51 protein-coding genes and 1 tRNA gene (1 of these 52 running past the window's edge) are annotated in these 57,671 nt (G+C 39.1%); 25 read left to right on the top strand and 27 right to left on the bottom strand.

Translation table 11 applies throughout. The features are described from left to right. From ACXITR_RS05005 to guaA, 9 genes are all read left to right on the top strand, one after another. On the top strand, positions 1-580 hold the 3' portion of the coding sequence (locus ACXITR_RS05005) for a sigma-70 family RNA polymerase sigma factor (RefSeq protein ID WP_457996132.1). It extends 86 nt beyond the left edge of the window; only the last 580 of its 666 coding nucleotides appear in the window; its start codon lies off the left edge, out of view; it ends in the stop codon at positions 578-580. A gap of 39 nt (positions 581-619) precedes the next feature. Continuing rightward, positions 620-1,114, top strand: a complete 495-nt coding sequence (locus ACXITR_RS05000) for an anti-sigma factor family protein (protein WP_457996131.1) — start codon at positions 620-622, stop codon at positions 1,112-1,114. Between the two features lie 195 nt (positions 1,115-1,309). Continuing rightward, a complete protein-coding gene (gene sfsA, locus ACXITR_RS04995; protein ID WP_457996130.1) occupies positions 1,310-2,041 on the top strand; it encodes a DNA/RNA nuclease SfsA in 732 nt (243 codons plus the stop codon). A 97-nt stretch (positions 2,042-2,138) separates the two neighbouring features. Continuing rightward, complete coding sequence (cimA, locus tag ACXITR_RS04990; protein WP_457996129.1) at positions 2,139-3,767, top strand: citramalate synthase; 1,629 nt, start codon at positions 2,139-2,141, stop codon at positions 3,765-3,767. Between the two features lie 129 nt (positions 3,768-3,896). After that, positions 3,897-5,552 carry a DUF6930 domain-containing protein gene (locus tag ACXITR_RS04985; protein WP_457996128.1) on the top strand — a complete coding sequence of 552 codons (1,656 nt, stop codon included), beginning with the start codon at positions 3,897-3,899 and terminating at the stop codon, positions 5,550-5,552. Positions 5,553-5,795: 243 nt separating this feature from the next. Then, a complete protein-coding gene (locus ACXITR_RS04980) occupies positions 5,796-7,256 on the top strand; it encodes a GAF domain-containing SpoIIE family protein phosphatase (RefSeq protein ID WP_457996127.1) in 1,461 nt (486 codons plus the stop codon). Between the two features lie 90 nt (positions 7,257-7,346). Continuing rightward, entirely contained in the window at positions 7,347-8,441 is a 1,095-nt protein-coding gene (locus ACXITR_RS04975; protein ID WP_457996126.1) for a pyridoxal-phosphate-dependent aminotransferase family protein, read from the top strand. Between the two features lie 137 nt (positions 8,442-8,578). Beyond that, positions 8,579-8,668: transfer RNA gene (locus tag ACXITR_RS04970), tRNA-Ser, on the top strand. A gap of 476 nt (positions 8,669-9,144) precedes the next feature. Next, positions 9,145-10,692 carry a glutamine-hydrolyzing GMP synthase gene (gene guaA, locus ACXITR_RS04965; RefSeq protein WP_457996135.1) on the top strand — a complete coding sequence of 516 codons (1,548 nt, stop codon included), beginning with the start codon at positions 9,145-9,147 and terminating at the stop codon, positions 10,690-10,692. A gap of 252 nt (positions 10,693-10,944) precedes the next feature. Here the strand turns inward: guaA and rplI are convergent, their stop codons facing one another. Then, positions 10,945-11,403, bottom strand: a complete 459-nt coding sequence (gene rplI / locus ACXITR_RS04960; RefSeq protein ID WP_457996125.1) for a 50S ribosomal protein L9 — start codon at positions 11,401-11,403, stop codon at positions 10,945-10,947. Positions 11,404-11,605: 202 nt separating this feature from the next. Between rplI and hflX the strand changes: the two genes are divergently transcribed. Beyond that, entirely contained in the window at positions 11,606-13,285 is a 1,680-nt protein-coding gene (gene hflX / locus ACXITR_RS04955; protein WP_457996124.1) for a GTPase HflX, read from the top strand. Positions 13,286-13,353: 68 nt separating this feature from the next. Here hflX and ylqF read toward each other — a convergent pair whose 3' ends face one another. Together ylqF and ACXITR_RS04945 are read right to left on the bottom strand one after the other, a co-directional pair. Further along, on the bottom strand, positions 13,354-14,202 hold the full coding sequence (gene ylqF / locus ACXITR_RS04950) for a ribosome biogenesis GTPase YlqF (RefSeq protein ID WP_457996123.1): 849 nt from the start codon (positions 14,200-14,202) through the stop codon (positions 13,354-13,356). Between the two features lie 202 nt (positions 14,203-14,404). Further along, the gene (locus ACXITR_RS04945) at positions 14,405-15,358 is read right to left on the bottom strand and encodes a hypothetical protein (RefSeq protein WP_457996122.1); all 954 of its coding nucleotides are present in this window, start codon (positions 15,356-15,358) and stop codon (positions 14,405-14,407) included. Positions 15,359-15,476: 118 nt separating this feature from the next. On the opposite strand from ACXITR_RS04945, the gene ACXITR_RS04940 reads away from it, so the two are divergent. Further along, positions 15,477-15,761, top strand: coding sequence for a YggT family protein (locus ACXITR_RS04940; protein WP_457996121.1), 285 nt, complete (start codon positions 15,477-15,479; stop codon positions 15,759-15,761). Position 15,762: 1 nt separating this feature from the next. On the opposite strand, the gene ACXITR_RS04935 is transcribed toward ACXITR_RS04940, so the two are convergent. The 3 genes from ACXITR_RS04935 to ACXITR_RS04925 form a co-directional block, all read right to left on the bottom strand. Next, a complete protein-coding gene (locus ACXITR_RS04935) occupies positions 15,763-16,203 on the bottom strand; it encodes a hypothetical protein (RefSeq protein ID WP_457996120.1) in 441 nt (146 codons plus the stop codon). Between the two features lie 182 nt (positions 16,204-16,385). After that, complete coding sequence (locus tag ACXITR_RS04930) at positions 16,386-16,928, bottom strand: GIY-YIG nuclease family protein (RefSeq protein WP_457996119.1); 543 nt, start codon at positions 16,926-16,928, stop codon at positions 16,386-16,388. Between the two features lie 85 nt (positions 16,929-17,013). Then, entirely contained in the window at positions 17,014-17,394 is a 381-nt protein-coding gene (locus ACXITR_RS04925) for a hypothetical protein (RefSeq protein ID WP_457996118.1), read from the bottom strand. Positions 17,395-17,690: 296 nt separating this feature from the next. On the opposite strand from ACXITR_RS04925, the gene ACXITR_RS04920 reads away from it, so the two are divergent. Beyond that, complete coding sequence (locus tag ACXITR_RS04920) at positions 17,691-18,428, top strand: RNA methyltransferase (protein ID WP_457996134.1); 738 nt, start codon at positions 17,691-17,693, stop codon at positions 18,426-18,428. Positions 18,429-18,610: 182 nt separating this feature from the next. Here the strand turns inward: ACXITR_RS04920 and ACXITR_RS04915 are convergent, their stop codons facing one another. After that, positions 18,611-19,342, bottom strand: a complete 732-nt coding sequence (locus ACXITR_RS04915; RefSeq protein ID WP_457996117.1) for a DUF502 domain-containing protein — start codon at positions 19,340-19,342, stop codon at positions 18,611-18,613. A gap of 90 nt (positions 19,343-19,432) precedes the next feature. Next, the gene (locus ACXITR_RS04910; protein ID WP_457996116.1) at positions 19,433-20,236 is read right to left on the bottom strand and encodes an HpsJ family protein; all 804 of its coding nucleotides are present in this window, start codon (positions 20,234-20,236) and stop codon (positions 19,433-19,435) included. A 478-nt stretch (positions 20,237-20,714) separates the two neighbouring features. Between ACXITR_RS04910 and ACXITR_RS04905 the strand changes: the two genes are divergently transcribed. Further along, positions 20,715-21,176, top strand: coding sequence for a hypothetical protein (locus ACXITR_RS04905; protein ID WP_457996115.1), 462 nt, complete (start codon positions 20,715-20,717; stop codon positions 21,174-21,176). 17 nt (positions 21,177-21,193) lie between these two features. Next, entirely contained in the window at positions 21,194-23,020 is a 1,827-nt protein-coding gene (locus tag ACXITR_RS04900) for a peptidoglycan D,D-transpeptidase FtsI family protein (RefSeq protein WP_457996114.1), read from the top strand. Here the strand turns inward: ACXITR_RS04900 and ACXITR_RS04895 are convergent. Continuing rightward, positions 23,017-24,540: a site-2 protease family protein gene (locus ACXITR_RS04895; protein WP_457996113.1), complete on the bottom strand. Its 1,524-nt coding sequence runs from the start codon at positions 24,538-24,540 to the stop codon at positions 23,017-23,019. The two genes, ACXITR_RS04900 and ACXITR_RS04895, sit on opposite strands and share 4 nt — an antisense overlap. A 101-nt stretch (positions 24,541-24,641) precedes the next feature. Here ACXITR_RS04895 and ACXITR_RS04890 point away from each other — a divergent pair, with 101 nt between their 5' ends. Continuing rightward, positions 24,642-25,289 carry an MBL fold metallo-hydrolase gene (locus tag ACXITR_RS04890; protein WP_457996112.1) on the top strand — a complete coding sequence of 216 codons (648 nt, stop codon included), beginning with the start codon at positions 24,642-24,644 and terminating at the stop codon, positions 25,287-25,289. On the opposite strand, the gene ACXITR_RS04885 is transcribed toward ACXITR_RS04890, so the two are convergent. Continuing rightward, the gene (locus ACXITR_RS04885; protein WP_457996111.1) at positions 25,286-25,639 is read right to left on the bottom strand and encodes an SH3 domain-containing protein; all 354 of its coding nucleotides are present in this window, start codon (positions 25,637-25,639) and stop codon (positions 25,286-25,288) included. The two genes, ACXITR_RS04890 and ACXITR_RS04885, sit on opposite strands and share 4 nt — an antisense overlap. A 174-nt stretch (positions 25,640-25,813) precedes the next feature. On the opposite strand from ACXITR_RS04885, the gene ACXITR_RS04880 reads away from it, so the two are divergent. Together ACXITR_RS04880 and ACXITR_RS04875 are read left to right on the top strand one after the other, a co-directional pair. Then, on the top strand, positions 25,814-27,175 hold the full coding sequence (locus tag ACXITR_RS04880) for an MFS transporter (protein WP_457996110.1): 1,362 nt from the start codon (positions 25,814-25,816) through the stop codon (positions 27,173-27,175). Positions 27,176-27,410: 235 nt separating this feature from the next. Beyond that, the gene (locus tag ACXITR_RS04875; RefSeq protein WP_457996109.1) at positions 27,411-27,884 is read left to right on the top strand and encodes a DUF4168 domain-containing protein; all 474 of its coding nucleotides are present in this window, start codon (positions 27,411-27,413) and stop codon (positions 27,882-27,884) included. Positions 27,885-28,122: 238 nt separating this feature from the next. Here ACXITR_RS04875 and ACXITR_RS04870 read toward each other — a convergent pair whose 3' ends face one another. Continuing rightward, positions 28,123-28,647 (bottom strand): helix-hairpin-helix domain-containing protein, encoded by a 525-nt coding sequence (locus tag ACXITR_RS04870; protein WP_457996108.1) that lies wholly within the window; start codon positions 28,645-28,647, stop codon positions 28,123-28,125. Between the two features lie 110 nt (positions 28,648-28,757). Between ACXITR_RS04870 and psaM the strand changes: the two genes are divergently transcribed. Continuing rightward, positions 28,758-28,853: a photosystem I reaction center subunit XII gene (gene psaM / locus ACXITR_RS04865; RefSeq protein ID WP_015223751.1), complete on the top strand. Its 96-nt coding sequence runs from the start codon at positions 28,758-28,760 to the stop codon at positions 28,851-28,853. Between the two features lie 70 nt (positions 28,854-28,923). Here psaM and ACXITR_RS04860 read toward each other — a convergent pair whose 3' ends face one another. From ACXITR_RS04860 to ndhN, 3 genes are all read right to left on the bottom strand, one after another. Next, entirely contained in the window at positions 28,924-29,352 is a 429-nt protein-coding gene (locus ACXITR_RS04860; protein ID WP_457996107.1) for a hypothetical protein, read from the bottom strand. Positions 29,353-29,432: 80 nt separating this feature from the next. Then, entirely contained in the window at positions 29,433-32,630 is a 3,198-nt protein-coding gene (locus ACXITR_RS04855) for a valine--tRNA ligase (protein WP_457996106.1), read from the bottom strand. A gap of 206 nt (positions 32,631-32,836) precedes the next feature. Further along, the gene (gene ndhN / locus ACXITR_RS04850) at positions 32,837-33,316 is read right to left on the bottom strand and encodes an NAD(P)H-quinone oxidoreductase subunit N (protein ID WP_457996105.1); all 480 of its coding nucleotides are present in this window, start codon (positions 33,314-33,316) and stop codon (positions 32,837-32,839) included. A 170-nt stretch (positions 33,317-33,486) separates the two neighbouring features. Here ndhN and ACXITR_RS04845 point away from each other — a divergent pair, with 170 nt between their 5' ends. Both ACXITR_RS04845 and ACXITR_RS04840 read left to right on the top strand, forming a co-directional pair. Further along, a complete protein-coding gene (locus ACXITR_RS04845) occupies positions 33,487-34,818 on the top strand; it encodes a cytochrome c biogenesis protein (RefSeq protein WP_457996104.1) in 1,332 nt (443 codons plus the stop codon). A 368-nt stretch (positions 34,819-35,186) separates the two neighbouring features. Continuing rightward, entirely contained in the window at positions 35,187-36,209 is a 1,023-nt protein-coding gene (locus tag ACXITR_RS04840) for an aspartate-semialdehyde dehydrogenase (protein ID WP_457996103.1), read from the top strand. 5 nt (positions 36,210-36,214) lie between these two features. Here ACXITR_RS04840 and ACXITR_RS04835 read toward each other — a convergent pair whose 3' ends face one another. The 5 genes from ACXITR_RS04835 to ACXITR_RS04815 form a co-directional block, all read right to left on the bottom strand. Continuing rightward, positions 36,215-37,021: an ABC transporter permease gene (locus ACXITR_RS04835; RefSeq protein WP_457996102.1), complete on the bottom strand. Its 807-nt coding sequence runs from the start codon at positions 37,019-37,021 to the stop codon at positions 36,215-36,217. Beyond that, positions 37,011-37,661: an ABC transporter ATP-binding protein gene (locus tag ACXITR_RS04830; RefSeq protein WP_457996101.1), complete on the bottom strand. Its 651-nt coding sequence runs from the start codon at positions 37,659-37,661 to the stop codon at positions 37,011-37,013. The genes ACXITR_RS04835 and ACXITR_RS04830 overlap by 11 nt, the downstream gene beginning before the upstream one ends. Positions 37,662-37,768: 107 nt before the next feature. Beyond that, the gene (locus tag ACXITR_RS04825) at positions 37,769-38,587 is read right to left on the bottom strand and encodes a carbon-nitrogen hydrolase family protein (RefSeq protein ID WP_457996100.1); all 819 of its coding nucleotides are present in this window, start codon (positions 38,585-38,587) and stop codon (positions 37,769-37,771) included. Between the two features lie 39 nt (positions 38,588-38,626). Next, complete coding sequence (locus ACXITR_RS04820) at positions 38,627-39,367, bottom strand: creatininase family protein (protein ID WP_457996099.1); 741 nt, start codon at positions 39,365-39,367, stop codon at positions 38,627-38,629. A gap of 26 nt (positions 39,368-39,393) precedes the next feature. Then, on the bottom strand, positions 39,394-39,978 hold the full coding sequence (locus ACXITR_RS04815; RefSeq protein WP_457996098.1) for a CPBP family intramembrane glutamic endopeptidase: 585 nt from the start codon (positions 39,976-39,978) through the stop codon (positions 39,394-39,396). Between the two features lie 676 nt (positions 39,979-40,654). Here ACXITR_RS04815 and ACXITR_RS04810 point away from each other — a divergent pair. Both ACXITR_RS04810 and ACXITR_RS04805 read left to right on the top strand, forming a co-directional pair. Next, the gene (locus tag ACXITR_RS04810) at positions 40,655-41,395 is read left to right on the top strand and encodes a PulJ/GspJ family protein (protein WP_457996097.1); all 741 of its coding nucleotides are present in this window, start codon (positions 40,655-40,657) and stop codon (positions 41,393-41,395) included. Between the two features lie 117 nt (positions 41,396-41,512). Then, on the top strand, positions 41,513-42,262 hold the full coding sequence (locus ACXITR_RS04805) for a PilW family protein (RefSeq protein ID WP_457996096.1): 750 nt from the start codon (positions 41,513-41,515) through the stop codon (positions 42,260-42,262). A gap of 110 nt (positions 42,263-42,372) precedes the next feature. On the opposite strand, the gene ACXITR_RS04800 is transcribed toward ACXITR_RS04805, so the two are convergent. Both ACXITR_RS04800 and nagA read right to left on the bottom strand, forming a co-directional pair. After that, positions 42,373-43,572 (bottom strand): 4-hydroxy-3-methylbut-2-enyl diphosphate reductase, encoded by a 1,200-nt coding sequence (locus ACXITR_RS04800; RefSeq protein WP_457996095.1) that lies wholly within the window; start codon positions 43,570-43,572, stop codon positions 42,373-42,375. Positions 43,573-43,638: 66 nt separating this feature from the next. Continuing rightward, positions 43,639-44,787: an N-acetylglucosamine-6-phosphate deacetylase gene (gene nagA, locus ACXITR_RS04795; RefSeq protein ID WP_457996094.1), complete on the bottom strand. Its 1,149-nt coding sequence runs from the start codon at positions 44,785-44,787 to the stop codon at positions 43,639-43,641. A gap of 174 nt (positions 44,788-44,961) precedes the next feature. Here nagA and ACXITR_RS04790 point away from each other — a divergent pair, with 174 nt between their 5' ends. After that, positions 44,962-45,462, top strand: a complete 501-nt coding sequence (locus ACXITR_RS04790; protein WP_457996093.1) for a bifunctional nuclease family protein — start codon at positions 44,962-44,964, stop codon at positions 45,460-45,462. 86 nt (positions 45,463-45,548) lie between these two features. On the opposite strand, the gene dapF is transcribed toward ACXITR_RS04790, so the two are convergent. After that, positions 45,549-46,382: a diaminopimelate epimerase gene (gene dapF / locus ACXITR_RS04785; protein ID WP_457996092.1), complete on the bottom strand. Its 834-nt coding sequence runs from the start codon at positions 46,380-46,382 to the stop codon at positions 45,549-45,551. 32 nt (positions 46,383-46,414) lie between these two features. Here dapF and ACXITR_RS04780 point away from each other — a divergent pair, with 32 nt between their 5' ends. Further along, entirely contained in the window at positions 46,415-46,624 is a 210-nt protein-coding gene (locus ACXITR_RS04780) for an Hfq-related RNA-binding protein (protein WP_457996091.1), read from the top strand. Positions 46,625-46,824: 200 nt separating this feature from the next. Next, positions 46,825-47,901, top strand: a complete 1,077-nt coding sequence (gene acsF, locus ACXITR_RS04775; protein ID WP_457996090.1) for a magnesium-protoporphyrin IX monomethyl ester (oxidative) cyclase — start codon at positions 46,825-46,827, stop codon at positions 47,899-47,901. 219 nt (positions 47,902-48,120) lie between these two features. Here acsF and ACXITR_RS04770 read toward each other — a convergent pair whose 3' ends face one another. The 5 genes from ACXITR_RS04770 to ACXITR_RS04750 form a co-directional block, all read right to left on the bottom strand. Then, positions 48,121-48,762 (bottom strand): response regulator transcription factor, encoded by a 642-nt coding sequence (locus ACXITR_RS04770; RefSeq protein WP_457996089.1) that lies wholly within the window; start codon positions 48,760-48,762, stop codon positions 48,121-48,123. A gap of 227 nt (positions 48,763-48,989) precedes the next feature. Continuing rightward, positions 48,990-50,468 (bottom strand): DNA phosphorothioation system restriction enzyme, encoded by a 1,479-nt coding sequence (locus tag ACXITR_RS04765; protein WP_457996088.1) that lies wholly within the window; start codon positions 50,466-50,468, stop codon positions 48,990-48,992. Between the two features lie 47 nt (positions 50,469-50,515). Continuing rightward, positions 50,516-51,295: a pentapeptide repeat-containing protein gene (locus ACXITR_RS04760; protein ID WP_457996087.1), complete on the bottom strand. Its 780-nt coding sequence runs from the start codon at positions 51,293-51,295 to the stop codon at positions 50,516-50,518. Between the two features lie 302 nt (positions 51,296-51,597). Continuing rightward, entirely contained in the window at positions 51,598-55,518 is a 3,921-nt protein-coding gene (locus ACXITR_RS04755) for a hypothetical protein (protein ID WP_457996086.1), read from the bottom strand. 338 nt (positions 55,519-55,856) lie between these two features. Then, positions 55,857-57,452 (bottom strand): 2-isopropylmalate synthase, encoded by a 1,596-nt coding sequence (locus tag ACXITR_RS04750; protein ID WP_457996085.1) that lies wholly within the window; start codon positions 57,450-57,452, stop codon positions 55,857-55,859. Between the last annotated feature and the right edge of the window lie 219 nt (positions 57,453-57,671).

Raw genomic sequence — 57,671 nt, 5'->3', positions numbered from 1 at the left:
AGATTTAATACTACGTTGCCAAGAGGGCAACAAACCTGACAGGGTAGCGTTTTCAGAACTCCTTAACCGTTATCAACCCTATGTTGATAAAATCCTTTACAATCTAGCCCCTGATTGGCATGATCGAGCGGATTTAGCTCAGGAGGTGTGGATTCGGGTTTATAAAAATATAAAACGTCTCAATGAACCGAATAAGTTTAAGGGCTGGTTGAGCAGAATTACCACTAATTTGTTTTATGATCAGTTACGTAAAAGAAAACGCCACGCTCCCCCTTTATCTCTGGATGCTTCTATTTCTCGTGGGGATGATGATGATTTAAAATGGGAGATTCCTTCTGATGTTCCTTTACCTGAAGATAATTTAAGCACCGTTGAGTTTTATGATTTGTTGAATAGTGCGATCGCCGATCTCCCTGAAACCTTCCGAGTAACGATTATTCTTAGGGAAATTCAAGGGTTAAGCTATGAAGAAATTGCTGAAATCACCCAAGTTTCTCTAGGCACGGTAAAATCAAGAATAGCAAGGGCTAGAAATCGACTACAACTTTTATTAAAACCATATTTAGAGAATCAAAATTAATTTTATCTGAACTCCTCAAACTTATACACTGTAATTATTATGTCTAATCACTCTTACCCTATCGATAAATGTACTTTTGAACTCCTCAGCGCTTATTTAGATGGGGAGGTGACTCCGGCACAAAGAAAAGAAGTACAAGAATTACTCGCCCAAGATCCTGAAACCCAGGGGCTTTATCGTCGTTTACTGGCCCTACGACAAGAAATTAACAGTTTACCTATCCCTCAACCTGAATATACCCCTCGACAGGTATGTAATGGGGTGTTTGCTCAGTTAGATAAGGAAGAAAAGCAGAAAAAACGTTTAGTGATAGGGGGCGGTGCGATCGCCATTACCCTTTTAGCTACCATCGGCGGATTATTTACAGGAAATCGTAACCCCATCTGGCAAATGGCACAACAATCCTCAGGGGAAGAAGAAAGTTTAATGATTGCCCTTAATGAGCCTCTGATTGAGTTACCTGTTAATCTTGAACAAGAAGTTCTTGATATTCCTCTGGGTCAATCTTTATTGGATATGATCAACGAACCTTAAACAATTGACAATTAATAATGGATAATGGACAATTAAAAAAAGAATATCTGGCATTGCTTAATTATGGTATGAAATATAGTTGAATTACACTAAAAACTAAGACTTCTAAATATTATAACCGTTCCCTATTCCCCGTTCCCTGTTCCCTTCCTCAACGAGAAATCATATCTAAAATCAGTAACGCCAAAAATTTTTGTGAATAACTCCTACCTATACCAATACCCTCCCCTAAAATCAGGAATACTCCTAAAACGATACAAAAGATTTTTAGCCGACATTCAGCTAGACACAGGGGAAGAAATCACCGCCCATTGTGCTAATACAGGGCCTATGATTGGGGTGTGTGAGGTAGGCAGTAGGGTTCAAGTATCCCACAGTGATAACCCTAAAAGAAAATTGGCTCATAGTTGGGAAATGATTGAGTTAGGGGAAAAACAAAAAGTTTGGGTGGGTGTCAATACAGCATTACCCAATAAAATCGTTAAAATTGCCCTCGAAAATAATTTAATTCCTGAATTAGCAGGACAATATGACACCGTAAAAAGTGAAGTTAAATTTGGACAAGATGGCAAAAGTCGTATTGATTTTGTGCTTACGGGAAATGATAATCAAAAACCCATTTATTTAGAAGTAAAAAATACTACCCTCACCGATAAAAATCTTGCCCTATTCCCTGACACAGAAACCACCAGAGGACAAAAACACCTAAGAGAGTTAATAGCCTTGGGTGCTGATGTTATTCCCGTAATGCTTTATTTTATTAACCGTAGTGATTGTGATTTATTTGCCCCGGGCAGACAATTTGATCCTAAATATGGAGAATTATTTGACGAGGCGAGGGAAAAAGGGGTAAAAATCTTACCCTGTCGCTTTGATGTATCCCCAGAGGGGGTTAAATATCTCGGCTTGGCAGAGATTGCCGAATAATAAATGGTCTAAGGTACAATGTAAGTATGGCTATGGAATCACGGCTTAACCATTACCCAAAAAATTTAACTCTTTTAAATAAGTTAAAACTGCTACCATGACTCGGAAAAAAATTTGGCTCTATGATACCACCCTCAGAGATGGCTCTCAACGGGAAGGAATTTCTCTCTCTCTTAATGATAAGTTGCAAATTGTGCGCAAACTTGATGAGATGGGCATTCCTTTCATTGAAGGGGGGTGGCCGGGGGCTAATCCGAAGGATGTGCAGTTTTTTTGGCGCCTTAAGGAAGAACCTTTAAAACAGGCTCAGATTGTGGCATTTTGTTCTACCCGTCGCCCTCACAAAAAAGCGGAAGATGATCCGATGTTGAAGGCAATTTTGGCGGCGAATACCCATTGGGTTACAATTTTTGGTAAGTCTTGGGATTTACACGTTACGGAGGGTTTAAAGACTTCCCTTGATGAGAATATCGCCATGATTAAAGATAGTATCAGTTTTCTGATTTCCCAAAATCGACAGGTAATCTATGATGCCGAACATTGGTTTGATGGTTATAAAGCAAATCCAGACTATGCCTTAGCTACGTTACAAGGGGCGATCGCCTCTGGGGCTAAATGGTTAGTTTTTTGTGATACCAATGGCGGTACTTTACCCCATGAAATTGGGCAGATTGTAGGGGAAGTGGTAGATAAATTAAACCTTAATTTAGATGATCCCGATGGGGTGCAACTAGGTATTCATACTCATAATGATAGCGGTACAGCGGTGGCAAATGCGATCGCCTCGGTGCTAGAAGGCGCAACCATGGTACAAGGAACCATCAACGGTTACGGAGAAAGATGCGGTAACGCTAACCTTTGTACCCTCATCCCAAACCTACAACTAAAACTAGGTTATCATTGCCTAGAACCAGAACAACTAACCCAACTAACCCCCAATAGCCGACTAATAAGCGAAATCGTTAACTTAGCACCCGATGATCATGCCCCCTTCGTAGGACGTTCAGCCTTTGCCCATAAGGGAGGAATCCATGTGTCCGCCGTGGCAAGAAATCCCCTCACCTATGAACATATCGTCCCCGAAAACATTGGCAATGAACGCCGTATCGTCATATCCGATCAATCAGGACTTAGTAACGTACTCTCCAAAGCCCAAAATTTCGGCATTGATTTAGACAAAAATAATCCTAAATGTCGAGAAATTTTACAAAGATTAAAAACCCTAGAACATGAAGGCTATCAATTTGAAGCGGCGGAAGCCAGTTTTGAACTATTAATGTTAGAAGCCCTAGGGCAAAGAAAACAACTATTTGAAATTAAAGGTTTTCAAGTTCACTCCGATATTACCATCACCGAACAAATACCCCATACCCACGCCCTCGCCACCATCAAATTAGTAATGGGTGAAGAGGAATTGCTAGAAGTAGCCGAAGGAAATGGCCCGGTCAGTGCTTTGGATGCCGCCTTGCGTAAAGCCTTGGTCAAATTTTATCCCCAAATTGCCAGTTTTTACCTCACCGATTATAAAGTAAGAATCCTTAACAGTACCGCAGGAACCAACGCTAAGACAAGGGTATTAGTAGAATCCACCAATGGACATCGGCGCTGGAGTACCGTGGGAGTATCTACCAACATTATCGATGCTTCCTATCAAGCCGTGGTAGAGGGTTTAGAATATGGTATAAACCACCTTTTTCAAAACTCAACCATGACGGTGGAAAGTTAATCAATTAACAATGTACAATGTACAAATCATGGGAAAATTAAAAACTCAACTACCATTGATCTTGGGTTTTAACACTCTCACCTATTAACTGTTTGTCCCTCTTCCCTGTTCTGTCTAAATAGAAATTCTATGCCATCTTTACCCACTACCACAAAACATCGTCTCACCAGAATTCCCCAAATTCCCCACGTTTGGGAGGGGGATATTTTCCCCATTGGAGAAATGATTGATAACCTAGAGCCTGAATTACAAGATGACGGTCAGTGTATCCTTTGGGTAGATGCTTCAGAAGGCTTTATTCGTGCTATGGATGTAGTCAGGGGAAATACTGGACCAGAAGCGATGGTAAGGACTTTGTTAAAAGCTATCGAAAAGCCCCACAGTCCAGCTGAACCAGCCCGTCCCCATAAAGTGGTGGTAAGGGATAGAGAATTACAGTTTTTCTTGCGGGGAGCATTGCAGGGGTTAGACATTGATGTAGATTATCGGGGAGATTTACCCCTTCTCGATGAGTTGTGGAAAAATTTACAACAGATTCAGCCCCAAGAGGAGGGAAGTATTCCCCCCAAATTATTAGAAAAACTAGAGGAAAGTGCGATCGCCCTTATGTGGGAACAAGCCCCCTGGACTTTACTAGCTGAATACAATCTCATTGAAATAAAAATTGATGCCTACAACGTAGAATCCTTATACGCCTGTGTTATGGGTATGATGGGGCAAGAATTTGGCGTCATCTTTTATCGCTCCCTTGATTCTATGAAAAAATTTAGACTCATGGCAGGGGAAATGGATGATGATGCCATGGAGGAAGGAGACATTGAAAGAGCTTTTCTACAACAGGATTGCTGGTTTGTGAATTTTTCCCTTGATATGGAAGATGTGGATGAAGATGATGAACTATTACCAGAATTTTTACGACCCTACATCGAGGAAGAATTTCCCCTCCAAGTCATATTTGGTAGTATTCATCCCTACGAAGGTATTCGTCCTTTAGTTGATATTGAAGAATTAGATCCCCTTTATTTAGCCATCGAAGCCCTAGGCAAATTTATTCAAAAAAATAAAAAGCGCCTTGAAAAAGATCCTACCCAACTCATTAACCATAAATACTCCGTAAAACTTCCTTGGAGCAATAATAAGCCCCATCAAGTAACCGTGAAAACCATGCCAGAAGTGACGGCGGAATTAGAATCCCTAGAGGGAGCTTTCAGCGAAGACTTTGAAGAAGATGAAGATACAGATATTATCTCCACTGATTTATTTCCCGATGATTCTGTAGTTTCCTTTGCTTCTTTCCCAGAAAATATTTTGAAGTTTCTCGAGGAAAAACCTTCGGTGTGGGTTGATCGAGAAGGTATCGTTTTTGATGGCCGTAATAGTTCAATTCCCGTATTTATCATCCAAACTACTCGCCCCAAGGGTAAGTTGATAGTGGAGAAATTGAAGGAAGAAAACGGTATCGAACATTTATTTTTTACCTCCGGGGAAAATCCTTATTTTGATGAAATTGTTGAGCTTCCCATGATTAAAACCTATGCGGGAATCAATCATATCATTGCCGAGATTGAAGCAGAGGGATCTACTTTTACTGATATTGTGAAAAAATGGTCTCAGAAAACCAAAAGTTGGCAGGGTAAATGTGCCATTGCGATCGCCATGGGTGCTACGGGAGTAAATAAAGGTAATCCCAAAGAGCGCCACATACTAGGATTTTTTGCCACAGACTTAGTCTCTAAACACCAAGCAGGATTAGATAAACTCATATTAAATATCGAAATGATCTAATAACGACATAAAAAAAATATAATGTGGTTTACCCTAAAGTAAAGCTCCCTAAATACAAACAAAAGCATTATACTAGGTAATCCTTAACTATACCCATTTTGCTTTTTATACCACCTAAATTGTCGTCATAATTTTTCCCCAAGATTTTCTCCCCCACAATTATTTCTCAATTAGCCATAATTCATTGTCAATTGAACCAAAATAGCTTAATATTCACTATCAACCGTCAATCCCTATACTTCTGTGTCTATTTTTAACCCTAATTCTCTAGATCCCAAAACCATCAGCCAGAATTATCAATCTGGTAACTATACCAGTGTTTTAGCGTTAAAAGAAATGATCTCTAACCTCCATAGAGAACAAAATAAAATTCAGAACTTATTGACCTCTCTGAGTTTTGCCCTACGTAATTTTAATAACTTAAATCAGTTTTTGGAACTCACACCCCTGATGGTGACTAGAGTTACCGATGCAGAAGGGGGCGCTTTGGTGTTATATAAAGAAAATAATCAGGTAGAATTAGAGCAATTTTATTGCCAAAATAATCAGCTAAGAGAAAAAATAAATCAGGATTTTTTGGAAGTTATTAAAGAAATAAATGACTACGAAACTAAACATAAATCCCATGAACAATCCCATCCAAAACTAGCTTGTTTTCCCGTATTTGTGCAGGAAAAAATCCATAATCACTTTTCTGGTGATTTACAAATATATAGTAGTCCCGTAGTTAGTAAAAATATTGAAAAAGGACGCTTGTATGTTTTTAGCCCAGATCCTCAATTTTCTTGGACTCAAAGCCGTAAAACCTTAACCCAGTTAGTCTCTGATCAAACCGCCGTGGCGATCGCCAATCATGAACTAACCGTAAAATTAATGTCCAAAGAAAGGCAAGATCGAGAATTAGAAATCGCCTCAGAAATTCAAGTGCGGTTACTTCCTCGCCAATGCCCCACCATCACAGGACTAGAACTCGCCGCCAAATGTGAAACAGCCGATAGGGTAGGAGGAGACTACTACGACTTTATTCCTGCAAACTACGATCAATGGGATCAAGATACCGAACAAGTACCCGACTCCCCCTGTCAATCATGGAGCATTGTTATTGGGGATGTTATGGGCAAAGGAGTCCCCGCAGGATTGATTATGACCATGACGAGGGGAATGTTGAGGGCAGAAGTATTAAACCGTCACTCCCCCGCCCGGGTATTAGAACATCTCAATCGAGTTATGTATGCAGATTTGGATAACTCCCATCGATTTGTAACCTTATTTTATTCTGAATATGATCCTCGTACCCAAACCCTCCGATATGCCAACGCTGCCCATAATCCCCCCCTATATTGGAACGCCTCCACCAACAAAGTAAGGAAACTAGATACCGAAGGGATGTTAGTCGGTTTACAACCCAATTCCAGTTATGAAGATGATGCCGTTAAATTAGGAGTTCATGACACAGTCTTTTACTATACCGATGGTTTAACCGATGCTATCAACCAAAATAACCAAAGATTTGATGAAGAAAATTTGCTCAACTCCTTTAAATATGCCTGTGAAAATTATGATACCTCTCAGGCTATTCTCGATCACATTCTCGGAGAGATTAAAAACTTCATTGGCACCGGTCATTCTAATGTGGACGATATGACCATGATCATTTTACGTCACAAACCCATTGATTCTTGTCCTTGTAGTGACGATTGCTGATGGGAAAATCCTGTAAAAAAAACAACCTAAATTTGTTTACTGTACACCTTTTCGATTAAACTTAAAACTTAAGTTAAAGATAGAAAGAATATGCAAGATAAATTAATGTTGATGATTCCGGGACCTACTCCTGTTCCCGAAAGAGTCTTACTAGCCATGGCTCAACATCCCATCGGACATCGTAGCGGTGATTTTAGTGCCATCATAGGAGAGCTTAATGATAATTTGAAATGGTTACATCAAACCAAAAATGAAGTTTTAACCCTCTGTGTTTCAGGTACTGGGGCGATGGAAGCTGGTATCATCAATTTTTTGAGTGCTGGAGATTCTGTCTTAGTCGGAAACAATGGTAAATTTGGCGAACGCTGGGCCATCATGAGCCGTAAATTCGGTTTAGATGTAGAAGAAGTTACTGCCGAATGGGGAAAACCATTAGATCCTGAAGCCTTTAGAGCAAAACTAGAAGCTGATACCGAGAAAAAAATTAAAGCCGTCATTATTACCCACTCCGAAACCTCTACAGGGGTGCTAAATGACCTTGAAACCATCAACAAACACGTTAAAGCCCATGGGGAAGCCCTCATCATCGTTGATGCTGTCACCAGTTTGGGGGCGGTGGATCTCAAAATTGATGAATTGGCTTTAGATGTGGTGGCATCTGGTTCTCAAAAAGGGTACATGATTCCCCCCGGATTGGGATTTATTTCCGTGAGTGATAAGGCATGGAAGGCTTATGAAACTGCTACCCTACCTAAGTTTTATTTAGATTTAGCTCCCTACAAAAAAGCTAATGCTAAAAATAGTTCTCCTTTTACTCCCCCCATTAATTTAATGTTTGCTCTCCAAGCGGCTTTACAGATGATGAAGGAGGAAGGTTTAGAAAATATTTTTGCCCGTCACAAAAGATTAACTGAGCTTACCAGAAGTAAAGTAAAGGCTTTGGGATTACCTTTGTTTGCCCCTGATGATTGTGCTAGTTATGCCGTTACGGCGGTTGCTCCTGATCAGCATGATGCGGAGGCTATTCGCTCTACTATGCGCAAAAAATATGACATTGCCTTGGCCGGTGGACAGGATCATCTCAAGGGTAAAATTTTCCGTATCGGGCATTTAGGTTTTATGTCTGATCGGGATGTTTTAACTGCTATTTCTGCCCTAGAAGCTACTCTAAAAGAGTTGGGTTAATGGTTTTTGGGGTGATTTCCTTTGTTTTAAGGGCGATCCTGAAAGGATCTGCTCTGCAGGACGCCCCTACCTCTGAAATAGACAGAATTATTGTTGCATTTAAACTTAACTTTCTGCTATAATTGTTAAGTGCAATTGGAGAGGTGGCTGAGCGGTTGAAAGCGGCTTCCTGCTAAGAAGTTGTGGGGTTTATAGCTCCACCGAGGGTTCGAATCCCTCCCTCTCCGTTTTAGAGTAATAAGTAATGAGTATTGATTATTGGAGAGAGGAGTGACTTCAATTATCAATTTATTGCTCCTTGGTGTTCTTTCCATTTCCTCAACAAAATAATACCCAATCCGATTAGTAAAGTTTACTATTGTCCACCGTGTAACAACTGACAATAAACAATTAATATCTTTTGCCTGTTCCCCACCCTAATTAGTATATTATTCAAACAGGATTTTGTATAAAAACCCATTTTTATCAAACCTCATTCCAAATTCTTCAAAGGTAATGATATGATGTTAAGAATATTTAAATTAGGGTCGAAAATTCTTCACCTCTAAGGAAAACTCTAGCTATTCTCAGGCTAGAATTTTTTATTTTTTGATTACTCAACCTTTACCAACCAGAGAAAGTGACTATAACCGAAACTCCCCTCCCTCCTAAGCAAGATCAACCTAATAATAATTCTTCTAACAACGATACAACAAAACGTCAAATGATTCTGATTATTGATTTTGGTTCACAATACTCCGAATTGATTGCCCGTCGCATACGAGAAACGGAAGTTTATTCTGAAGTAATTTCCTATCGCACCAGTGCAGAAAAACTCAAAGAACTTAACCCCAAGGGTATCATTTTATCTGGAGGACCTAATTCTGTATATGATCCATATGCACCCCAATGTGATCCTGAAATATGGAGTCTTGGTATTCCTGTCTTAGGAGTGTGTTACGGTATGCAGCTGATGGTTAAGCAGTTAGGAGGAGGTGTTGAAAGAGCCAAAAGAGGCGAATATGGTAAGGCTTCTTTGTTCATTGATGATCCTACGGACTTGTTAACCAATGTAGAAAATGGCTCTACCATGTGGATGAGTCACGGGGATTCTTGTACCCAATTACCCGAAGGGTTTTCTATCCTTGCCCATACGGATAATACCCCCTGTGCGGCGATCGCCGAGCATGACAAAAAATTATTTGGGGTTCAGTTTCACCCAGAAGTAATTCATTCTGAATATGGTTCGGCTCTTATTCGTAATTTTGTTTACCATATCTGCGGTTGTGAGCCTACTTGGACAACACAAACATTTTTAGAGCAATCCATTGCCGAAATTAGGGAAACCGTCGGGGATAAGAGAGTTTTACTGGCTCTTTCTGGGGGAGTCGATTCTTCTACCCTTGCCTTTTTACTCCACGAAGCCATCGGAGATCAATTAACTTGTATGTTTATTGACCAAGGTTTTATGCGTAAGGGTGAACCCGAAAGATTGGTAGAATTATTTAATGATCAATTCCATATTAATGTAGTGTATGTGAATGGGCGCGATCGCTTTTTAGCCCAAATTGAAGGAGTTACTGACCCTGAAGAAAAACGTCGTAAAATTGGTCATGAATTTATTCAAGTATTTGAAGAAGAATCTACCCGCCTAGGCCCCTTTGATTACCTTGCCCAAGGTACTCTTTATCCTGATGTTATCGAATCTGCTGATACCAATGTAGATCCAAAAACTGGCGAGAGGGTGGCAGTAAAAATTAAGAGCCATCACAACGTAGGAGGCTTACCTAAAAATCTTCGTTTTAAATTGGTGGAGCCTTTACGCAAACTCTTTAAAGATGAGGTTCGCAAACTAGGAAGAGCCATTAATTTACCAGAAGAAATCGTCTCCCGTCATCCTTTCCCCGGACCTGGTTTAGCCATTCGTATCCTAGGGGAAGTTACCGCTGAAAAACTCAACATTCTTCGGGATGCAGATTTTGTGGTGCGGGATGAAATTAAAAAAGCTGGAATGTACCACGACTTTTGGCAAGCCTTTGCCGTACTTTTACCCGTAAAAAGCGTGGGGGTAATGGGAGACAAGCGCACCTATGCTTATCCTATCGTCTTAAGATTAATTACCAGTGAAGATGGCATGACCGCTGACTGGGCAAGACCTCCCTATGATCTACTTGAAACTATCTCTAATCGTATTGTCAATGAGGTGAAAGGAGTTAATCGAGTGGTTTATGATATTACTTCTAAGCCCCCCGGCACCATCGAATGGGAATAGGTAGTTAATTGATAATGGAGAATTGATAATTGATAATTATACTGAATCCGTAGAGAAAACTATACTAAGAAAACGAACAATGGGCTTAAGCCCGTTGCCAATAAACAATAAATAAAAGTACGGTTTATCAATGGGATTTAGTATTATTAGGGGATTTAGATCGCTATTTTCCCCCACATAAAAAATAAGGGCAAGGTTAAATCCTTCGCCCTTTTGAGTATAATTCCATTGTCAACGGAAAAAGTTAACAGCTTAGAGAGGAGCAACTTCGATGGAAATTTCAGCGGTTACTTCAGCGTGTAATTTAATTTGAGCTTTGTAAGTACCGATTCTTTTAATTTCAGGTAATTCTACCGCTTGACGCTCAACGTCTAAACCTGCACTAGCTTTGATTACTTCTACTACATCTTGGGTGGTTACAGTACCGAAGATTGCTTGATCTTCCCCTAATTGTTTACGAATAACAAAGTTGTTGATAGTTTGTAAGGCAGTTTTGCGAGATTTGGCTTCTTCGAGAATAGCGGCTAAACGTTCGGCTTGTTTTGCTCTTCTTTGTTCTACTTGACGTAATACCCCAGCGGTTGCTAATACTCCGAAGCCTTGGGGTACTAAGTAGTTACGGGCATAACCAGGAGCAACATCGACTACGTCTCCTCTTTTACCTAATTTTGTTACGTCTTTATTTAAGACTACTTGTAATCTTTTTGCCATATTAGTTTATGAAATTTTTATAGTTAGCACATTTAGTCACAAATTACAATTATACAGTAATTTATGAAACCATGGGAATTAATTATTTCTTATGGGATGGGAGATAGTTTAATTCTTAATTATTGATTCTCTATTGTCCACTATTTAATCGTGCTTTTTCGATAAGATAGGGAAAGTATTACTATTAAATAATCTTTGCTGAATGTCGATCGCACCTATTTACGGAAATCTACAAGGAATCAAGCCCAACCAACTTAAACAATTACAAAGATTATACCAACAAAGGATCAGGAGCGATCGCCTCACCACCGCAGAATTTGCCGAAAGAATTGCCTCCATCAGTAGTGACCTTAAACAAGCAGTGTGCGTCTATTTAAACCGCCGTGGACAGGTGATCAGAGTGGGGGTGGGTACTCCCCGCCAAACCCAAATTCCTCCCCTAGAATTACCCCGTTACGGAGCGCAGAGACTATCGGGCATCCGTTGTCTGAGTACCTCCATTAAACCCATACCTCCTAGTGAAGCTAGTTTAACCGCCATGGCAAGGCAAAGGTTAGATGCTCTTTTGGTGTTTACCCTCACAGGGCAAGGGGTACAAAGAAAGGGGGGTGGTGCATCAGGCTTTATCAAAGATGCTTATTTAGCTCATCTTATTCCCGCCCAAGAGAGTCAAAACTATTGGGAAGTATCCCCTGCTCAAGACATAGAGGCGATCGCCCAGCAAGACTTCCTCACCCTTGTAGATAGTTTAGAAGAAGAATTAAGTCGGGAATTCGTCGCCCAAGAAGTAGATGACTCCCAAGAGCGAGTATTATTAGTAGGGCTAATGACAGACCGCATAACACCCCAAAAATTTAACGACAGTCTCCAAGAACTACAAAGACTCGTAGAAAGTGCTGGGGGAAAAGTATTAGCCACCCTAGAACAAAAAAGGAGTCAACCCCACCCTCAAACCCTTGTGGGGGCAGGAAAAGTAGAAGAAATCGCCCTCCAAGTCCAGAGTATGGGCGCGAATTTAGTGGCATTTGACCGAGATTTATCCCCCTCCCAAGCCCGAAACCTCGAAACCCAGTTCGGCGTAAAAGTAGTCGATCGCACCGAAGTAATTTTAGATATATTTGCCCAAAGGGCGCAGTCACGGGCAGGAAAGCTACAGGTAGAATTAGCCCAACTAGAATATATGCTACCCCGTCTTAAAGGTAGAGGAAGAGCCATGTCAAGGCTAGGGGGTGGAATCGGGACCAGAGGGCCAGGAGAAACCAAGCTAGAAACCGAAAGAAGAGCAATCCAAAAACGTATTACCCGCCTTCAGCAAGAAGTAAATCAACTCCAAAGCCATCGCGCCCGTATGCGTCAACAAAGACAACACGAAGAAATACCCACCGTGGCGATCGTTGGTTATACCAACGCAGGAAAATCAACCCTCATAAACGCCCTCACCAACGCCGAAGTATATACCGCAGACCAACTCTTTGCCACCCTAGACCCCACCACCCGCCGATTAACCATCATGAATCAAAATACAGGGGAATCTAGCACCATTTTATTAACCGATACCGTGGGCTTCATCCATGAATTACCCCCTTCCTTGGTGGACTCCTTTCGGGCAACCCTAGAAGAAGTTACCGAAGCCGATGCCCTCCTCCATGTGGTGGATTTATCCCACCCCGCTTGGCAAAGTCACATTGAATCAGTAAAAAAAATCATTGGAGAAATGCCCCTAGCCCCCGCCGAAGAATTAATCGCCTTCAACAAAATTGACCAAGCAGATATTGAACACTTAGAATTAGCAAAAGAAGAATATCCCACAGCGATTTTTATTTCAGCCAAAGAGCGCATTGGTTTTGATAATTTACGCTCTCGGTTAATGGGGCAGGGGTGATTTATTCTAAAATTTTTTGGTTAGGGCGGGGAACAGGGAACGGGGAATAGGGAACAGTTTTCGACGGTTTATAACCCTTCTTCCACGGGGGGATACTCAAGGGAAACTTTACCTAAATAACCCTTGCGAAAATCCTGCAAAATTTGACGAGCTACCCTTTCTTGATCATTTTGATACTTAGTTTGCGCTAACTTAATGATAAATTCTTCCCCCGTCATGTCCAAAGCATCTAAACCATAACGTTCTTTTAAAACATTATCAGTACCAAGATTGACCAATAAATCCACAAACTGTTGAGCAACTTCCTGATTATTGTAAGCCGCCTCTCCAATGTCCTCACAAATAGCTAACTTTAGGGCATCTTCCTGATTTTCTAACTTGAGGGGAATAATCCCGGGGGCATCAAGCAACTCTATATCCTTAGAAATTCTTACCCACTGCAACTGCCTCGTCACCCCTGCTTTTCTCGCACTAGCCACTATCTTTCTATTAAGGAGACGATTAATAAGTGCAGACTTACCCACATTCGGAAAACCAATCACCACCGCACGTACAGGACGAGGTAACATTCCCCTACTTCTGCGTCTTGCGTTAACGTCCGTGCCACAACCTTGGGAAGCCTTATTAATAGCTTTTACCCCTTTCCCATCCTTCGCATTAGTAAAAAAAGGAATTTCTCCTTGGACTTGAAACCAATTTTGCCACTCCTGTTTAAGACTATTGGTGATCATATCCTCTCGATTCAAAATCAACAGACGGGGCTTTTCGCCAATCCATTCTTTCACTTGGGGATGATGGGAAGCAAGAGGAATACGGGCATCTCGCACTTCTAACACAACATCAACTCGTTTTAATTGTTCTTTGAGTTGTCTTTCTGCCTTGCTGATGTGTCCGGGATACCATTGAATTAGTGTCATAACAAATAATATTGTTAACTGAAATTGCTGTTTACCTGTAATTGAGTATTATTAATTGAAGTGGTAGTTTTATTACTTTCTAAACTTAAAAACGTTCAAATCTTTACAGATAAACAATTATAGCTTAAATACGCCCATAATAATATTTATGGCAGTGAAAGCCATTGAGCGTATTGGTTTCCTGTTTTAAAATTTACAAGATTTATAAAGAACCTAAATAGCCACTATTTGATAAAAAAGTTTCTAAATCAGTAATAAAATTATCTCCAAAATAGTCGTTAGCACTATTATCGATTTCCATACGTCTTTGTATCAAGGCTTTTGCCTCTGGATATTCTCCTAATAAACTTTTTATTCCTGCATAGGCTGCCATATAGCCAAAATATTCGGTATTTTCTTCACCGCTACGCTCAATTACTGTATTCCATACACTCAGGGCCTGTTGTCTTAGATAGTTGGGGTGTTGTAGGGTAACATCTTGTAATCCATCGGGGGTAAAACTCATTACTCTGGTGGGTGCAGCAGAAGCCGCCCCTGAGCTAAATTGATAACCAAATCTGCCATCGAGGGCTATGGCCTCAAGGATTCCATTATTGTTGATGTCTTCAAAATCAAAACAAGCGTTAAAGCGATGGGGGTTTTCTCTATCTACGTCGGAGATGTTCAAATTGGTAGCGTTAATTCGGGTGGCGCCAGAGGAAATATTATCGTCGAAAACCATCATATTGTTCACCATGCAGTTGTTGAAACCATTGCCATAGGTAACGTAGTCAATTAATAGAGAGGGATTTTGTTGATGGTATAGGGGTAAAAGACTAACGGTGATGCTGGTGGAAATGCCTATAAATTCATCAATGGCAATGATATGATTTCTTCCTTGGTTATCTAATACTTCAATGCGGGAGTTATTTTTATTATTCCCAACATCAAATGTGAGGCGATAGGTATTAGAGTTGTGGGTTATTTCTTCTTCAAATTGGCAACCATTCGCACCATTGGGAAAGACACTAAAAAGCGATTTATGGTGGGAGTTATTGGTGATGGTACATTCTTCTATTTCTCGATATTCTTGGGCTAGGGTGGATTTCCCGAACAGCAGAAGGGCAAGAAGGTTATAAAATAGTATTTGTGAGCATAAAGCTATAGGTCTGTTCATAGTCAATGGTTTTTGATGGTTGGACAAAATCTCTTTTTTTACTTGTTTTTAATAATCTCGGGTAAAATTAGATGGTAAATGAAAGTATTATGTTAATTTTAATAGTTAGGAAAAAATTATGTCTAGTGTAAGTTATTTAATTGTTAATACCGTTGTTAATTTTATTCAATTATATTTGGTATTAATTTTTGTAAGAATTTTGTTGAGTTGGTTTCAAACGGCTGAATGGGCAGGAAAGGTTATTTCTTTTGTAGCTCCTATTACAGATCCTTATCTTAATATTTTTCGTTCTGTTATACCCCCTTTAGGAGGTATTGATTTTTCGGCTATTTTAGCTATTTTTGTGTTGCAGTTAATCCCTGGACTTTTAACTTCTTTGGTACGCACTGGGGGCGGTTTCTAGGTTAGAAGGAAGGATAAACACTACTAGAAAAGCCTGTGGCTTTAAACTGTTTGAGTTTAAGGGGGGTGGGTTGATTTGAGGGAACACTGATTCTCAGTTCAAATTCGCTCACTCCGGGGGGAACTTCGGGTAATGCTCCTAGGCGGGTTCGGTTTTGTAGGGCTGGTTCGTTGTTGGCATCATATACTCTACCAAATACGTCGGCATCATAGAGGGTTTTTCCTGATGTATTGTTGGTTTTTCCTGTGATGAGGTAGCAGGTGGCGGGTAAGGCACTTCCTCCGCTGGTAACGCTTCCTTCTCCGACTCCTTCGGGACAGTCTTTGTAACCAATATCTGTTATTTTTATCTGGATTAGGGCTTGGACTGGACTAGGGGCGATCGCACTTATCCCTAAACAAAAGATAGTAACGGTGAGAATAATAAAAAGTTTTTTCAACATAAATTTTTTTTTTAATAAAAATCAAGATCCATTTCATAATAACTCTAGTTCGGGATTAAATTTTTGGCGTTGGTGAATTAAGGTATGATTTTTTGTTTAGTTCGCCAATGGACAATAATAATAGTTCTAGTATTAGATATTTGCTGTAGTTCAATAATGTTGCATACCAAAAATAGGCAACACTAAATTTTTAAATCCAATAAGCCATCTTCTTTTAGTTTGGGGTTAAAACGCACTTCAAAGTTTACTCCCCGCCCATGCAACTGATTTTTGATCACTTCTTCGTATCTACGGGCTACTTTTTTAAGAAGTTTAATTTTTCCTAATTCATCCGATGAGTTATACTGCTGTTTATCTTCATCTGTCATGGTGGTTTTCGTGTCAATGGGCTGATTCCATAAACTCTCATCTTCTCCATTCCCTGAAGGGGTAGAGCCATTTTCTTCTAGCCACTTTTGCTTAATCTCTTCAAGAATACTACGACTAGGACGATCAATTATGTAATATTTCAACCAAAAACACTTCTGGGGTTGTCTGATCAAATGTTGCTTTAAACTCAATAACAAATTGCGAGAGTAGCCGATATATTCTAGTTTTTTATCATTATTAAAAATAGCATATAATCCTATTTTTCCTGTTAATTCATCATTAATATATCCTTCCTCATTCAAATAAGAGATATACGGTATATTACTTAAGGTACTTTGTTCTATATTATTAGTCATTTTTTAAAATTTAATAAAAAATCAGCTTTCAGTTTCATAAAATAAAAATATAAAACCAAAAACTGATTTATGGTGACAAAAAATATTACTTATTAATTTGAGAAGCAATATCTTTAAAAAGTTTAAGACTACCCCCGGGGCGACGACGAGCTTGGGGAATATCATTACTGATATATTGCCCTGCAAAAGTTACACTTTCTTCTGAGGGGGTACTACCATTATCTGCATTAGGGGTACTATAATTTTTAATAGCTTTTACCCATTCTGGTTGATCGCTGTAGCTGTTGACCTCAGGTTTGGGGGCAGGGGTAGAGGATGGTTTTTTTTGCCCTTGGGGTTGATTATTTTCGGGGGGTTTTTCTGAGGATTTCACTGTGGGAGTTTCGGGGGCTTGATCGGCTACTTCAACTTCTAAAAAGTATTTAGGTTGACTTTTTTTGCCTGACAAAATCTTTTTTAATACCATGATTGCGTAAGTTATATTCGGTTAGAAATGAATGATTTATTTATGATTTAAGGATATTTCACCCCATACCTAAAAATATATCAGAATATGTCACTATCTACAATTTATTAATGATATTTATTCGCTATTTTATGTACACTTCAGGGCGTTGGTATTATGAGTAATTATACGCATATATTGTCCTTAAAAGTGACCGCAGATTTGCCATGGAGAGTAAGATTATTATTGACAATAAATCAGGGGTAATTGATAATAAACAGGAGATAAAAAAGGGGCAAATTAGGAGCTATCTTGATATGAGTTTTGGTGACGAGGTCAAAGTTGTATTGGTGGAACCTGCGGGAGATCGTAATATTGGTTCCATTGCACGGGTAATGAAGAATATGGGTTTAACTCGTTTGGTGTTGGTGAATCCTCAGTGTGATCATTTATCCGAGGATGGGAGGGTGATGGCGGTTCATGCTTCCGATATTTTGGAGGGGGCTTTGGTGGTGGAATCTTTACCCGATGCCCTGAAAGGTTGTCAAAGGGCGATCGCCACTACTGCCCGTCCGAGGGGAATTCCTACGAAACTAGAAACCCCTAGGGAAGCTTTACAATGGTTAATTGAGAAAAATATTTCCTCCGCTCTAATTTTTGGTCCTGAAGATAGGGGATTAAGTAACCAAGAATTGAGCTATGCCCAGCGTTTTATCTGTATTCCTAGTAATCCAGAATACCCATCCCTCAACCTTGCCCAAGCCGTGGGGGTATGTGCCTATGAACTATATCAATATTACCATTCCCAAACCAGCCCCGAACCTGGGGAACAAGCCCCCGAATTAGCGTCCCTGGAGGCGCTCGAAGGATACTATCAACACCTAGAATCTGTTTTACTAAAAATTAACTATCTTTATCCCCACACCGCCGCCACCAAAATGGAAAAGTTCCGTCGCTTGATGAACAGAACAAAACTACAACCCCAGGAAGTAGCTATGCTGAGGGGAATATTACGCCAAGCCGAATGGGCTATCAAAGAGCATCCCAAAAACTAAGAAAAAAAACCGACATCGCTGTCGGTAAAATCTTTGTTGTCATATAATCTTGAGGAAACCTTTGTAACGATTATCCAAGTCGTCTTTAGATTTCTTTACATTTAATTGTAACAAAAAGTACATATTTTGCCAATGTTGTTGTCATCGTTTCCTCAAAATTGTTCATGGTAAACAAAAGAAAGTTAACCCATATTATTCTCAGGATCTAAAGTTACCGTAGCAGAAGGGGTGGAAACCAAATCTTCTTTCGATTTAACATTTCTAGATCTATTAACGGTCAAAGATTTATCATCAGGACTAACAATTCCCCCAGAAATTAAGACCTTAAAAGCATCTTCGATGGAGATAGGAACAGTTTTAACCTCATCTTCTGGAACAATTACATACCAGCCAGAAGTAGGATTCGGGGTAGTGGGGACAAATACACTGAGCATGGTTTCAGAAAAATTAGTCTGGATAATGCTACTAACTTTGCCCGTAACAAATCCCATGGTCCATAAACCCTTGCGGGGATATTCAACTAATACTACCCGACGAAATTTCGTTTGGGAGTCTTGAAATAGAGTTTCCAGAATTTGCTTTAAGGTTTTATAAACCGAACCAGCCAAGGGAATAGCCTGAAGGATTTGCTCCCCCACATCGAGCAACCAACGCCCTGCGATGTTACGAGCCATCAAGCCGATGATCATAATAAATACGAGGGGAACGGTTAAACCGACGGCAAAATTGAGAAAATCGGTCAATAGGGGGTTAAATCCATCAAAAGGGTTAATTTGCTTCGGTATTCTGGTAAGAAATTTAATCGCCCAGTTAGCCATTAAATAGCTCAACCAGATAGTGGCGGCTAGGGGAATGACCACCAATAAACCAGCGATTAAATCATTTTTTAAGTCTTGTTTTATGCGTTCTAACACAAACTACCTACTTATTTTTTGAGGGTTATTTATAAATGATGGTATGAATCCATTATTGATCTACCATTATCTACCCTTGTTTATTTAGTGTCAACTAGAGGGAGGTTTCGGAGTTCCATACATAGAGCCTTTGATACCGAGCCAACCTAAAGCTATATAACCCACGGATAACATAAAACTATTAATTCCTGTTCTCAGGGTTTGTCTTAGGGCTTGGGTTTGTGCGTTTTGTTTTTCTTGTCTTTGTACTTCCCTTAGTTCGGTTTGTAGGCGAGTTCTGGTTTCTTCTAATCTGTTGTCTAATTCTTCGGGGCTTTGGGATAGTTCTAGGAGTTGTTGTAGTTGATCTCTTTGGGAGGTGATGGCTTGTAATTCTTGGGGGTTTAGTTGTTGTCCTTGAATATTGCCTCCGCTATTAATCACTTGATTTCTTTGTTCAATCTCTGATTGGAGTTGTTGTGGGTTACGGGCGATCGCATCTAACTGTTCAATAAACCCTTGAATTTCTTCCTCCTGAGCCGATGCTCTTTGGTCAATTTCTTGAATAAACTGGGCGCTAACGTTACTGATATTACTCAAATGAATGGGTACAATCAACAAGAAAAGCAATCCTAACAGACTAGAGATAATAAAAACAGGTAATCTCACCGCCTTTGAAGGGGGAGCAGCATTAGGAGTGTTATCAGTTATCCACCATCCAAGGATTAATAAAACCACCGCCAATAAGGGAACAACCCCTCGATCTACGATGGTATTAGCAAAATTAATTTGCCAGTTTCTATCTGCTAGTTGTAAAGGAATAGCTAGAAATAGGTAATCAATGAGGGCGGAAACAAAAATAATAACCCCCACTAATTTCAACCCCAAAGATGTAAAATTCGTAGTAATTTTCATAAAGTTTTATCTAAGTATTTTTTAAATTAGCTAATACTATCATGACAGAGTTGCAACTGCCATGAAATCAAAACCAAATATGTATTTATCGTGTTGCTTGTTTTGGTTATACAACATCACTGAACTAGAGCAAATATATAATACTAGAACTATTATTACTATTGCCCATTGCCGAACCAAACTAAAAATCATACCTTAATTCACCAACGCCTTATTTATTAGTAACCCCAAGGCTTAGTAATTTGAGAGGAACGAAATTTTGCTAAATCAGGAGGATTTCTTTAAAATCTTGATGTCACAGCCGTTTACTCTCCATGGTAAAAAAAAATTAGCAAAAAAAGAACAATCCTTGATATATTTGCTAATATTAGTAAGTCCAATTTTAATCGAGAATAGATGTATGTTAGCTCCTGATAGACCTTCTCCACGGAAACCATTGAGTTCTATTAAACAGAGGAATTATGTAAGTTGTCAATCTGTGACTTATTATAGGGAGAATAACCTACCGAATAAAAGGGTCAGAAGTCGTAAACAGCAGGAAGTTAACCCCGTTGTTATTACCCCAAAAAAAGTTCAAATTCCTTTTTGGTTAAATTTTTTTAACTTTATTACTAATACATTCAGCGGTTTCTCGATTATCACCGTCATAGGTTGTTTTGTGGTTTATGGCTTGACGGTGTCAGCCCCTAGTGAATGGACAAAAAGATATAGAAGTTTGCAGGAGTTGCAAAAAAGAGAAAGACAACTTACTTTTAATAATGAAGTAATAAAAAATCAATTAGCCCAAGAGGCTAGGGAAGCTAACTCAGGGTTAGTTACTCCTGATTTAAGTCAGACCCCTGTTTTTTTACCTCAAACCGATGTAAAACCTTTGGATAAGGAATTGCCTGTGACTTCTTCTCCTAAAAGGATTGAACCTATTTTTCCCATCGCCTATTAGTTTTTTTATATGGTGTAATGAAGTTTTTGAAGCCTAATTTTTCCAATGCCCTTGATTCCCCTGCTTTTAAGAAAAAAAAATCTCGTCAAGTTAGTTCTGGTAAGGTAAAAAAAAGAACCTCGACTCAACGAAAATCTTGGGGAGGTTTAGTCAGAATTATCTTAGTTTGGCTCGTGTTGATCATGGGTATGGTGGGTATTGGTTATCGACTTTACCATTTGCAAATAGTTAAGGGTGAAGAGTTTTTTAACAGGGCTCAAGGTCAGCAAAAGACAAATTTAAGGCGTTATATTCCTCGACGTTCCATTGTGGATAGGGAAGGTCGTGTATTGGCTTCAGATCAGTTAGTGTATGATGTGTATGCCCATCGACTGTTGCTAGAGGAAAGTATTGAGGATGTGGCGAGAAAGCTGGGGGAAGTTCTTCCTGAGTTGGATGTTAATGGTTTAATTCAAAGGATTAATAATCAACAGACTGGGGTAATAGTTGCTCGTAATTTAACGGAAAATCAGGCTGATCGAGTCAGGGCTTTAAGAATTATTGGGGTTGATTTGGATCAGCGTTATGGTCGTTTTTATCCCCAAGATGATTTGTGGGCGGATGTAATCGGTTATGTGGATATGGATCATAATGGTCAGGCAGGGGTTGAGCATAGCCAGGGAGAGTTGTTACAGAGAGATTTATCATCCCCAGAGGTTCGAGGGATGCTGAGGGTGACCAGAAATGCGCTGGGTTCAATTATCCCTGCTAGTTTACCTGATAAGGCGATTTATTTAGATGATCTTAGTTTGAAGTTGACGGTGGATTCTCGTTTGCAACGGGCTGTGCGCGATCGCCTTCGGGTACAAATGGAGCAATTTAAGGCAAAGAAAGGAGCGGTAATTGTGTTGGATGCCCATACGGGAAGTATTTTAGCCCTTGCCTGTGAGCCTACCTATAATCCTAATCGTTATTTTGCCTATGATTTTGCTCTGTTTAAAAATTGGTCGGTGACGGATACCTATGAACCTGGTTCTACTTTTAAACCCATTAACGTGGCGATCGCCCTTGATGAGGGAGTTATTAACCCCAATTCCTATGTATCAGATCCAGCCCAAGTTACGGTGGACGGCTGGCCCATTGCCAATGCTTCCCGTACGGGGTTAGGAAGGGTAAGTATTACGAGGGCGATGGATGTATCTAGTAATACCGCCATGATTGATATTATGCGTCGTATTCCCCGAGCACGTTATTTCGAGAGATTAGAGGAGTTGGGCATCAATCAGCGTATGGGTTTAGATTTACCCTTTGAGGGGGTAGGTTTCCTCAAGTCCAAGGAGGTATTTACCGCCAGAGATATTGAAATGGCCGTATCTTCTTTTGGTCAGGGTTTATCCCTCACTCCTATGAAACTGGTACAACTTACAGGGGCGCTCGCCAATGGTGGCAAATTAATTACTCCCCATGTGGTAGAAGGATTGGTAGATGCCAATGGAGAAATCCAAGTATATCCAGACATAGAAGAAACTCAGGTATTCCAAGAAAGCTCCGCCTATGCGGTGGTCAAAATGATGGAGTCGGTGGTGGAAAATGGTACGGGAAAAGTAGCTCAAATAGAAGGCTATAAGGTGGGTGGAAAAACAGGCACCGCCCAAAAACATGACGGTAGAGGACGATATTCTGCCACGGCGCGCATTACTAGCTTTGTCAGTGTTTTACCCACCGATAACCCCCGTTATGTAGTCTTAGCTGTCATCGATGAGCCCCAAGGAGATAGTCTGTTTGGCTCCACCGTGGCCGCCCCCATCGTCACCGATGTGATGAAATCCTTAATCCGTATCCGAGGCATCCCCCCTAGTAACTAAAGACTAATCCACTGTGCAATGACGGGAGGTACGGGCAAAAGAATGGCAATGAGTAATAGTAAAGACATTAAACCCAAAAAATCCCTCGTATTATCTAATTCTGTCACATCATTGAGCGCTGGTTGATCGGCAATGGGCATAAAAATTAAAATTATCGCCCACAACAAAAACTCAGGACGGATAAAAGCAAGGAGAATCACCAATAAACGGGCAATTTGTCCTATGACCACGGCCTTTCCTTGTCCAAACATGGCATGGACGATGTGACCTCCATCTAGTTGCCCCACGGGCATCAAATTTAGGGCGGTAACGATTAAACCGATGTAACCAGCTACGGCAATGGGATGTAGTGCTATGGCATCCCCTGCCCCTAATCCTGAGCCAAAAATTATTTTACTAATAACACCAAAAATTAAAGAAAAGCGGGGATCTAGTGCGTTAAAGTCCAACATACTTGAAGTTTCGCCCATGGGTACTACCCTAGAAAAAATTAAACCCCATACTAATACGGGAATGGTAACTAAAAATCCCCCCAAGGGTCCGGCTAATGCCACATCAAATACGGCTTTGCGGTTTGGCATGGGGGACTTGATGGAGATAAATGCACCAAATGTGCCGAGGAAAAAGGGCAGGGGTATAAAGTAGGGGAGGGTGGTTTTGATGCGATAAAAAACGGCAAATAAATAATGGCTTAATTCATGGACTCCTAATATTGCTAGTAAGCCTATGCTATAGGGTAAACCTTGTAATACTAAGCTAAAATTATTTTCTAATTCTTCTACGGTTACTCCACTTATTTCGGCGCCTATAATAGTTGTGGTGACTAAGGTTAACAGTAAAAGTGCGATCGCCGTTAGGGGTTTAGTTAATTTTTCGGGGGCTTGTTTCGCTTTATTTTCCTCAGAATAGGGGTTAGGTACGAGGGCAAAAAACGGTTTACCCTGCATGGTTTCCTGAAAAACCAATAAAAATCGGTCATTAAATACCCTTTCTAAATTCTTTTTTACCGTAGGATAGGCTTTTTCTGGCTCGGTGCGCAACTTGCCCACACAAACGATGGCTTGGGGTAAATAGTCAATTTTTTGTAGATAATAAACCCCCCAAGGGAAACAATCTTTCAGGGCTTTTTCTTCCTCCGCATTGATAGGGCGTGAAGATTTTTTTTGATTGATAAAAGATAAATTATCAGGATTAAAATTGGGAGAATCTTGATTAGTCATAGAATTGAGAGGTTTTTGTAACGGAGAATCTGTTTTTTTTCCTTCTTGTTGCTTTGGCTTCCCTTTTTGTATTAACCAAATGTAAATAATCGGTGAAATAATGAGGGGGATATAGATTAGGAGGGCAGGGGGGTTACTTTCCCCGGGGTTCAAAACTTGCCATATCAACCAGACAAAGCTAGGAATCATCAAAGCTAACCACAATAGCAAAGGGGAAGTATTTGTGATCTTTGTGACGGTGCGATTGATGACAAAGTAAACAAAAATACTTAATAATAGAAAAAGAACAATTGATTCCATTTTTTACCTACAATAACAAGTCTATCCTGATTGTTTAGGATAACTCCATATAACTACAACATGGCAATGACCACATCCAGAGGACTATTTAACCGATAAAGATGACCCCTATTCATAATTCTACAGAAAAAAACCAGCAAACGGCGAAAATATCAGCTCCCAAAGCACCTAAATTAATTTTAGAAAATATCTGGGCTTTTCCACCTAACCGAGATATTTTGGGGGGTACATCCTATTTTATCCTTAGCCCTACGGGAAATATTCTCATCGATTGTCCTCCTTGGCATCCCCAAACCATCGAATTTTGTCATCAACAAGGGGGGGTAAAGTATCTATTTATCACTAATCGAGACGGTATTAGTAAGCACATTGGTAAAATAAAGCAGGAGTTTGACTGTCAACTAATTTCCCAAGAGCAAGAGGTATATTTACTACCGAACTTGGATGCCCTTTCTTTTGCGGATGAATACCAGTTAACCGATGATTGTAAATTGATTTGGACATCGGGTTATTCTCCCGGTTCAGCTTGTTTATACTATCAAGGTAATGGAGGGGTACTGTTTACAGGAAGACATTTATTGCCCACCAAAGATGGTAAAGTTGCTCCTTTGAAGTTGAAAAAAACCTTTCATTGGCGCCGACAAATGCTAAATGCTCAAACGGTTTTTGACAAAATCCCCCCTTTAAGTTACGTTTGCCCGGGGGCAAGTACAGGCTATCTGAGGGGGCGTGGTTACGTTACTGTTTAGGGAGCGCAACTTAGGCGAAGAAAGTCGGCTCGAATCCATCCTCTCGCACCACTTTTAGGGAAACCTACCTTATACCATAGTTTTCCTGTGCTATCTTGGGCATAGTCTCCAAATTGGCGATCGCCCTCTAAAATATAAACGAAGTCTCCTACTAATCCATAACCTCTGGTATTGTACTGAGTACCCGGGCCTGAGCGTAAATTAATTTTCGTGGCATTAGAAGAAGCCGTCAAATTAGCATAACAGGTAGATCGTTCATTGGTAAATTCGTACTGGGCGATCGCACGGTCAGGTTTTGCCACCATCACCCCCGTGGCAAGGACAAGTAAAATAGATATGGTCTTGATCATATTTGTTCCATGTTCCTCCCAGAAATTTTCTGAGCATTTAAAATAATCATTTAATAATATCCAAATTTTGCTCAGTGGAACTGAAACTATTTATTTTCCTGTTAACTATTCGTTGAATAATTGGTGTAAGATCAAGGTATAGTGCTTTTCAATGATTGATATTTAATAGAATAAATGCAACTGTTTGAGCAGAAAAAAGAAGATCATAGCGAAGAAGAGTCAAGCTCAATAAAAGATGAGGAAGGCTCTATGCAAATAGTAAATAAAAATGGCTTTATTAGTGTTCTTAAAAACACCGATTTTTTAAATTTATGGCTAGGGCAAGTTTTCTCTCAATTAGCAGATAAAATATACCTAGTTTTAATGATTGCAATTATTAGCAATGATTTTCACCGAGATGGTCAAGCTATTAGTAGCTGGGTATCTGGAATTATGATTGCCTTTACCATTCCCGCAATTTTATTTGGATCATTAGCAGGGGTATATGTAGATCGTTGGTCAAAAAAACTGGTTTTAGTTGTCTCTAATTTAGGGCGAGGATTATTAGTTTTTATAATTCCTTTTTTCGTTTATCAACAAAGTTTAGGGGCCGGATGGTTTAACCTACCTTGGGAATTTTGGTTATTATTATCCATCACCTTTCTTGTTTCTACCTTAACCCAATTTTTTGCGCCCGCCGAACAGTCTTCCATTCCCTTAATCGTTAAAAAAGGTAATTTATTGGCGGCAAACTCCCTCTACACCACCACCATGATGGTAATGTTAATCATCGGTTTTGCCATTGGAAATCCCCTCTTAGAATTGGTGAGTAGTTGGGGTGATAATTTCTCCTTTGACTACGGAAGAGAATTATTAGTCGGGGGAGGATACACCATGGCCGGTTTAATACTCATGGTAGTAAATACCAAAGAAAGGGAACAAGATAGACAAACCCAAGAAAATCATGTTTTTCAAGATATTAAAGATGGTCTAATTTATCTACAAAAAAATCATCGGGTGCGTAATGCCCTATTCCAGTTAATTATTCTTTTCTCTATCTTTGCCGCCCTCGCCGTATTAGCCGTAAGTGTAGCCGAAACCATTCCGGGCATGGAAGCCGAAGAATTTGGTTATTTACTAGCCGCCGCAGGGGTAGGTATTGCCGTAGGTGCTGCCTTTGTTACCCAGCAAGGAAAATCGATTAGTCATGGTAAGCTCAGTTTTTATGGCTCCATTGGCATGGCGATCGCCCTTATGGGGTTATCATTTTCCACAGGTAATCTGGCCAGTGCTTTGTTAATGATAGCCATAGTCGGAGGATTTGCCGCCCTAATCGGAGTACCCATGCAAACCACCATCCAAGCCGAAACCCCCCCAGACATGAGAGGAAAAGTCTTTGGGCTACAAAATAACGCCGTCAACATTGCCCTTTCCCTACCCCTGGCCCTCGCAGGAGTCGCCGAGACACTATTGGGTTTACAAGGAGTCTTAATAATCTTGGCATTATCCTCCGTGGGAGGAGGAGTTTTAACATCCCTTCTTACCCTCAAAAAATAACCGAGGGAAAATCTTTGAACGGGGAACTAAAAAATAACTAAATCCATCATAACTAACAACTAGGGCATTACTTTTTTGGCTATCCCATAATTAAAACCACTGAAAAAGTTTTAGTAAATTCTTTAAACATGCCCCTTCGTTAGAAATGGGATTATGGTGGACAATTTTTACCCGCAAAATTATCATGTCATCCCCAAACCTATTAAAGCCAAAATATTATTATTTTTTATCAATTATGATTAGTAAAATTAACAGTTTATCAAAAGTTAAATTATCAACCAGCAAAATTATTTTAGTGCTAGGTTTAAGTACCTTTGGCATTCTAGCAGGGCTAACCCCCGAATATAACACCCAATCTAATAACATTAAAATTAGCAATCAAGCTTTTGCCCAAAACTTCTCCGATGCTGAATTAACTAGATATGCCCAAGCCGCCGTAGAAATCGAAAGATTAAGACGCTCAACTTTTACTAATATTGAAAACATCGTGGGACAACAAAGAAGCAGTCAACTCGCTTGTAATCAAAAAGACTCCATTAATGATTTACCTGGTAACGCCCGCACATTAATGAATGATTTTTGTCAAAATTCAGAGGTTATCGTTAGACGTAATGGGTTAAGTATGAACCAATTTAACCAAATTACTCAACAGGTTAGACAAAGCGAAGAATTGAGAAATAGATTAAGGGAAATTACCCGACAACTATAATCTAACCATCTTTTTGTGCTTTTTGTACTGAGTTAGATTTATAAATCGTACTTTATATTTACTGTTTTTGGCAATGGGCTTAAGCCCATTGTTCGCTTTATTAGTAAACTTTTTTTACGACAAATCGGTGAAAAGCCCCTGCCTTTAAGTATTAGGACTGTCCATAGAAGTTGCTGAAAAATTATTTGCCCAAATATCTTAATCTGGTGTAGCCTAACTGCCATCCCCTATTCCCTCATTAATCAAATTGAAAATAATACATCAGATGATAAACAAAGTCGGGGGGTAAGGATAATCTTTGTTGTAAGTGGGGGAGATTGCGATATTTGCCCCCTTGTTCTCGATTTTTAACAATTTCAAAGGCAACGTCATGATCAAGGTTTGGGATGGCTTGTAATTGCTCTAGGGTAGCCGTATTCGGATTTATCTTGGGGGGGGCATGGAAACTATTTTGGTCATAATAGGAAAAATTGAGCAATGGTTGCCAAAGGGCTATTTTTGTCATAGAGATACCCAAAGCCGCTGCTAAATCCTCCATACATAGTATTTGAATGCCCGAATTATTCATTTCTACAAGGGTACGGGCTTGGGTGATGGAGATACCGGGTAGCCTTAGCCAATCATCTACACAGGCTTGATTTACGTCGATGGAGATGCCTAATTTTGCCCCCACCCTAATTTCAGTCACACTTTGGAAACGATAATAGGGATTTTTCTCTATTTTACGGGCGATCGCCCTTTCTCGCCAGTCTAGTTTAATCATTTATTTGTTGCAAATTATTACAAAATCGTGCCACAGTGCCTATATTAGGGCAAATTAAATAGTAATTTAGCTTAATTTTATCAATTTGTATTGTACAAAAGGAGTTTTTTATGCCTATTTCTGATACTCAAGTTTTCGTTGCTTTAGCCATTGCTTTAGTACCTGCTATTTTAGCTTTCCGTCTATCCACGGAATTATATAAATAATTCCCTATCCCCTCTTGAGAAGGGGGGATTTTTAACTACCCTTTGCCCATCTTCACTTTTCCACGAAGCCCTATTCATGCAACTTTTTTCTTTCCAGACTCAAATTATGCTCTAGTTGTTGTAACTCCTCCCTACGGGTTTCCATTTCTAACTTAATTCGAGTTAAATCTTGACTTTCTAGGGTTAACTCCTGCCTCCATTTTTCAATTCTTGCTTGTTCTTCTAATAAAAAATCTGAGCTTTTTTCCTCCTTATTATTAATAAAATCTCTGATAACATTTAATACCCAATCTTTAGCATCTCGATAACGTATAATTTCTTTTTTTTCATTGACTTCTACTAATAATAATACTGCCTTAGATAAATTGTTATCCTCTGGAAGTGGGATATATTCTTCACTACAAAAGGACCAACGATTTATCGATTCCTCACTGGCTAGTAAATAAAGTTCTAATTTTTGAGAGATATTGTTTTCGACTACTTGGGCTAAATATAACATTGTAAAAAAACTATTTTTTTGTAAAAAGAAGGAAAAAAGGTTTTAAATAACGTATGAAATACTAGCCCAAAAAGTTTTGGTTATTGTAATAAAGCTAGTCTATTTTGCAAAATTTGTAATTGAGTTTTAGCTTCATCCAAATTATCCTGAGCATTTTTGATAATTTCGGGGGGGGCTTTTTGAGTAAATTTAGGATTATTTAAACGTCCTTCAAGGGATTTTACCTCTCCTTCGATTTTACCCATTTTTTTAGTTAATTTTGCGGTTAATTTATCCACATCGATGACTCCTTCTAGGGGAATCAAGACTTGAATGGTACCAACCACCGAGGCGATCGCCTTTGGCACTTCTTGGGTTAAACTATCTATGATGGAGAGATTGTTTACTTTCGCTAAACCTTCGATGTAGGGGCGAGTATTTTCCAAAATCTTTCTTTCCTCCTCACTATCAGACTGAAGAATCACAGAAACTTGGGCACCCGGTTTAATTTCCGCCTCGGCGCGTAGATTACGGATGGCGCGGATAGTTTCAAAGAGTAATGTAAAACTGGTTTCTAAATCCTCAGAAATTAGACTATCCATGGTGATGGGGGCAACGGTATCCCCTGCACTAGATTGTAAGGAAGCAATCACATTTTTCGAGCCAAAAATCTCTTGTTTTAAACCACTCAAACGTTTTAAAGTTTCTTTTCTGGTGTCCACAAAAACTAAGTTGCGATAGATAAACCAACCAGAATAAGTTAAACCGACTAACCTGAGTAAAGGGGCGAGAAGGGGAAACTCATAGATAGCATTAGAAACAGACACGAGTAACTGTAAAACCACAAGGGTTAAAAAGATGATTAATAACAAGCTCAAGGGTTGCTTATATTTCCTAATGATAGAACTAAATTGATCAGGTAATTGATCTAATAATCCCATCAACTGATTACCCAATCTCACAATGGTGGGGTTATCGGTGGAAAATTCTTCAGAATCACTTAAATCAATAATTAATTCTTCATTGGTGGTGTTTACCGCTACCACGGAAGACAAAGTTAATAATTCATCCACCACGGGATAAGACTGGAGGGCAAGACTACCTTCTTCGGTTTGGGTGAGGGTGTGCCAAATTTCTTCGGTGATGTGGGGCATGAAAGGATGTAATAATTTGAGGATTCCTTCCAAGACATAGGCGAGGGTTTGTTGGGCAACTATGCGCGAAGGAGAATCAGCATCCTGTCTAAGACGGGTTTTTACTAACTCAATATACCAGTCGCAAAAATCACCCCAAATAAATTCATATAATCCCTTAGCCGCTTCCCCTAAACCATAATTTTCTAAATATTCGTCGGTTTGTTTAATGACTTGGTTAAAGCGAGATAATATCCATTTATCACTCATTTCCCATGAAGATAGGGAAGGATTACCCAATTGGGCGGGGGTTTTACCATCCAAATTCATCAACACAAATCGGGCAGCATTCCATAGTTTATTGGCGAAGTTGCGGGATGCTTCCACGGATTCCGATTCGTCGGTATCACGGTTATATTGTAAGCTGATGTCTTGCCCTGCCCCTGCCACTTCACGGATAAGGGTATAACGGAGGGCATCGGTACCGTATTTATCACTTAATAGTAAAGGATCTATGCCATTATTGGCGGATTTAGACATTTTTTTGCCGTTTTCATCCCTTACCAAGCCGTGAATATATACATCTTTAAAAGGAATTTGCCCTGTGAAATGTTTTGACATCATTGTCATACGGGCTACCCAGAAAAAGATAATATCAAACCCTGTCACCATGGTAGCGTTAGGGTAATAGGTGGCTAAGTCTTCGGTTTCTTCGGGCCAACCCATGGTAGAAAATGGCCATAATCCTGAGGAAAACCAGGTATCGAGGACGTCGGGATCTTGAATTATTTTAGCATCTTCCCCGTAAAGGGCGATCGCCTTTAGTTGTGCATCCTCATCATCGTGGGCAACCACAAAGGGAGTATTATCCGTAATTTCCCCATTAGTTTCACTGATGACATACCAAGCGGGAATTTGATGCCCCCACCACAACTGACGAGAAATACACCAATCCTCAATTTTCACTAACCAATCACGATACACTTTTTCCCATCTTTCAGGTACAAAGAAAGGGGATTTATCATCGTCTAATTCCTTGAGGGCATCTTGGGCAAGGGGTTTAATTTTTACATACCATTGAGTAGATAACAAAGGCTCAACGGGTACTTTCCCTCGATCGCTATAGGGTACACTATGGCTATAGGCTTCTACTTTTACTAGGCATCCTGCCTCATCGATGGCCTTAACCACATTTTTTCTGGCTTCAAATCTATCTTGCCCTTGATATTCTCCCCCATTTTCATTAATGGAGCCGTCTTTGTTAAGAATATTTATGAAAGGAAGATCATGACGTTTCCCCATGGCAAAATCATTAGGGTCATGGGCTGGTGTCACTTTAACACATCCCGTGCCAAAGGTGGGATCTACATATTCATCGGCAATGATGGGGATTTCTCGCCCCACAAGGGGCAGGGTGAGAGTTTTTCCGATAATAGCAACATAGCGCTCATCTTTGGGGTTAACAGCCACTGCCGTGTCTCCTAGCATGGTTTCAGGGCGGGTGGTAGCTACTTCCACAAAACCACTGCCATCGGTAAGGGGATAACGAAAATGCCAAAGATTACCGTTTACTTCTTTATTTTCTACCTCTAAATCTGATACAGCGGATTGGGACTCTGGACACCAATTCACCATGTATTTTCCACGATAAATTAAGCCTTCTTCGTAGAGTTTCACAAAGGCTGTTTTTACGGATTCGGACAATTTTTCATCGAGGGTAAATCTTTGACGACTCCAATCGGCGGATAGCCCCATGCGTTTAAGTTGGTTATAGATAGCACCACCAGATTTTTCTCGCCATGCCCATGCCATTTGTAAAAACTTTTCTCTGCCTAAATCATCCCTAGTTTTACCTTTGGTTTTGAGTTGTTTTTCGATGATCGTCTGTACGGCAATACTAGCATGGTCGGTACCTGGCAAACAAAGGGTATTTTTCCCTTTCATGCGATTATAACGAACAAGAGTATCAATCAATGAGGTGTTGAAAGCATGGCCCATGTGTAATTTCCCTGTGACGTTGGGGGGGGGAATTACGATGGCGTAGGGTTCGCCTTTTTTTTCTGGATTTGCTTTGAATGTCTCGTTTTCTTCCCAATATTTTTGCCATTTTGCTTCTGTTTGTTGGGCTTCATACTGGGGGGGTAGGTTAATATCTGTACCACTCATTGATTTATTTCTCTCTGCTAGGTGCGATCGCACTTACTGATTAATCTTTTCTCTTTGTGTTGATTTTGCCATATCTTGAACACATAGGCAATGGGTAATGGATAGGTATAAAAAAGGTATCGCCCAATTTTTTTTGCCCCATGATATTGATATTTTTTCAGATTCAGAATAACAAGGGGTTTAAACCCCTTGCCCCTTAGACTAGATTAAGCAACGGCAGAAATGACATCAGAAAGGGGTTGCCAACGGAAGTAACGCTCTCCCCCTAACTCTAATACCACCTTAATTTTAGGTTCAATTTTACTCAAATTCGCTAAATATTCTTTCTCCTGACGGGATAAAACAAACCCTTCAATTATCCATAAAACTAATCCTTTGGAGTTAGGAGGTAAATTTTCTACCTGAGACAACGCCATCGGTGGTACAAAATAAGTAGGCCCTACAGAGCCTTCTTGCCCGATGTTTTTCTTGCCTAAATGGGCAGGGCGTACCCCATGGACACCCATTAAATATGCACTTAAATCCCCTAATCCTCGGGCAGAAAAATTCATAGTATGATAACCGTGGGTGCGTAATCTTCTTTGATAACGTCCCTCAAAACCTCCTTCTAGGGGAGCATATACTGCTAAGGCTCCTGTTTTTTCTAGGTCACGAATAAAGGTTTTTCCTGTGGTAAATAAAGGCATAATTTTTTTTGATTAGTTATTAATAATGTCATTTTTTAGCTAATCTGATTATAGTAGTCTCTGTATATGTTTGCTCATGATTTTCTTAATTCTTTTACACTTTTTGCAACCAAACCCACGGCGGATCATGGTATCCTAGATGTTTGAGAAAGTCTTGAAGCTGTTGATTTATGAGTATTTCTTCCCCCTTATCCCTTAATGGTCAAATTCGTAAATTTTCCCGTAAACTTTTAGCGGTAATAGCTGACTTAAGATTAGCTATTTTGTTACTATTGGCGATCGCACTTTTTAGCATATCAGGCACTGTCATAGAACAAAATCAAGGCTTGTCTTATTATCAAGAAAATTATCCAGAAAATCCAGCATTATGGGGTTTTTTAACATGGAAATTATTACTAAATATTGGCTTTGATCATGTTTATACTACATGGTGGTATGTTTCTATCTTGGTACTTTTTGGCACTAGCCTAATTGCCTGTACATTTCGCCGTCAACTTCCAGCCTTAAAAGCCGCTAAAATTTGGAAATATTACCGTCAACCAAGGGAATTTAATAAACTTGCCCTCAGTGCAGAATTATCTGTCAATGGCTTAACACAAATCAAAGATAACTTAACTAAAAAAGGATATAAAATCCATCAAGACAGTAATAGTTTATATGCCCAAAAAGGAATTATCGGCAGAGTAGGACCAATTATTGTTCATGTAGGCATGATCGTAATTTTATTAGGGGCAATTTGGGGAGCATTTACAGGTTTTTTCGCCCAAGAAATGATCGCCGAAGGACAAACCTTTACCATTAAAAATTTCATCGAAGCAGGGGCATTAACTAACCTTAAAAAACCTCAAGATTTTTCCATTAAAGTAAACGATTTTAGAATAGACTATACACCCCAAGGAGCAGTAGATCAATTTTATTCTGACCTTTCAGTAATAGATAAAGAAGGTAAGGAATTAGATCACAAAACCATTTTTGTTAATCAACCCCTAAGATATAAAGGAGTTACTTTTTATCAAACAAGTTGGGGCATTTCGGGGGTAAAAGTACAATTAAATAATAGTCCTATTTTTCAATTACCCATGGCAGAATTAAACACCGAAGGAAAAGGACGTATTTGGGGTACATGGATTCCCACTAGCCCTGATATGAGTAGTGGAGTATCTTTAATTACCAAAGACTTACAGGGTACTATGTTTATTTATGATATGTCGGGGCAGTTGGTGGGGGCTACTCGCCCGGGGATGCCTGTGGAGGTAAATGGCATTAACCTTAAGGTGTTGGACTTAATTGGCTCTACTGGGTTACAGATAAAGGCTGATCCAGGAGTACCTATAGTTTACCTTGGTTTTGCTCTTTTGATGATCGGCGTGGTCATGAGTTACGTTTCTTTTTCTCAGGTATGGGTATTGGAAAAAGATGACTCTACTTTTATTGGGGGGAAAACTAACCGCGCCCAAGTGACTTTTGAGCGAGAAATTTTTACAATTATTGATTCTTTATAATCATTTATCGGATATTAAGAGTAAATAGTGTGAAGTAAATAACAAGTAAGGGGAAGTCAATCACAGATAAGGAAAAGTCCATAGCAGGCAAGGGGCTTAAGCCCCTTGTTAAAATAAAATGCGGTGTTGCTTATTTTGGGGATGCAATATCATTAAAATACAGCAAATATATAATACTAAAACTATTATTACTATTGCTCATTGCCTATTGCCGAACTAAATTAAAAATCATACCTTAATTCACTAACGCCTAAAATGCTTGTATCGAAAATTTTAGACATAATTATCCAGCATAACTGTAATATTATTAAAAATAACACATTTTTTTGAACCAAGAACACAAAATAATCATCAAGGAGGAAAAATAGTTGTCTAACAATATTCGAGTGGCAATTTTAGGTGCAACGGGGGCGGTTGGTACAGAAATTATTAACCTATTAATTGAGCGTAACTTTCCCCTATCTGGGTTGAAACTCTTAGCTTCTAGCCGTTCAGCAGGAAAAACTATTGCGTTCAAAGATCAATCCTTAACCATAGAAGAAGTAACGGAAAACTCCTTTGATGATGTGGATATTGTCTTGGCTTCTGCCGGTGGTTCTACTTCTAAAAAGTGGGCAAGGGCGATCGTTGATGCGGGGGCGGTGATGATTGATAATTCTAGTGCTTTTCGCATGGACGACAATGTGCCTTTGGTAGTACCCGAAATTAATCCCCAAGATGCCCAAAAACATCAAGGTATTATCGCTAATCCTAACTGTACAACTATTTTAATGGGGGTTGCGATTTATCCTTTACATTTAATTCAACCCATTAAACGGATTATTGTATCCACCTATCAGTCTGCTAGTGGGGCAGGGGCGATGGCAATGGAGGAGGTGAAAAATCAAGCTCAAGCTATTCTGGATGGGCAAACCCCTAAACCTGAAATATTACCTTATCCCCTCGCTTTTAATTTATTTCCTCACAATTCCCCTATCCTCGATAATCATTACTGTGAGGAGGAGATGAAGATGGTTAATGAAACTAGAAAGATTTTTGGTGATAGCGGTATTCGCATTAGTGCTACTTGTATTCGTGTGCCTGTTTTACGAGCGCACTCGGAGGCGATTAATTTAGAGTTTGAACAACCTTTTGCGGTGGATGAGGCTAAAAAAGCTATTGGTGAGGCTGAGGGGGTAACTTTGGTGGATGATTGGGCAAATAATTATTTCCCTATGCCCATGGATGCGACGGGGAAGGATGATGTGTTGGTGGGCAGAATCCGTCAAGATATATCTAGCTCTAATAATATTGAGTTATGGTTATGCGGTGATCAAATTCGTAAGGGGGCTGCCCTTAATGCGGTACAAATTGCGGAGTTGTTAATGGAGAAAAACTGGCTTGGAAAGTAGTTGTTTTATTTTTTGCGGTGATTGTTGATTATTTCTATTTTTAGTTGATGGTTGGGGGTGGTGAGGGTTATCCATGATAGTAATACTACTCCTAGTGTACCTAATGCACTGGCTGAGGCGATCGCAAAGGTTATGACAATTTGATAACGCACGGCACTCAAAGGACTTGCTCCTGCTAAAATTTGACCAGTCATCATACCGGGTAAACTAACTACTCCCATCACCATCATGGAGTTAATAATGGGAATCATCCCTGTGGTAATGGCGGAGGTTACTTGTTGGTGGGTGGCTTCCCAACGGGTTGCACCCAAGGATAAAAGGGTTTCTACATGGTGACGATTTTTTACTAGGTTATCCATAAATCTATCTAAACCCAGGGATATGCCTGTGAGGGTATTTCCTAATATCATGCCTAGTAGGGGAATTAGATATTGAGGATCGTACCATGGTTCAACTCTAATAATCCCTGCTACGGATAAATTAGTAATCAAAAATGAGGATACTAAGACGGAAATTAAACTGCGCCAATAGATACTCGGGAATCTTCGGGAGGTGCGGTTGACGGCGGAAACCCCCGCTATTCCTGCCATTAAAAGTGCGATCGCCATTACTACCCAAGGATTCGATAGGTTAAATAACCACTCTAAAACATAGCCGATGAGTAGTAGTTGTATTACCATGCGCACGGAGGCGGTTAACAGGGATTTTTCTAACCCTAGTTTTAGGGCAAAGGATAAAATGATGTTGATGAGGATTAATAATACTGCCCCTCCTAACTGGACGTAGTTTAAGACTATGTAATTATTTTCCATGGTCAATTATCAGTTGTTGGTGGGTGACACGGGCAATTTGACTGTTATCATGACTTGTCCAAATACAAGCCCGTTGCGGTTTTTCCTGTAGCCAAAGGGCGATCGCACTTTCTACTTGATGGGTACTTTTGGTATCTAAAGAAGCGCTACATTCATCTAAAAGTAGTATGGTTGGCTCTAGTTGTAATGCTCTGATTAAAGCTACTATCTGCGTTTCTCCCCCCGATAAATTAGAGGCTGATTGTTCTAAAAAAGACGAGGGGCGCTCGAATAAATCTAATAAGTAATTGATTTTAGCAATATCAAAATGAAGATGTTTATGAATATTTAAACCATAGATCAATTTTAGATTATCCTCCACCGTACCTTCAAACATCACCGAGCGTTGATGCAAGTATATCACCTGAGAACGATAGGAAGGTATATCCCATGATGAGAGGGTTTTGTTTTGATAAATTATCTCCCCTTCCAATGGGCTGTTTAAATGGGCGATCGCCCTTAGTAGTACAGTTTTACCAGTTCCTGTCGCCCCCACCAAACCCAAACTTTCCCCAGAATGGAGGGAAAAGCATAGATTACGCCATAGCCAACGGGTGTGGATTTTTTGCCCTAAATTAATTCCCTCTAAAATTTTCGGCATTGCTTATTTTGGGTATGCAACATCATTGAAATACAGCAAATAGATAATACTAGAACTATTATTACCATTACTCATTGCCCATGGTTAGCTAAAATCAGCAACACCAATTAACTAAATACCCGATGTTGTAAACTAGGCATCTGTAAACGTACCTGCTGTAAACGTTGAGGGTTAATTTCACCAATGGCTACCCCAATTTGAGAGCCTGTACTGGCGATTATACTACCCCAAGGATCTACTATTACCGCATGACCATGGCTACAACGACGGGCGTAATGGTTGCCTGTTTGGGCAGGGGCTATTACGTAGCAGGTATTTTCAATGGCCCTTGCTTGTAATAATACTTGCCAATGGTCTTTACCAGTATAGGCGGTAAAAGCTGCAGGAATAAACATTACTTGCGCCCCTTGACGGGAGAGGTGACGAAATACTTCGGGAAAACGAACATCATAACAAATGGAAAGCCCTATTTTACCTAGGTTTTCGGTATCACAAACGGGGGGTAAAGTTTCCCCTGCCATAACGGTTTTGGATTCTTGATAGTTGTTGCCGTCGGGTACATTTACATCAAAGAGGTGGGCTTTGTGGTAACGCCCTAATTCTATACCGTTAGCATTTACCAACATAGCAGTATTATATGCCTTGGTGCGATCGCCCTGTAGAGGAGTAGGAAAACCACCCCCAAGGATAGTAACTTGAAAACGCTGGGCCATACGAATCAAAAACTTTTCGCTTTTGGTGGCAATGGTATTCACTTGGGCAATTTTTTCCTCATCCCTACCCAAAAAAGAGAAATTCTCAGGTAAGCCAATCAACTTTGCCCCCTGATTAACCGCTAATTCTATCAACTCTTCTGCCTGATTTAGATTTGCCTCCACATCAGGAGTGCTTGTCATGCAAACTGCCGCCGCCAAATATGATTTCATTTATACTTAAATCTAAAAAATTAACGTACCCAAACCCGTTTAACTAATAAATTCGAGATAACTTTGCTTTAAATTTTTAACCGCTAACTCATAAAATTGTTGACCATGTTCTGGTGTTGCTAAACTAGGATTTGATCCCATTCTACCATCAGGGTAGCACCTGCGAAAGTTACTCGCTCCATAAATGGGATGCCCTTTTGCCACGTCTTTTTCGAGGGGGGCAGACTTTATCATATCGGGGTAAACATACTGGGTGAGGGCGACTTCTGAGGGGGTAGCGTGGGAACCTTCTTGATCGCCGTACAATTCTTTTGCTAACATATATACATCCCGAATCATGAACCAATTCGCCACGGTACATTTTATATTTTCGTGGTTAGGGATACCGAGGGTGGCAAAATGATCGTAACATTCGGAAAAAGTCGCTTTTAGGGTGGCAATATTACCCCCATGACCATTGATAAAAAAGAAATGCTGAAATCCTGCTTTGGCGAGGGAAGTTAAGTAGTCTTTGATGTATAAAATCATGGTACTAGGGCGTAGGCTGATACTACCGGGGAAGGCGGTATGGTGCAATGCCATGCCTACGTTGATGGTGGGTGCTACCATGGCGGTGGTTTCTTTACCTACTCCATCGGCAATTTTTTCTGCACAGATGGCATCGGTGCCAATTAATCCTGTGGGCCCATGTTGTTCGGTGGAGCCGATGGGGATGATAATACCTTTAGATTGGGATAGGTATGTTTCTACTTCTTGCCAGGTGGATTGGTGTAATTGCATTTTTGGTTTATTTTGCTGGTTTATAACTATTGTAACTCTCTATTTTTGTTCAATTTCCACAGTAAACTAGAGCTAAAGTTAATTAATATGTGGGCGGTGATGGGTACTAATAGATTATCGGTGGCATAGGCACTATAACCTAGTATAAAACCAATGACGATCGCCCATAAAACATAGTCCCAATTTTGGGTATCGCTAAGGTGTAATACTCCAAATAATATACTAGAAAGGGCGATCGCACCATAACCATAACCAAAGGCGGGAATCATTACCCCCCTAAATAATAATTCTTCGCTCAACCCAGGTAACAAGCCCACCCAAATCAAATCGGGAAAGAGGAGAGGAGATACAATCAGAGTCATATATTTTTCGGCACTGATGCGATAGGAAGTCCAAACTCTGCTTAATACGGCACTGGCTAATAGTATTCCCATAGCCAATAAAATCCCCATAATTACCGCTGATAGATTGAATTGTACAGGAATAAGGGCGATCGATCCTGCCCTATGCCAAATCTGAGCAATCAACAGGAAAATAACCGCCGTTACCCCCATAAAAACTAAAATTTGAATACGACTTAAAGACTCTAAATTTTTCTGATTTTCACTCATTTTGAATATTGAAGTAATTTTGAAAAATAAAACTATTCTAAAATAACTATTCTGATAATTATCCCTTTTTTATCCATTTGTAACAATAAAAGACAATTTATGCAGAAAATAGTTAACTTAAGTTTACTTAAACCATAGTTTAAAATATTTAAATAGGAATCATCTGATATTATTTACCTTCAAAAATATATTCCTTTTAAGACTTTATTTACAAAAAAATATGCGTATTAATCATAATAAATAAAACAATATGGATTTAGTATTATAGGATCTTTCAAAATTTGGGCATACTAAAAGTAATGTACCTCCATCAATGGGATATGAGTAATATTCACAACATTGGGCTAGAAATAATGAAATTAATCGTTGCTCACAAATCAGAGGTAGAAACTTTAGTAGAAAAGCTCTTGGCGATCGCACAATAAGGAAAACCTGAATGACCAAAAATCAAGATATTATAGAACTATGGGAGAAAATACTAACTTATAAATTTACTAATTATTCTAAGAAGGAATTGGCAAAATGTTGATCCCATCCGACTTCAAAAAAACTCCTTAAATAACTAGAAACGGCGAACCTTAATCCTAGGTGCGATCGCACATCACTACTTCTAAATTGCTCTTAGCCTTTTCAATACAAAGGAACTAATCAAAAATAAAATCTTAAACTAAAAACCATGAAAAATAAAAAAATTCTATTAAAACTATTACAACAATCCTCTAATAAAGGTATCACCCTCACCGAGTTATTAGTGGCACTGGTAATTAGTGGTATCGTCTTAACTGCCACCGCCAGTGGTTTTGTTAATGTCTTACGGGCAAATCGGGGCGTGGAGTCAAAAAGTAATCAGCTAAGTAATTTAACAAGGGCTTTAACTTTTATACAGGAAGATATTAAACAGGGTATATCTGTTAGAAGGGTACAGAATAACACAGGAAACTGTACCAGTGGATCAACAGGAGTTGATTCGGATTGTTTAGCAATTAGACTTCCAGGCACAAATACAAATGAAATATATTATGGCTTTAAAGATATTAGTGGTGATTCTTCCGTATTTTTAAAGCCTGGTATTTTAAAAAGACAAGAATATAATTCTAGTGGTGCTATTTTAGTCCCAAATCAATCTACTGCTTGGGAGGAAGAATTTACAACAGTTGCTGATGGTTTAGAGGTCAATAAACCAAATTTTCACAGTGCACCTAATCCTGAGTGTCAAGACGGTGGTTTAGACTCAATTAACTGGAGTAGTAATGCTAATAATGTTCCTCATGGTGTCCAGAATACTGGGTTTCGTTTTTGTTTAGAGAGTGACGAGGATGATAATCGACTAGCTCGAATATTTTTATATGGTCACATTATCGACAGCGATACCCCCGCCAATGTAGATGTTGTAACCTTTGCTAGAAGCCAACCTTAAAACCCTTAATCTCAAAATAAAAAATATCAATATTTCTTAACAAAAGAAATCTAAATAAAAAGATCCAACATAGACTTAATTAGCTAATATTGACAGAAAAAAGTTATATGTCAGTATATGAGCGCTAAAACCAAAGCACCTAACCCTTGTGCTTTACTTATTAACCTTTGGAAATCCAACACCATAGCAGGAATTACCACCCCAGAACTTTTAACAGGGCTTGTAATAGGGGGTGCAGTGATTACAGCCACCGCCAGTGGTTTTATCAACATTCTCCGTGCCAATCAAAGAGTTGAAGAAAAAAGCATTAGAATGGCAGCGCTAAATAAAGCCTTAAATTACCTACAAGAAGACATTAAACAAGCTAAATTTGTTACTGCCGAAAAAGGGGGTAACTGTAACCCCACCGCTGTTCATTCTGAATACTGTTTAGTGCTGACATTTGCTGATAATACGAAATTGAGAGATGGTTGTAGCGGAGAAAAACCCAAAATATATTATGGTTATCGTGACATTCGTAGGGGTGAACAAATCTGGCTAAAACCCGGAATGTTACGGAAAAGAATAGTCTGTGAAACGGGGGCAGGAAATTGGATTGCCGTGGCAGATGGTTTGATTAGTGTTAACGAAGATAATCCCGTAGAAAACAAAGCCCCTTCAGAATTTTGTAATCGGGAAGGGGTAAATTTAACATCTCCCTCTGCTGTGTATGGGGGAAATAGTCAAGGAAAAGGAGGTTTTCGCTTTTGTCTTGATAACGATAACCCCAATAATCGTCTAGTACGCATTTTTTTATATGGGCATATTATTAATGAAAATCCCCTTCATGTAAATGTAGTCACCTTTGCCCGTGCAGGGGAAAATTAACAGCTGACAGTTTTGTCCGTCAAGAAAAATATACGAATAAAACGAACAATGGGCTTAAGCCCATTGCCCAACTAATAAATGAAAGTATAGTTTTTTTATAAAAACCCTTTTTATTTTAAACTCTTTAAAGCAAAGATTTTCTCGATAATGTCTTCCACTACCTTGTCAGGAGTAGAAGCGCCCGAAGTAACTCCCACGGTGATTTTACCTTCAGGAAGCCAATTTTCCTGTATTTCTAAATCTTTTTTCAGGGGTTTATGTTCAATGTTGTTATTACCATCGATGCGACTGGCACTATCAATATGATAGGAAGGAATGTTGTAATCGATCGCAATTTCCTGTAGATGAGTTGTATTAGAGGAATTAAAACCACCAATTACCACCATCAAATCAAGTTTTTCCTTGACCAAATCTAACATGGCATCCTGCCTTTCTTGGGTAGCATCACAGATGGTATTAAAACTCATGAAATGATCATTTAATTCCGTAGGACCATATTTTTTAAGCATGGTTTCTTGAAATAAACGTCCAATTTCTTCGGTTTCTGTTTTTAACATGGTGGTTTGGTTAGCTACCCCAACCCTTTCTAAATCTTTATCAGGATCAAATCCTTCAGAATAGGCATTTTCAAACTTAGCTAAAAATTCTTCCCTATCACCACCATTAAGGATATAGTCTTTTACATAGTTAGCCTGATCCATATTTAATACTACTAAATAAACATCGGCAAAGGAACTGGTAGCGATGGTTTCTTCATGGTTATATTTGCCGTGGATAATAGAGGTATAGTTGCGTTTTTTATGTTTTTCCACCGAATTCCACACCTTCGATACCCAAGGGCAGGTGGTATCTACAATGGTACAACCCTTATCGTTTAATAATTCCATTTCCTGCACACTAGCCCCAAAGGCGGGTAAAATTACCACCTCTCCACTGTTTACCAAAGAGAAGTCTTTTTGCCCATCAATAACGGGGATAAAACCTACATTCATTTCCCGTAAACGCTCATTGACGGAGGGATTGTGGATAATTTCATTGGTAATCCAAATTTTTTCGGTAGGGAAATGGGTACGGGTTTCATAGGCCATCGCCACTGCCCTTTCTACACCCCAACAAAAACCAAAGGCTTCGGCTAGACGAATGGTAACGTTTCCTCTGGTAATGGAATAGTTATTTTCTCTGATGATTTTAATTAAACTGCTTTCATATTCACTGTTTAATACCCCTGCGACTTCTTGTTGATGCCCAAAGCCTTTACGATGATAGTTTTCTGATTTTTGGAGATTACGCTTAAAAGTCTTAGTATCCATGGGCAGGTTAATTTTTTATACTACTTTTTATTTTTTATTTTAACCTGACTGGGCTTTGCTGGTGAATTAGAAAAGTCTTTCCCAGGTGAGTTGTTTTTTTTCTGGGTGATGGTGCCATCGAATCAAGTTGCCTTGTTGTCCGACTTCTAGGGTTGCCATATTCATAGCTTTTCGGGGGGCATCGGTAGCAAGGGCGATCGCACTTTCCACAGTACAAATGTCCCATCTTACTAGGTTTTGAACCCCGACAAATAGGGGTAGGGTAGTACCCGATAATGTACCATCTGGCAGGGTAGCGGTGCCGTTTTTCACCTCAATGGTGCGCTCATCCCAAGGATATATGCCATCTTCTAAACCGATGGGGGCAAGGGCATCACTTACTAAAAATATTCCTGAATCATAGTTACTGGCCCGTAAAATGATTTTTAACATGGTGGGGGAAACGTGCTTGCCATCGGCGATTAAACCGCAATAAATACCAGTACGGGCGATCGCCTCTCCCAACATACCGGGTTCTCGGTGGTGTAAACTAGGCATTGCATTAAAAGCATGGGTTACCATGGATGCCCCCTGATCAAAAGCTCGTTTTGCTTGGTCTGCCGTTGCCATGGAATGCCCTAAACTAACTATTATCCCTAAATCCGTCAAATAAGGAATTATATCCCCTTCTGTGGCTAATTCTGGGGCAAGGGTAATGATTTTGATAATATTTTCATGGTTATGAAATACTTTTTTAATGTTTTCTAAAGTTAAAGGTAATAAATGTTCGGGGGGATGGGCTCCTTTTTTTTGGGGATTTAAAAATGGTCCTTCTAAATGAACCCCTAAAATATTTGCTTCATTATCTCTTTTATTAGACTCTTTAAATATTTTAATTACTTCTAAGGATTGATGTATTTTTTCCATGGAAGTAGTCACAATGGTGGGTACAAATTCATCTACTCCCACTGACCATAAATAAGCACATATTTGATGAAGTTTTTCCAGATCTTTTAATGTTAAATCGGGAAACGCTAACCCTAGTCCACCATTTATTTGTAAATCTAATCCCCCTAGGGAAACATAGTCTCCTTCTAAGTCAATGCTGTTGATGGCTGTTTTATCTATTTCATTCGGTGCATGGGCATCAGATATATGGGTGATTATGTTATTACTAATAGTAATATTTTTAAGGGTTTGTTCCCCTACTATTCGACAATTAATTAGGCAGATCATAACTGTTCTATTTTTTAATAAAATTATCTATTAAAACTAATTATAAAAGTTAAATTAAATCCTTTAAATAAAGCACCCATCGGGTTATTAAATCAAAAAACTGTGATAAGATAATAACTACCTCACCCTCCGAGGTAATGGTAAAAATTCCATATTATAGTGAGATAGTATATAATGATTGAAATGAAAGTAGCGGCGATCGCCCTTGATGCAGTAAGTCGTAGTCCCATTGTACTACTAAAGGACGCTACCGAGCGCCGTGCTTTGCCTATATACATTGGACAAGATCAAGCTAGGTCAATCATTGCAGCCCTAGAACAACAATCAACCCCTCGCCCCCTTACCCATGATTTGATGTTAAATATCTTTCATACATGGAATGTAAAACTAGATCGAGTGGTGATTAATGCCCTAGAGGATAACACTTTTTATGCTCTCCTGTGTACGAAAATGGGCAAAAAGGAAAAAAATATCGATTGTCGCCCCAGTGATGCCATTGCTATTGCGGTGAGGGAAGGTTGCCCCATTTGGGTGATGGAGGAGGTGGTATTAGATGCTTCTATTCCAGTGGATAGGGAAGCCGATGAGAAGGAAATGGAAGCCTTTCGGGAGTTTGTGGCAGAGTTAAGCCCCGAGGAGTTGATTCGCCGCGCCCGAAAAACCCTGGAAGAGTAATTGAGAATTGAGAATGGATAATGAGTAATGGGAAATCCCCCAGAATTAGCAGGGATTCCTTTCAGTACCGATTTCTCAATCTACCATTACATATTGCCTGAAAATACTTTCAATGCTGGCCCTGTCATATAAACGTGGTTATCTTCTTCATTCCATTCGATTTCTAAACATCCTCCAGGTAATTCCACCGTACAAGTGCGATCGCACTTACCATTTAAAACCCCTGCCACCACCGTAGCACAAGCCCCCGTACCACAGGCGAGGGTAATTCCTGCCCCCCTCTCCCAGACTCTCATTTTCACATAATCAGGGCGTACTACTTCGATAAATTCCGTATTGGTTTTCTGAGGAAAAACCTCGTGGGTTTCAAATAAAGGCCCAATTTTTTCTAACTCGATGTCTGCCACTTTATCTACAAATACCAAACAATGGGGATTTCCCATACTCACACAGGAGACTTGATATGATTTACCCGCTACAGTCAAGGATTCGCTGACAACTTTTTCTCCCCCTTGGTTTAGGGTGGTGGGAATTTTACTAGGATTTAATTCCGGCTCTCCCATATCTACCCGAATCATGCCCTCCCCTTTGATGGTGGGGGTAATAGTACCTGCTAGGGTGTGAATAGGATATGTTCTACCTACTTCCTCCTTGCCTTCTAATTCCGTCACAAACTGGGCAAAACAACGAATTCCGTTACCGCACATCTCCGGCTCGGACCCATCGGAGTTAAAAATTCTCATGGTATAATCACAATCATTCTGGGGAGGCAGTACAAAAATTACTCCGTCTGCACCAATGCCAAAATGGCGATCGCACATTTCCACCGCTTGGGTGGGGCTAACTAAGGGTTGATCAGATTGACGATTATCGATCAAAATAAAGTCATTACCTAATCCGTGATATTTGCTAAACTGCATAATTATTTTTTCGCTCAAGTAGATAAAAAAAGATGCCTACATTTAATACTGGTCTTCCTAGTGTACGTCAAATTCAAGCCTTTATAAAGGATAAAGTCAATGTTCAAATTGGACTCATTACCAGTCAAAGCACCGAGGGCAAAATTCTTTGGCAGGATGAAAATTGTCTCTGTATCCTTGAAGATGGGGATGAAAAAACTTTGATTTGGCTAAGTGCGATCGCCTATATTAAACAAGTTTAACCTGATATTCAATGCCTTAGCACAATAATAAAACTTAAACCATAAGAATTAATAAAAGTCAAGAATAACCATAAAAATTAATATTTTTGTAACAAGTATTAATAAACTTAACGAAAATATATAGTCCTAGGTCTGTTAAACTGAGGAAGGAATTAAAATATTACATATAAATTCAAAAATACTGTCGCAATCAAAAAATTATGGTAACAACAGTTCAAAAACCAGAATTTGACGAGCTACGCCCCGGGGTTAAAACCCCAGCCAAAGAAACAATCTTAACTCCTCGTTTCTACACCACAGATTTTGACGAGATGGCTAAGATGGACATGAGCGTTAACGAAGATGAGTTGAGAGCGATTATCGCCGAATTTAAACAAGACTATAACCGTCATCACTTTGTCCGTAATGCTGACTTTGAGCAATCATGGGAGCATATCGATGGAGAAACCCGTCGTTTATTCGTAGAGTTTTTAGAGCGCTCTTGTACGGCTGAATTCTCTGGCTTTTTATTATATAAAGAGTTAGGCAGACGTTTAAAAACCACCAATCCTCTTTTGGCAGAAGGTTTTAATCTCATGTCTAGGGATGAAGCCCGTCACGCTGGTTTTCTCAACAAAGCCCTAACTGATTTTAACTTATCCCTGGATTTAGGATTTTTAACCAAAAGTCGTAAATATACTTTCTTCAAGCCTAAGTTTATTTTCTACGCCACCTATTTATCTGAAAAAATTGGTTATTGGCGTTATATCACCATCTATCGTCACCTAGAGCAAAATCCCGAAAGCCGTATCTATCCTATCTTCAAGTTTTTTGAAAATTGGTGTCAGGATGAAAACCGCCATGGAGATTTCTTTGATGCGGTATTAAAAGCCAAGCCTGAATTTCTCAATGATTGGAGAGCCAAATTATGGTGTCGTTTCTTCTTGTTATCCGTATTTGCCACCATGTATCTCAATGATTTACATCGCTCTGGTTTTTACGCTTCTATCGGTTTAGATGCAAGGGAATATGATAAAACCGTCATCGAAAAAACCAATGAAACCGCTGGCAGAGTCTTCCCTATCACCCTTGATGTGAAGAATCCCCAGTTTTACAACAAGCTCGAAAAATGTTTCGCCAATTGTGAGCAACTAAGAGCCATTGATAATTCCCAAGCCCCTGCACCTATCAAAGCTTTACGCAAACTACCTTTATTTGCTTCTAATGCAGTTCAGTTTATCGGTTTATACTTAATTAAACCTATTCAAGCTGATACCTTACAAGGTTGTGTACGTTAATTAGGTCTTTTTTTGTTATCAACACACCCCTGTCTTTAAGATAGGGGTTTTTTGTTGCGATTTTGTTGAATTTGGGTTATTATAGATTTATAGTATAATGTAAATCTGTGCATTCGTAATCAAAAAAGTCAATATTTCCATTATATAACAAGCATATCATAAAAACGCTCCATGGTGCTATAAATTTCTGCTCGGGAATTTTTCAACAATAGACTCATTTCACAAAGGAGTAAGGTTATTTTGGAAAGCGAAGGAAACTAACTCAGTACGATTCTGAGAATCGGTTTTTTTAAGAAGATTGGCAACATACTTTTCGATGGTTTTGGGACTCAGGTATAATTGTTGGGCAATTTGTATATTGGAATGTCCTTTAATAATCAGGGCTAAAACTTCTTTTTCTCGATGGGTAAAATGAAGGGAACAAGAGTTGTTATATTGAGCTACGGATGAGTTATTTTGGTTAGTAAAGAGTCTTTCTGATTGGATAATTTGCGATCGCTCCAGGAGATGTTTTACAATGGCAATCAATTCCATGGGCTCAAAGGGTTTAGCTAAATATACATCACACCCAGCTTGATAACCACTAATTTTTGCCTCCATACTATCCTGCTGAGTAAGGAAGATAACTGGGAGTAAACGAAAAGAAGTTATTTTGCGTAACTCTTGTACCAACTGATAACCATCCTTGTGGGGCATTTTAATATCCGAAATTAATAGATGAGGATGATATTCCATGGCTAAGGATAAAGCCTTTTCTCCATCGTTGGCTAATATAACCGAATAACCTTGTAACTCAAGGCAATCTCTGATGAGGTTTTGAATGGTTGAGTCATCGTCGGTGACTAAGATTTGTAAGGACATAGTTGATTGGTGAATAGTCTGTTATTTTCTCCCCCAAGGGGACAAACTTCCTAGGGAAAAAAGGAAAAAAGAGGTGTCAAGGATTTTTGGCGTTGGTGAATTAAGGTATGATTTTTTATTTAGTTCGGCAATGGGCAATGGTTATAATAGTGATAGTATATATATTTACTGTAGTTTAATGATGTTTCATACCCAAAATAAGTAACACCAGATTTTTAAGGTTATTTTCAATATACATCAAACTGATTTTGAAGGTGGAATAGTTTTTCTTTGGCATAGTTAGCATTATTGGCTAAGTTAGCAAATTCGATAAATCTTTTAATTTCTTTTTTAAGAAGGTTTTTTTCTATCTCCCATGTTTCCCTGTCTAAGATTGGGGGAATAACTATCATGTCAAAAATATTGGCTTCTTTTTTACTGGGGTGGGGGCGCAATACCCTACCTCTCCTTTGGATAAATTGTCTAGGGTTACTACTACTGGCAAGAATAACTGCATTTTTGATGCTGGGTATATCTATTCCTTCATCTAGGCAACGGATAGCGACGATACCTTGTAATTCTTTTTTTTCTAGTTGTTGTTTAATAATTTCCCTTTCTCCTAGGGGGGTGTTGGCACTATAAATATTAACTCGATAGCCTATTTCTTTTCCTAAAATGCGGGTGACGATTTCTAGTTGTCTTTCGGTTTTTCCTTGGTATTCTACTTTGCCATCTCCGCAGTAAAAGATGGTACTATGACTATCTATTCTTTGTGTCATCAACTCTTTGAGGGCGTTTAATTTATTTTTTGCTGTACCAATTAGGCGCGATCGCCTCACCAAAAGGGCGGTAAGATGACGGTTATGGGGTGAGTTATCCTTAGACAATTCCCAGCCGATTTTTTTGGTAAGTTGGGTATATCTCTTGGCTTCAAATTCCGTTAATTCTACAAAAATAGGATAGTAGTTATAGCTAACAAGGGCTTTTTTCTTGATGGCATCACCGAGGGTAAATTCTGGTTGTAATACTTTACCAAAGTAACTAATTAGAGCATCTGTGCCATTTTCATCATAGTATCTTTCAGGGGTAGCGGAAAGGGCTAATCTTAAACCAATGGTTTTCGGCAACAAATTTTGTAATTTTGCACTACCTAAATTATGGGCTTCATCTCCAATAATGAGGGTTTTTTCAGGAAAAAAAGGCAATTGGGTTTGAAATCCCTGACTAATAAAGGTTGAATTAGTAGTAATAATGGTTAAAAATTTTCTACTTAAGCTATTAATATTATACAATTTAGTTGATAGTTCATTGTGCCAATTATTAACGCTATTAAAGGCTAAAAAAGGTACTAAATTAAATTTTTCTGCTTCTTTTGCCCATTGCAATACTAAATGACGAAATGGACAGATAACGAGTAAAATTTGTAGATCTATTTGCTCATATAATTCTGTGGTAATAGCCAAGGCAGTGATGGTTTTACCACTTCCTGTTGCCATTTTTAAAGTGCCTCTACCTTGATTTTTTAACCAATTAATGACCGCTTGTTTTTGATAGTCTCTTAGGGTTAAATTATCAGGAATTTGGGGAATACCTGTATTTTCTACTTTTGTGTGATATGTGTAAGATTTTTCAGCTAATTTAAATTGGTTTTTCTGTTGATAATTATTCGCTAGTTTTTGCCAATTAATATGATGTAAGGATTGATTGGCTAAACCTGAAAAGCTCATTTTTTTAGTTGTTGTAATTATTTAAAAGTTAAGGGGGTTTATCTTCCCTAAAATGCTAAAAACCGAAATACAAAGGGTAATATACCACTAACAGCCTGGACGAATCGAGGACTACCTTGGCTGCCGCCGAGGGGTTGACGGGGATTTTCTATTTTTGCTTGGCTTAACTCAATAAACTGACTGGCAAGGATTAAGCCTTCCTCGTTGTTTTGCCTTGTATAAATAGTTTTAGCTTTGGTAAAGTCTTCTAGGGCTATATCCATACGGTCATAACGAGCCCTGATGATTCCTCTGGCAAGGTAGGCAGGAGCCATTTCGGGATCTAGTTCAATGGCACTGTTATAATGGTTTAGGGCTTGGGGATAGTTGCCCTGACGGTCTTCTGCTAAAGCCCAAGTAAAAAATTGTTCTGCGGAAAAAGCATTACTGGAGATGCCAACTATGCCATCTATCTGAGCGTTATTCAAGTTGGTATTCTCGAAGGTTGCCCCCATTACTCTGGCGTTTCTTAAGTCGGTTTGATTTAAAATTGCCCCGGTGAGATTTACCCCTGTGAGGTTAGCCCCGTGGAGGGAAGCCCCTGTGAGGTTAGCATAACTCAAGTCTGCCCCCATTAGATTTGCACGGCTAAGGTTTGCCCCCACCAAATTAGCCCCCACCAAATTAGCCCCTGAAAGGTTCGCCATAACTAAACCAGCTTCGCTTAAGTCGCATTCTTGACATTGTTTTGTCCTTAATAGTTGATTAAGGTGAGCGATATTTTCTGCTTTTACTTGAAGGGGTAAAATACTTAGGGTTAGGGTTAGCAGGATAAAAAATTTTTTCATGGCATAGTAAGGTGGGTTCTTGACAACTCCACTCCCTAAAGTGAGTAGTAGATTCTTGCTTCATGGAGTGATGCCTTTCAAAAGTCAACTTTTTACTTGGTCTTACTCTCTTTTGGTCAAGCAGTAGCGATATGCCCTACCGCCAAATACCAAGGACGTTTTATATAAAATTGGCTTGGTTTTTGCCTATTTGTCATCCTTAGCTACATCGGTTTAAAACCTTGTGAACATTCTAACAGAAAGCCGTCATGAATGAGGGGGTTTTAGATCCAAAATTTTTGATAAGTTGATGATTTTTTGTGTTAACTTACCTTTTTTTGTCTAAGTTGATTTGCTTCTTGGCTATAGTTGCCTTTTTCATAGTATTTGATGGCGGTTTCGATGTCGTCCATTTTGAGACAGGCGAGGGCTGCTTTTTGCCAGTTGTTTAAAAATGTCCATAGTTGGGCGGCTTCTTCCCATTTTGCTTGATGCTCACATACTTGGGCTAGTTTTTCCCAATTAGATAGTTTTCGCCAACATTCTTCGGCATTTTCCCAATCTTGTATTTTTTCATAGTAGGTTACGGCTTTTTCTAGGTTATCGGCTTTTACCCAAGCGTCGGCGGCTTGTTTCCATTTCTTTTGTTGTTCAGAAACTCGGGCTAATTGTTCCCATTTCCATGATTTTTGCCAGCATTGGGCGGCGTTTTCCCAGTCTTCTAGTTTTTCGTAACAGACGGCGGCTTTTTCGGGGTTATCAGCTTTTGCCCAAGCGTCGGCGGCTTTTTGCCATTTTTGTTGATGCTCACATACTTCGGCTAGTTTTTCGTAGTTGTGGGCTTGAAACCAATATTTTTCTGCTCTTTCCCAGTCTTGGCATTTTTCGTAACAGAGGGCGGCTTGTTCAATTTGATTTGATTTTAACCAATCATGGGCCGCCATTACCCATGTGCCTTGTTGTTTGACGGCGACTTCTATTTTAGTTTCATCACCAAGAATACGCCAACATTCTTCGGCTTCTCGCCAGTGGTTTCCTATTTCATAAACTAGGGCTGCTTTTTGTATTTCGTTGGCTTTTTCCCATGCTTTTCCTGCTAGTTTCCATTGTTCTAATTCTTGCCAAATTTCCCCTGCTAATGCCCATTTTTCTTGTTTTTCTAGGGTAATGGCGATCGCCCTTTGGTCATCTAATATACGCCAACAGACTTCTGCTAAGGACCAATAATTGCCTTGTTCATAACATAAGGCCGCTTTTTCTGTTTCGTTAGCTTTTTCCCATGCTTTTCCTGCTGATTCCCATGCCCCCAAATTTTCCCAACTTTCAGCCGCTTCTTCCCATTTTTGTTGTTTTTCAATGCAAAGAATACTTTTGCTCCAATTATTTGCTTTTAACCATGCTTTTTGAGCTTTTTCCCATTCTTCTAGTTTTTCGTAGCAGAGCGCTTGTAATTCATAGGGGCTAGTTTTTTCCCACATTATGGCCGCCTCTTGCCATTTTTTCTGTTGTTGAAGTGCGATCGCCACATAACCCCAACACTGTAAATCTCGCCATAAACCCTCCGCCAAAGCCCACTCATTAGCATTTTGATAACAAAAAGCAGTCCTTTGTAAATCCCCCTGTTTTTGCCACACCTCCGCCGCCGATACCCACTGCCCTTGGGTTTCATAAGATAAAGCCAAACTTTCCCATTTTCCCAATTCTAACCAACACTTTTGAGCCTCAGACCATTTTTGTGCCTTTTGCCAACAGTCCGCCGCCCTTTGAATATCCCCCTGCTTCTGCCAACAATTTCCAGCCTTTTCCCACTGCTCCAAATTTTCCCAAATCAACGCAACCTTATCCAATCTTTCCAACCTCGTCCACATCTTCACCGCAGATTGAAATTGGTTTTTTTCTCGATAATACCTATCCGCCAACCCATAATAATTTTCTGCCTGAGACAATAAATTTTTTTCCCGACACTTATCCCCCGCCAACTCCCAATCATCATTAGCCTCAAAACAGCGCAACTTCCCAGCAAAATCATTAGCCTTTTCATAGCAAAAATTAGCCAGCTCAAAATCTTTTTTTTGCTCAAAATATAAACCCCTTTGACTCCAACTCTCAGGCTTCGTTGTTGCCCACTTCGCCTCCCACAACTTACTATCAACCTCATTCCAACAGCGAATAGCCTCATCAAAAATAAGCAACTTATTCCAAATATCTCCAGCCCTGCCCCAATTTCCTTTTACCTCTTCCAGCAAAGCCTCAATTTTTGCAGCCCCCAAAATATCATTAGCTTGGAAATAAATTTGACTACACATTTTATAGGCTTTATAAGAACCTATTTGTAAATAGTTTTGAATAGTATCACTAATATTATCTTCCTCATCTTCCGAAAAGAAACAACCCAACTCCGTAGGGTATCCCAACTCAATAGTATTAGTTAAATCACTATTATTCCAAAAAGAAACATCATTTTGATCATAAAAATATAATTGTTTTCTAGCACTTTTAATCGCAATGAATAAATCTTGATAAAATTCCTTATCTTCTAATAAATCATGGGGAGACATATTTTCCTTCCCCTCAAAAAACCTCCAAACTAAAACCCCATCAAACAATAAATTATTAAGCTCATTTACCATCAAAATCCTTTCACTATCTTGGGGAAACAAAGGAATTAAATCTTCCTTATCCTCTAAATTTTTAACTACAATGGCATTTGCCCCAGCAAATCTATTACCCTGAGATAATATTTCCCCTTTCAACCCCGAAATAACTAAAGGTTTAGAATCCCCTATTAACCAAGAAGAATTTTTTTGAAAAATAAGATCCTCCTCAAGCTCATTTTTTACAACTATCTCGACAATACAGTTTAAAAGGTCGTTGATTTTATCACTAATACAAAAATTATAATTTATCTGTTTAGGCTCTAAAGCAGGACGAATCTTTTTCCACTGAGACGATTTTAAATATTCTTCAATAGCGATTTTTTTAACTCTACCCCAATTAAAACTCCCCCTAATTAAAGAAGAATTATCCTCTCCAGTAATAAACAATTGAGGAATATATTCTTGCTTATTTTCTATTTTTAACAGTGCAAATATAAGTTGAATTTCAATTTCGCTTAATTCCTGCACATCATCAAGATAAATAGCATCATACTCCCCTGAATAATTATCAGGTAATTTCTTTAAAATATATTGTACTAAATCAATTTGATCCCAGTAATTATTGTTTTCTAACCACTGTTGATAATTACTAGCATATTTATATATATAATTAAAATTACTATTCGGAGGAAAAACACTTTGATTTTTTAGTGCTAAATAATCATCATAACTAATCAATCCCTGACTATTTTTTAAAGATTTACTAGAACCTTTGATTAATTGATTTATTTCTTTCCACAGCAAATCAACATCAACGGATAAAATTGTTTGTTCCTTACAAAAATATTCTTTAAATTTATACTCGGTAATTTGTCTTTGAGCTAAAAACTGATTTTTACTTTTTAACTCTTTCTCTGCCACAAAGGTTTTAGTAAAAGAATGATAATCTTTTATTTGTAATTGTTTAGAAGAGTGTTGATTTAAAATTTTAACAAGATTAGTTAATCTTTTTTGTTCATTTTGAGTACTAGTAAGATAAGCAATATGATATTCTGTATCATGTTGATAATCATTCATTTTTTTTAAAGCATGATACAAAGAAAGAGTTGTTTTTCCCGTACCTCTATCCCCTGACAAAAAGATAGGTAAACTATTATTATTTTCTATAAATTCTTTTTGTTGTTTTGAGAGAATTACAGAGCTATATTTTGATAGATTTAGTTCTAAGTCCTCTAAATAAAAGTCATCGATGGCAGAGTTTGTGTTCGCTATCAACGAATTACTCAGGCTAAACTCAGAATCTATAGTATCGATAATATTTTGCTCTAGTGTTCGATTTATGGTCGGAAGAACTGGAATAGTCTTATGATGATATGAGTAATTATCTAAATTAATAGTTGGTGAAGATAAACAACCAATAAATTTAATACTTTTTGTAGAGGGTAAAAAAATTCCAATAAGATAATAGTATTCAGTTAAATCAACTTTGATAATAACTTTTTGACCATGGATAACATGGGATGATAATTCTTCTTCGGATATATTTGCCGTGATGGTTTCTCTAATCTTATTCAATAAATAGTTACTTTCTTGAAGATTTAATTTATTTAGTTGATTCCACAAGCAAAAAGAGAATGTTACGTCCATGGCAAAAATACCGATTATACTATTAATATAATACTAAGTTTAAAGGATTTACTCCCTAAATATTGCTAGAACTTCATCAAAGTATTGTTTCTGTTGATTTTTTCTCAACGCCAAAACATAGACTTTTTAATTTAAACACTCCGAAACAGTAGAGATTTTAATGCCCACTACCAATTATGAATTTCGGCATTGCTTAATCGTAGTATCAAGTATGACCAGATTCTCTTAAAATCAGTATTGAAGACATATCACCATTCCCCATGATTATTAAGGAAAGTCAATATGTCCCTGCTAAACGACAAATCACACCTAAAATCAGCAACACCAGAAAAATAAACCTAGACTGAAGGTACTTCCATCAACTGTTTAGCCTTAATAGTTGCATAAAGGCGATTCAAAGCACTAATATAAGCCCTTGCAGAAGCCACAATAACATCAGTATTTGCCGCATACCCCGAATAAGTACGTCCTTCGTGCTTGAGACGAATGGTAACCTCTCCCATGGCATCAATTCCAGCGGTTACAGACTTAACAGAATACTCCGTCAACTCATTAGGGATATTCACCACTCTATTAATAGCCTTATAAACCGCATCCACAGGACCCGTGCCAATAGCCGCATCACTCAATTCCTCCCCTTCAGGATTTCTAAGGGTAATAGTAGCAGTAGGGGAAGAGTGATCCCCACAGGATACCTGTACCAACTCTAAGCGAAACAACTCAGGGGGTTGTTGAATTTCATCATTAACAATTGCTTCTAAATCCCAGTCAGTGATTTCTCGTTTCTTATCCGCCACCTCTTTAAAGCGCAAAAATGCCTTATTAAGATCGTTTTCTGATAAATCAAAGCCTAGCTCCTGTAAACGAGAACGGAAAGCATTACGCCCAGAAAGTTTCCCTAATACGATCTGATTTGTCGTTAAACCAATGGACTCCGCATCCATAATTTCATAAGTAAGACGATTTTTCAAAACACCATCTTGATGGATTCCAGACTCATGGGAGAAAGCATTAGCACCCACAATAGCTTTATTCGGTTGTACCAACATTCCTGTCAGGTTAGAAACCAAACGAGAAGTTTTATAAATTTGTTTTGTGTCGATATTCGTTAAAGGCTCAAGAGATTCAGAAGGTCTGCCCAAAAATGGATTATAGTATTGACGACGAACATGGAGAGCCATCACCAATTCTTCAAGGGCTGCATTTCCCGCCCGTTCACCGATACCATTAATAGTACATTCCAACTGTCTTGCCCCATTTTTTACAGCTTCAAGGAAGTTTGCTACCGCCAAGCCCAAGTCATTATGACCATGTACAGAAATAATTGCTTGATCAATATTTGGAACATTATCTTTAATACCTTTAATCAAAGCACCATATTCACTAGGGGTTGTATAGCCTACCGTATCGGGAATATTGACGGTGGTAGCCCCTGCTTTAATTGCTGACTCTAACACTCGATACAAAAATTCTGGATCACTGCGTCCTGCATCTTCAGGGGAAAATTCTACATCATCAGTGAAAGTCTTGGCATAAGCAACCATATCAGGAACAATAGCCAAAACATCCTCTCTTGTCTTCTTCAATTTATATTGGAGATGAATATCAGAAGTAGCCAAAAAGGTATGGATTCTTTTTTTATGGGCATCCTTAAGAGCTTCTCCTGCACTTTTTATATCTTTTTGAGTCGCCCTTGCTAACCCGCAAATTGTAGGTCCATTTTCGGTACCTATTCCTTGAGCTATTTTACTAACAGCTTCAAAATCTCCCGGACTAGCATGGGGAAAACCAGCCTCAATGACATCAACCCCTAATTTTGCCAAAGCTCGAGCAATAGTTAATTTTTCATCTACATTTAAACTAGCTCCCGGAGACTGTTCTCCGTCACGCAAGGTAGTGTCAAATATAATTATTTTGTCAGGCTGGTTTGTCATATCTTAAAACTGTTCGATTATTTGCGAATATAGTCTTCTTTTATGATATACGAAATTACAAGTTTTAGCTTAAAGACAAAAAAAAGCCGCCCGTAGAGAGAGCGGTTTTTTTAGAAGAATTAAGGCAGGCATAGAACTATTGTCCCAAGGGGCTACCCCCGTAGTATCGTCGCTGCTGTCATGTTTCACCCACGAGTTCGGGATGGAGTCGTAGTGGTT

This window comes from Cyanobacterium sp., from assembly GCF_054166785.1.
This window is presented reverse-complemented; position numbering and strand designations above follow the sequence as displayed.

Excerpts from the sequence above, each read along its gene's own strand:
- ACXITR_RS05000 (WP_457996131.1), top strand. The coding sequence starts at position 620 with ATGTCTAATCACTCTTACCCTATCGATAAATGTACTTTTGAACTCCTC.
- cimA (WP_457996129.1), top strand. The coding sequence starts at position 2,139 with ATGACTCGGAAAAAAATTTGGCTCTATGATACCACCCTCAGAGATGGC.
- ACXITR_RS04985 (WP_457996128.1), top strand. The coding sequence starts at position 3,897 with ATGCCATCTTTACCCACTACCACAAAACATCGTCTCACCAGAATTCCC.
- ACXITR_RS04975 (WP_457996126.1), top strand. The coding sequence starts at position 7,347 with ATGCAAGATAAATTAATGTTGATGATTCCGGGACCTACTCCTGTTCCC.
- guaA (WP_457996135.1), top strand. The coding sequence starts at position 9,145 with ATGATTCTGATTATTGATTTTGGTTCACAATACTCCGAATTGATTGCC.
- rplI (WP_457996125.1), bottom strand. The coding sequence starts at position 11,403 with ATGGCAAAAAGATTACAAGTAGTCTTAAATAAAGACGTAACAAAATTA.
- hflX (WP_457996124.1), top strand. The coding sequence starts at position 11,606 with ATGTCGATCGCACCTATTTACGGAAATCTACAAGGAATCAAGCCCAAC.
- ylqF (WP_457996123.1), bottom strand. The coding sequence starts at position 14,202 with ATGACACTAATTCAATGGTATCCCGGACACATCAGCAAGGCAGAAAGA.
- ACXITR_RS04945 (WP_457996122.1), bottom strand. The coding sequence starts at position 15,358 with ATGAACAGACCTATAGCTTTATGCTCACAAATACTATTTTATAACCTT.
- ACXITR_RS04940 (WP_457996121.1), top strand. The coding sequence starts at position 15,477 with ATGTCTAGTGTAAGTTATTTAATTGTTAATACCGTTGTTAATTTTATT.
- ACXITR_RS04935 (WP_457996120.1), bottom strand. The coding sequence starts at position 16,203 with ATGTTGAAAAAACTTTTTATTATTCTCACCGTTACTATCTTTTGTTTA.
- ACXITR_RS04930 (WP_457996119.1), bottom strand. The coding sequence starts at position 16,928 with ATGACTAATAATATAGAACAAAGTACCTTAAGTAATATACCGTATATC.
- ACXITR_RS04925 (WP_457996118.1), bottom strand. The coding sequence starts at position 17,394 with ATGGTATTAAAAAAGATTTTGTCAGGCAAAAAAAGTCAACCTAAATAC.
- ACXITR_RS04920 (WP_457996134.1), top strand. The coding sequence starts at position 17,691 with ATGAGTTTTGGTGACGAGGTCAAAGTTGTATTGGTGGAACCTGCGGGA.
- ACXITR_RS04910 (WP_457996116.1), bottom strand. The coding sequence starts at position 20,236 with ATGAAAATTACTACGAATTTTACATCTTTGGGGTTGAAATTAGTGGGG.
- ACXITR_RS04900 (WP_457996114.1), top strand. The coding sequence starts at position 21,194 with ATGAAGTTTTTGAAGCCTAATTTTTCCAATGCCCTTGATTCCCCTGCT.
- ACXITR_RS04895 (WP_457996113.1), bottom strand. The coding sequence starts at position 24,540 with ATGGAATCAATTGTTCTTTTTCTATTATTAAGTATTTTTGTTTACTTT.
- ACXITR_RS04890 (WP_457996112.1), top strand. The coding sequence starts at position 24,642 with ATGACCCCTATTCATAATTCTACAGAAAAAAACCAGCAAACGGCGAAA.
- ACXITR_RS04885 (WP_457996111.1), bottom strand. The coding sequence starts at position 25,639 with ATGATCAAGACCATATCTATTTTACTTGTCCTTGCCACGGGGGTGATG.
- ACXITR_RS04880 (WP_457996110.1), top strand. The coding sequence starts at position 25,814 with ATGCAACTGTTTGAGCAGAAAAAAGAAGATCATAGCGAAGAAGAGTCA.
- ACXITR_RS04875 (WP_457996109.1), top strand. The coding sequence starts at position 27,411 with ATGATTAGTAAAATTAACAGTTTATCAAAAGTTAAATTATCAACCAGC.
- ACXITR_RS04870 (WP_457996108.1), bottom strand. The coding sequence starts at position 28,647 with ATGATTAAACTAGACTGGCGAGAAAGGGCGATCGCCCGTAAAATAGAG.
- psaM (WP_015223751.1), top strand. The coding sequence starts at position 28,758 with ATGCCTATTTCTGATACTCAAGTTTTCGTTGCTTTAGCCATTGCTTTA.
- ACXITR_RS04860 (WP_457996107.1), bottom strand. The coding sequence starts at position 29,352 with ATGTTATATTTAGCCCAAGTAGTCGAAAACAATATCTCTCAAAAATTA.
- ACXITR_RS04855 (WP_457996106.1), bottom strand. The coding sequence starts at position 32,630 with ATGAGTGGTACAGATATTAACCTACCCCCCCAGTATGAAGCCCAACAA.
- ndhN (WP_457996105.1), bottom strand. The coding sequence starts at position 33,316 with ATGCCTTTATTTACCACAGGAAAAACCTTTATTCGTGACCTAGAAAAA.
- ACXITR_RS04845 (WP_457996104.1), top strand. The coding sequence starts at position 33,487 with ATGAGTATTTCTTCCCCCTTATCCCTTAATGGTCAAATTCGTAAATTT.
- ACXITR_RS04835 (WP_457996102.1), bottom strand. The coding sequence starts at position 37,021 with ATGGAAAATAATTACATAGTCTTAAACTACGTCCAGTTAGGAGGGGCA.
- ACXITR_RS04830 (WP_457996101.1), bottom strand. The coding sequence starts at position 37,661 with ATGCCGAAAATTTTAGAGGGAATTAATTTAGGGCAAAAAATCCACACC.
- ACXITR_RS04825 (WP_457996100.1), bottom strand. The coding sequence starts at position 38,587 with ATGAAATCATATTTGGCGGCGGCAGTTTGCATGACAAGCACTCCTGAT.
- ACXITR_RS04820 (WP_457996099.1), bottom strand. The coding sequence starts at position 39,367 with ATGCAATTACACCAATCCACCTGGCAAGAAGTAGAAACATACCTATCC.
- ACXITR_RS04815 (WP_457996098.1), bottom strand. The coding sequence starts at position 39,978 with ATGAGTGAAAATCAGAAAAATTTAGAGTCTTTAAGTCGTATTCAAATT.
- ACXITR_RS04810 (WP_457996097.1), top strand. The coding sequence starts at position 40,655 with ATGAAAAATAAAAAAATTCTATTAAAACTATTACAACAATCCTCTAAT.
- ACXITR_RS04805 (WP_457996096.1), top strand. The coding sequence starts at position 41,513 with ATGAGCGCTAAAACCAAAGCACCTAACCCTTGTGCTTTACTTATTAAC.
- ACXITR_RS04800 (WP_457996095.1), bottom strand. The coding sequence starts at position 43,572 with ATGGATACTAAGACTTTTAAGCGTAATCTCCAAAAATCAGAAAACTAT.
- nagA (WP_457996094.1), bottom strand. The coding sequence starts at position 44,787 with ATGATCTGCCTAATTAATTGTCGAATAGTAGGGGAACAAACCCTTAAA.
- ACXITR_RS04790 (WP_457996093.1), top strand. The coding sequence starts at position 44,962 with ATGATTGAAATGAAAGTAGCGGCGATCGCCCTTGATGCAGTAAGTCGT.
- dapF (WP_457996092.1), bottom strand. The coding sequence starts at position 46,382 with ATGCAGTTTAGCAAATATCACGGATTAGGTAATGACTTTATTTTGATC.
- ACXITR_RS04780 (WP_457996091.1), top strand. The coding sequence starts at position 46,415 with ATGCCTACATTTAATACTGGTCTTCCTAGTGTACGTCAAATTCAAGCC.
- acsF (WP_457996090.1), top strand. The coding sequence starts at position 46,825 with ATGGTAACAACAGTTCAAAAACCAGAATTTGACGAGCTACGCCCCGGG.
- ACXITR_RS04770 (WP_457996089.1), bottom strand. The coding sequence starts at position 48,762 with ATGTCCTTACAAATCTTAGTCACCGACGATGACTCAACCATTCAAAAC.
- ACXITR_RS04765 (WP_457996088.1), bottom strand. The coding sequence starts at position 50,468 with ATGAGCTTTTCAGGTTTAGCCAATCAATCCTTACATCATATTAATTGG.
- ACXITR_RS04760 (WP_457996087.1), bottom strand. The coding sequence starts at position 51,295 with ATGAAAAAATTTTTTATCCTGCTAACCCTAACCCTAAGTATTTTACCC.
- ACXITR_RS04755 (WP_457996086.1), bottom strand. The coding sequence starts at position 55,518 with ATGGACGTAACATTCTCTTTTTGCTTGTGGAATCAACTAAATAAATTA.
- ACXITR_RS04750 (WP_457996085.1), bottom strand. The coding sequence starts at position 57,452 with ATGACAAACCAGCCTGACAAAATAATTATATTTGACACTACCTTGCGT.